Origin of the sequence: Citrobacter sp. CK198 (assembly GCF_030333295.1) — a bacterium.
Lineage (GTDB): Bacteria > Pseudomonadota > Gammaproteobacteria > Enterobacterales > Enterobacteriaceae > Citrobacter_B > Citrobacter_B koseri.
Window position 1 is genome coordinate 230686 of the sequence record NZ_JAOWGE010000035.1, and the last position, 57671, is coordinate 288356.

At 54.3% G+C, this 57671-nt stretch carries 54 protein-coding genes, 3 tRNA genes and 1 pseudogene (2 of these 58 only partly in view); 31 read left to right on the forward strand and 27 right to left on the reverse strand.

What is annotated here, in order from left to right; genetic code table 11:
• Window positions 1–274: the 3' portion of an inosine/xanthosine triphosphatase gene (gene yjjX, locus OGY62_RS18985; RefSeq protein WP_012134176.1), read on the forward strand. The gene continues 242 nt to the left of window position 1, outside the view; only the last 274 of its 516 coding nucleotides appear in the window; its start codon lies beyond the left edge, outside the window; the stop codon is at window positions 272–274.
• Window positions 275–367: 93 nt separating this feature from the next.
• Here yjjX and trpR read toward each other — a convergent pair whose 3' ends face one another.
• Together trpR and sltY are read right to left on the reverse strand one after the other, a co-directional pair.
• Complete coding sequence (gene trpR, locus OGY62_RS18990; protein WP_024130726.1) at window positions 368–697, reverse strand: trp operon repressor; 330 nt, start codon at window positions 695–697, stop codon at window positions 368–370.
• Window positions 698–787: 90 nt separating this feature from the next.
• Window positions 788–2725, reverse strand: coding sequence for a murein transglycosylase (gene sltY / locus OGY62_RS18995; protein ID WP_286460402.1), 1938 nt, complete (start codon window positions 2723–2725; stop codon window positions 788–790).
• 214 nt (window positions 2726–2939) lie between these two features.
• On the opposite strand from sltY, the gene ettA reads away from it, so the two are divergent.
• Window positions 2940–4607, forward strand: coding sequence for an energy-dependent translational throttle protein EttA (gene ettA / locus OGY62_RS19000; protein ID WP_071257493.1), 1668 nt, complete (start codon window positions 2940–2942; stop codon window positions 4605–4607).
• A gap of 88 nt (window positions 4608–4695) precedes the next feature.
• On the opposite strand, the gene nadR is transcribed toward ettA, so the two are convergent.
• The 3 genes from nadR to serB all read right to left on the reverse strand — a co-directional run bounded on the left by nadR (window position 4696) and on the right by serB (window position 8502).
• A complete protein-coding gene (gene nadR / locus OGY62_RS19005) occupies window positions 4696–5928 on the reverse strand; it encodes a multifunctional transcriptional regulator/nicotinamide-nucleotide adenylyltransferase/ribosylnicotinamide kinase NadR (protein ID WP_012134180.1) in 1233 nt (410 codons plus the stop codon).
• Between the two features lie 125 nt (window positions 5929–6053).
• Window positions 6054–7436, reverse strand: a complete 1383-nt coding sequence (gene radA, locus OGY62_RS19010; RefSeq protein WP_024130728.1) for a DNA repair protein RadA — start codon at window positions 7434–7436, stop codon at window positions 6054–6056.
• 97 nt (window positions 7437–7533) lie between these two features.
• The gene (gene serB, locus OGY62_RS19015; protein WP_047459052.1) at window positions 7534–8502 is read right to left on the reverse strand and encodes a phosphoserine phosphatase; all 969 of its coding nucleotides are present in this window, start codon (window positions 8500–8502) and stop codon (window positions 7534–7536) included.
• Between the two features lie 117 nt (window positions 8503–8619).
• Between serB and OGY62_RS19020 the strand changes: the two genes are divergently transcribed.
• The 6 genes from OGY62_RS19020 to OGY62_RS19045 all read left to right on the forward strand — a co-directional run bounded on the left by OGY62_RS19020 (window position 8620) and on the right by OGY62_RS19045 (window position 15243).
• Entirely contained in the window at window positions 8620–9267 is a 648-nt protein-coding gene (locus OGY62_RS19020; RefSeq protein WP_012134185.1) for a YtjB family periplasmic protein, read from the forward strand.
• Between the two features lie 54 nt (window positions 9268–9321).
• Window positions 9322–10338 (forward strand): lipoate--protein ligase, encoded by a 1017-nt coding sequence (gene lplA, locus OGY62_RS19025; protein ID WP_012134186.1) that lies wholly within the window; start codon window positions 9322–9324, stop codon window positions 10336–10338.
• Window positions 10339–10736: 398 nt separating this feature from the next.
• A complete protein-coding gene (locus OGY62_RS19030) occupies window positions 10737–11435 on the forward strand; it encodes a DUF1120 domain-containing protein (protein ID WP_286460403.1) in 699 nt (232 codons plus the stop codon).
• An 82-nt stretch (window positions 11436–11517) separates the two neighbouring features.
• Window positions 11518–12228 carry a fimbria/pilus chaperone family protein gene (locus OGY62_RS19035; protein WP_047459060.1) on the forward strand — a complete coding sequence of 237 codons (711 nt, stop codon included), beginning with the start codon at window positions 11518–11520 and terminating at the stop codon, window positions 12226–12228.
• A 31-nt stretch (window positions 12229–12259) separates the two neighbouring features.
• Window positions 12260–14680 carry a fimbrial biogenesis outer membrane usher protein gene (locus OGY62_RS19040; protein ID WP_286460404.1) on the forward strand — a complete coding sequence of 807 codons (2421 nt, stop codon included), beginning with the start codon at window positions 12260–12262 and terminating at the stop codon, window positions 14678–14680.
• Window positions 14677–15243: a DUF1120 domain-containing protein gene (locus tag OGY62_RS19045; protein WP_071257487.1), complete on the forward strand. Its 567-nt coding sequence runs from the start codon at window positions 14677–14679 to the stop codon at window positions 15241–15243. Before OGY62_RS19040 ends, OGY62_RS19045 begins: the two co-directional genes overlap by 4 nt.
• A gap of 193 nt (window positions 15244–15436) precedes the next feature.
• Here the strand turns inward: OGY62_RS19045 and deoD are convergent, their stop codons facing one another.
• From deoD to deoC, 4 genes are all read right to left on the reverse strand, one after another.
• Complete coding sequence (deoD, locus tag OGY62_RS19050; RefSeq protein WP_012134191.1) at window positions 15437–16156, reverse strand: purine-nucleoside phosphorylase; 720 nt, start codon at window positions 16154–16156, stop codon at window positions 15437–15439.
• Between the two features lie 99 nt (window positions 16157–16255).
• Entirely contained in the window at window positions 16256–17479 is a 1224-nt protein-coding gene (gene deoB / locus OGY62_RS19055) for a phosphopentomutase (RefSeq protein ID WP_024130731.1), read from the reverse strand.
• Between the two features lie 52 nt (window positions 17480–17531).
• Window positions 17532–18854, reverse strand: a complete 1323-nt coding sequence (gene deoA / locus OGY62_RS19060) for a thymidine phosphorylase (protein ID WP_024130732.1) — start codon at window positions 18852–18854, stop codon at window positions 17532–17534.
• Window positions 18855–18989: 135 nt separating this feature from the next.
• Complete coding sequence (gene deoC / locus OGY62_RS19065) at window positions 18990–19769, reverse strand: deoxyribose-phosphate aldolase (protein WP_024130733.1); 780 nt, start codon at window positions 19767–19769, stop codon at window positions 18990–18992.
• Window positions 19770–20031: 262 nt separating this feature from the next.
• On the opposite strand from deoC, the gene OGY62_RS19070 reads away from it, so the two are divergent.
• A complete protein-coding gene (locus OGY62_RS19070; RefSeq protein ID WP_286460405.1) occupies window positions 20032–21618 on the forward strand; it encodes a YjjI family glycine radical enzyme in 1587 nt (528 codons plus the stop codon).
• 71 nt (window positions 21619–21689) lie between these two features.
• Entirely contained in the window at window positions 21690–22544 is an 855-nt protein-coding gene (locus OGY62_RS19075) for a YjjW family glycine radical enzyme activase (RefSeq protein ID WP_286460406.1), read from the forward strand.
• A 126-nt stretch (window positions 22545–22670) separates the two neighbouring features.
• On the opposite strand, the gene OGY62_RS19080 is transcribed toward OGY62_RS19075, so the two are convergent.
• The 8 genes from OGY62_RS19080 to OGY62_RS19115 form a co-directional block, all read right to left on the reverse strand.
• The gene (locus OGY62_RS19080) at window positions 22671–23447 is read right to left on the reverse strand and encodes a metal-dependent hydrolase (protein WP_130028307.1); all 777 of its coding nucleotides are present in this window, start codon (window positions 23445–23447) and stop codon (window positions 22671–22673) included.
• Window positions 23444–24517 (reverse strand): patatin-like phospholipase family protein, encoded by a 1074-nt coding sequence (locus tag OGY62_RS19085; protein WP_286460407.1) that lies wholly within the window; start codon window positions 24515–24517, stop codon window positions 23444–23446. The genes OGY62_RS19080 and OGY62_RS19085 overlap by 4 nt, the downstream gene beginning before the upstream one ends.
• Before the next feature lie 123 nt (window positions 24518–24640).
• A complete protein-coding gene (locus OGY62_RS19090) occupies window positions 24641–24802 on the reverse strand; it encodes a DUF1328 domain-containing protein (RefSeq protein WP_047459078.1) in 162 nt (53 codons plus the stop codon).
• A 128-nt stretch (window positions 24803–24930) separates the two neighbouring features.
• Window positions 24931–25548 (reverse strand): molecular chaperone OsmY, encoded by a 618-nt coding sequence (osmY, locus tag OGY62_RS19095; RefSeq protein ID WP_012134200.1) that lies wholly within the window; start codon window positions 25546–25548, stop codon window positions 24931–24933.
• A 329-nt stretch (window positions 25549–25877) separates the two neighbouring features.
• Window positions 25878–27467 (reverse strand): peptide chain release factor 3, encoded by a 1590-nt coding sequence (gene prfC / locus OGY62_RS19100; RefSeq protein ID WP_200097111.1) that lies wholly within the window; start codon window positions 27465–27467, stop codon window positions 25878–25880.
• 92 nt (window positions 27468–27559) lie between these two features.
• The gene (gene yjjG, locus OGY62_RS19105; protein WP_024130736.1) at window positions 27560–28237 is read right to left on the reverse strand and encodes a pyrimidine 5'-nucleotidase; all 678 of its coding nucleotides are present in this window, start codon (window positions 28235–28237) and stop codon (window positions 27560–27562) included.
• Between the two features lie 14 nt (window positions 28238–28251).
• Window positions 28252–28698: a ribosomal protein S18-alanine N-acetyltransferase gene (gene rimI / locus OGY62_RS19110; protein ID WP_012134203.1), complete on the reverse strand. Its 447-nt coding sequence runs from the start codon at window positions 28696–28698 to the stop codon at window positions 28252–28254.
• The gene (locus OGY62_RS19115) at window positions 28667–29080 is read right to left on the reverse strand and encodes a DNA polymerase III subunit psi (RefSeq protein WP_024130737.1); all 414 of its coding nucleotides are present in this window, start codon (window positions 29078–29080) and stop codon (window positions 28667–28669) included. The genes rimI and OGY62_RS19115 overlap by 32 nt, the downstream gene beginning before the upstream one ends.
• A gap of 103 nt (window positions 29081–29183) precedes the next feature.
• Here OGY62_RS19115 and rsmC point away from each other — a divergent pair, with 103 nt between their 5' ends.
• From rsmC to OGY62_RS19135, 4 genes are all read left to right on the forward strand, one after another.
• The gene (gene rsmC, locus OGY62_RS19120) at window positions 29184–30212 is read left to right on the forward strand and encodes a 16S rRNA (guanine(1207)-N(2))-methyltransferase RsmC (protein WP_047459087.1); all 1029 of its coding nucleotides are present in this window, start codon (window positions 29184–29186) and stop codon (window positions 30210–30212) included.
• 206 nt (window positions 30213–30418) lie between these two features.
• A tRNA-Leu gene (locus OGY62_RS19125) sits at window positions 30419–30505 on the forward strand.
• Between the two features lie 27 nt (window positions 30506–30532).
• Window positions 30533–30619, forward strand: a tRNA-Leu gene (locus OGY62_RS19130).
• A 32-nt stretch (window positions 30620–30651) separates the two neighbouring features.
• Window positions 30652–30738: transfer RNA gene (locus OGY62_RS19135), tRNA-Leu, on the forward strand.
• A gap of 39 nt (window positions 30739–30777) precedes the next feature.
• On the opposite strand, the gene OGY62_RS19140 is transcribed toward OGY62_RS19135, so the two are convergent.
• Entirely contained in the window at window positions 30778–31014 is a 237-nt protein-coding gene (locus tag OGY62_RS19140; RefSeq protein ID WP_080516675.1) for a DUF1435 domain-containing protein, read from the reverse strand.
• A gap of 252 nt (window positions 31015–31266) precedes the next feature.
• Here OGY62_RS19140 and OGY62_RS19145 point away from each other — a divergent pair, with 252 nt between their 5' ends.
• Both OGY62_RS19145 and fhuF read left to right on the forward strand, forming a co-directional pair.
• The gene (locus OGY62_RS19145) at window positions 31267–32334 is read left to right on the forward strand and encodes a GGDEF domain-containing protein (protein ID WP_104867805.1); all 1068 of its coding nucleotides are present in this window, start codon (window positions 31267–31269) and stop codon (window positions 32332–32334) included.
• 122 nt (window positions 32335–32456) lie between these two features.
• Complete coding sequence (gene fhuF, locus OGY62_RS19150; protein WP_012134210.1) at window positions 32457–33245, forward strand: siderophore-iron reductase FhuF; 789 nt, start codon at window positions 32457–32459, stop codon at window positions 33243–33245.
• Window positions 33246–33275: 30 nt separating this feature from the next.
• On the opposite strand, the gene OGY62_RS19155 is transcribed toward fhuF, so the two are convergent.
• Window positions 33276–34619 carry a PTS sugar transporter subunit IIC gene (locus OGY62_RS19155; protein ID WP_024130738.1) on the reverse strand — a complete coding sequence of 448 codons (1344 nt, stop codon included), beginning with the start codon at window positions 34617–34619 and terminating at the stop codon, window positions 33276–33278.
• A 363-nt stretch (window positions 34620–34982) separates the two neighbouring features.
• Here OGY62_RS19155 and OGY62_RS19160 point away from each other — a divergent pair, with 363 nt between their 5' ends.
• The gene (locus OGY62_RS19160) at window positions 34983–35441 is read left to right on the forward strand and encodes a YbaK/EbsC family protein (RefSeq protein ID WP_012134213.1); all 459 of its coding nucleotides are present in this window, start codon (window positions 34983–34985) and stop codon (window positions 35439–35441) included.
• A gap of 64 nt (window positions 35442–35505) precedes the next feature.
• On the opposite strand, the gene bglJ is transcribed toward OGY62_RS19160, so the two are convergent.
• Both bglJ and OGY62_RS19170 read right to left on the reverse strand, forming a co-directional pair.
• Complete coding sequence (gene bglJ / locus OGY62_RS19165; protein ID WP_049008312.1) at window positions 35506–36174, reverse strand: DNA-binding transcriptional activator BglJ; 669 nt, start codon at window positions 36172–36174, stop codon at window positions 35506–35508.
• Entirely contained in the window at window positions 36135–36857 is a 723-nt protein-coding gene (locus OGY62_RS19170; RefSeq protein WP_114847989.1) for a LuxR C-terminal-related transcriptional regulator, read from the reverse strand. Before OGY62_RS19170 ends, bglJ begins: the two co-directional genes overlap by 40 nt.
• A 569-nt stretch (window positions 36858–37426) precedes the next feature.
• On the opposite strand from OGY62_RS19170, the gene OGY62_RS19175 reads away from it, so the two are divergent.
• From OGY62_RS19175 to OGY62_RS19205, 7 genes are all read left to right on the forward strand, one after another.
• A complete protein-coding gene (locus tag OGY62_RS19175) occupies window positions 37427–38203 on the forward strand; it encodes a threonine/serine exporter family protein (RefSeq protein WP_024130740.1) in 777 nt (258 codons plus the stop codon).
• On the forward strand, window positions 38194–38667 hold the full coding sequence (locus tag OGY62_RS19180) for a threonine/serine exporter (RefSeq protein ID WP_012134217.1): 474 nt from the start codon (window positions 38194–38196) through the stop codon (window positions 38665–38667). The genes OGY62_RS19175 and OGY62_RS19180 overlap by 10 nt, the downstream gene beginning before the upstream one ends.
• A gap of 124 nt (window positions 38668–38791) precedes the next feature.
• Entirely contained in the window at window positions 38792–39331 is a 540-nt protein-coding gene (dnaT, locus tag OGY62_RS19185) for a primosomal protein DnaT (RefSeq protein ID WP_199971770.1), read from the forward strand.
• 2 nt (window positions 39332–39333) lie between these two features.
• On the forward strand, window positions 39334–40071 hold the full coding sequence (dnaC, locus tag OGY62_RS19190) for a replicative helicase loader DnaC (protein WP_049008305.1): 738 nt from the start codon (window positions 39334–39336) through the stop codon (window positions 40069–40071).
• 63 nt (window positions 40072–40134) lie between these two features.
• A complete protein-coding gene (locus OGY62_RS19195; RefSeq protein WP_058668533.1) occupies window positions 40135–40626 on the forward strand; it encodes a YjjA family protein in 492 nt (163 codons plus the stop codon).
• Window positions 40627–40880: 254 nt separating this feature from the next.
• On the forward strand, window positions 40881–43172 hold the full coding sequence (gene opgB / locus OGY62_RS19200) for a phosphatidylglycerol--membrane-oligosaccharide glycerophosphotransferase (protein ID WP_286460408.1): 2292 nt from the start codon (window positions 40881–40883) through the stop codon (window positions 43170–43172).
• Between the two features lie 66 nt (window positions 43173–43238).
• Window positions 43239–43754: a GNAT family N-acetyltransferase gene (locus OGY62_RS19205; protein ID WP_275155225.1), complete on the forward strand. Its 516-nt coding sequence runs from the start codon at window positions 43239–43241 to the stop codon at window positions 43752–43754.
• Window positions 43755–44041: 287 nt separating this feature from the next.
• Here the strand turns inward: OGY62_RS19205 and tsr are convergent, their stop codons facing one another.
• Window positions 44042–45706 carry a methyl-accepting chemotaxis protein gene (tsr, locus tag OGY62_RS19210; protein ID WP_012134223.1) on the reverse strand — a complete coding sequence of 555 codons (1665 nt, stop codon included), beginning with the start codon at window positions 45704–45706 and terminating at the stop codon, window positions 44042–44044.
• A gap of 366 nt (window positions 45707–46072) precedes the next feature.
• Here tsr and btsT point away from each other — a divergent pair, with 366 nt between their 5' ends.
• The 3 genes from btsT (at window position 46073) to yjiA (ending at window position 49526) form a co-directional block, all read left to right on the forward strand.
• The gene (gene btsT / locus OGY62_RS19215) at window positions 46073–48223 is read left to right on the forward strand and encodes a pyruvate/proton symporter BtsT (RefSeq protein WP_047459136.1); all 2151 of its coding nucleotides are present in this window, start codon (window positions 46073–46075) and stop codon (window positions 48221–48223) included.
• 131 nt (window positions 48224–48354) lie between these two features.
• Window positions 48355–48558, forward strand: coding sequence for a YbdD/YjiX family protein (locus OGY62_RS19220; protein WP_024130742.1), 204 nt, complete (start codon window positions 48355–48357; stop codon window positions 48556–48558).
• A gap of 11 nt (window positions 48559–48569) precedes the next feature.
• The gene (gene yjiA / locus OGY62_RS19225; RefSeq protein ID WP_286460409.1) at window positions 48570–49526 is read left to right on the forward strand and encodes a GTPase; all 957 of its coding nucleotides are present in this window, start codon (window positions 48570–48572) and stop codon (window positions 49524–49526) included.
• A gap of 104 nt (window positions 49527–49630) precedes the next feature.
• Here yjiA and OGY62_RS19230 read toward each other — a convergent pair whose 3' ends face one another.
• The 4 genes from OGY62_RS19230 to OGY62_RS19245 all read right to left on the reverse strand — a co-directional run bounded on the left by OGY62_RS19230 (window position 49631) and on the right by OGY62_RS19245 (window position 52537).
• Window positions 49631–50695 (reverse strand): DUF2955 domain-containing protein, encoded by a 1065-nt coding sequence (locus OGY62_RS19230; protein ID WP_012134227.1) that lies wholly within the window; start codon window positions 50693–50695, stop codon window positions 49631–49633.
• Window positions 50685–51752, reverse strand: coding sequence for an HlyD family secretion protein (locus OGY62_RS19235; protein WP_286460410.1), 1068 nt, complete (start codon window positions 51750–51752; stop codon window positions 50685–50687). The genes OGY62_RS19230 and OGY62_RS19235 overlap by 11 nt, the downstream gene beginning before the upstream one ends.
• Window positions 51753–51764: 12 nt before the next feature.
• Window positions 51765–52223, reverse strand: a complete 459-nt coding sequence (locus tag OGY62_RS19240) for a MarR family winged helix-turn-helix transcriptional regulator (RefSeq protein WP_012134229.1) — start codon at window positions 52221–52223, stop codon at window positions 51765–51767.
• A 149-nt stretch (window positions 52224–52372) separates the two neighbouring features.
• Complete coding sequence (locus OGY62_RS19245) at window positions 52373–52537, reverse strand: DUF1127 domain-containing protein (RefSeq protein WP_112001232.1); 165 nt, start codon at window positions 52535–52537, stop codon at window positions 52373–52375.
• A 177-nt stretch (window positions 52538–52714) separates the two neighbouring features.
• On the opposite strand from OGY62_RS19245, the gene OGY62_RS19250 reads away from it, so the two are divergent.
• On the forward strand, window positions 52715–54127 hold the full coding sequence (locus OGY62_RS19250) for an aminotransferase-like domain-containing protein (RefSeq protein ID WP_047459146.1): 1413 nt from the start codon (window positions 52715–52717) through the stop codon (window positions 54125–54127).
• 55 nt (window positions 54128–54182) lie between these two features.
• On the opposite strand, the pseudogene OGY62_RS19255 reads toward OGY62_RS19250, so the two are convergent.
• Window positions 54183–54617 (reverse strand): annotated as a pseudogene (locus OGY62_RS19255) (Rpn family recombination-promoting nuclease/putative transposase); the annotation flags it as partial.
• Window positions 54618–54783: 166 nt separating this feature from the next.
• Between OGY62_RS19255 and mdtM the strand changes: the two are divergent.
• From mdtM to OGY62_RS19270, 3 genes are all read left to right on the forward strand, one after another.
• Window positions 54784–56025 carry a multidrug efflux MFS transporter MdtM gene (gene mdtM / locus OGY62_RS19260; RefSeq protein WP_049009412.1) on the forward strand — a complete coding sequence of 414 codons (1242 nt, stop codon included), beginning with the start codon at window positions 54784–54786 and terminating at the stop codon, window positions 56023–56025.
• A gap of 97 nt (window positions 56026–56122) precedes the next feature.
• Complete coding sequence (locus tag OGY62_RS19265) at window positions 56123–57403, forward strand: DUF445 domain-containing protein (RefSeq protein ID WP_058669144.1); 1281 nt, start codon at window positions 56123–56125, stop codon at window positions 57401–57403.
• Window positions 57404–57485: 82 nt separating this feature from the next.
• A protein-coding gene (locus OGY62_RS19270) for a double-cubane-cluster-containing anaerobic reductase (RefSeq protein WP_114847997.1) crosses the window boundary here: on the forward strand, window positions 57486–57671 show its beginning. Its footprint extends 966 nt past the window's final position; only the first 186 of its 1152 coding nucleotides appear in the window; its start codon is at window positions 57486–57488; its stop codon lies off the right edge, out of view.

The following is a 57671-nucleotide window of genomic DNA, read 5'->3' on the forward strand; positions in this document are numbered from 1 at the left end:
TGACAGTACGTTCAGTTGGGTGGTGATAGAGAATGCCGCCCAGCGAGGCGAGGCGCGCTCGGCAACGCTGCCGCTTCCTGCTGTTATCCTTGAAAAAGTTCGTCAGGGCGAAGCGCTCGGCCCGGTGATGTCGCAGTATACCGGTATTGATGAGATTGGCCGTAAAGAGGGGGCTATCGGGGTGTTTACCGCCGGAAAACTGACCCGCTCCAGCGTTTATCACCAGGCGGTGATTCTGGCGCTCAGTCCGTTTCATAATGCGGTGTATCGGTAGGGCTCGCGATCCACGCCGGATGGCGGCTTCGCCTTATCCGGCCTACGTTCACCATTCCTGTAGGCCTGATAAGCGTAGCGCCATCAGGCGAAATTACCTTTCGCTCTTGAGCAACACCTGCTCCAGCCACTGGCGTAACTCTACCGGTGCGGACTTCAGGCTGTTGGAACCGCGCGTAATGGTGGCGATGCCCGCCCCCAGCTCATTTTTAAGCTCGCGCTGGCTCATTTCACCGCGTAACAACTCTTCAATGATACGCACGCGCGTTCCCAGCGCCTCACGCTCATCCGGCGTCAGCATCAAATTGAGTAAGGGAAGATGCAGGTCTTCCGCACAAGCGTGCTTGAGCAGCTCAACAAAGCGTAACCACTCCTGGTGACGCTGTTCTGCCATCGCTGCTGAATAGGGTGATTGCTGAGTCATAGAATGTCGCCATCGTTGCAGGGGGAAACGTATCTGCCTCCCCCGATTGTACTCTTTAACGAGTACGATAGCATAACATAACCGATGCGATCAGTAACGGCGCTGCCATTCTGCGTCATTCATCAACGTTGGTTTATCGCCCATGAAGTAGCGATAGTAGGCATCATAAGCCAGCACGTTCTTCACGTAGCCCCGCGTTTCTGAGAACGGAATACTTTCAACAAACGCGACGGCGTCGATGCGCCCTGCGCTGTTGCCAAGCCAGGTACGAACGCGCCCCGGCCCGGCATTGTAAGCCGCTGAAGAGAAAATACGGTTATTACCAAACTGTTGATAAACGTATTGCAGGTAACTGGTGCCAATGTTGATGTTCGTCTCCGGGTCAAGCAGCTGGCTAGGGTTGCTGTAGCCCGGTATCGAGAACATTTTCACCGTATGCGTCGCCGTGCCCGGCATAACTTGCATCAGACCGCTGGCTCCTACCGGGGATTTCACTTTCGGATTCCAGGCGCTCTCCTGACGCGCAATCGCCATAGCGTAACTTTGCGAGATCGCTTTGCCGCCGGTGTAACGGGCGAAAAGATCCTTATACGCCAGCGGGAAACGCTCTTCCAGATGATCCCACAGTTTCCCTGCGATCGTCGCCTGTACGCTCAGATCCCACCAGTGGTTATTGAAAGCATAACGCGCCAGCTGCGCCTGCTCCGACTTCGTCCTGCTGGAGACCAGATTCGCCCACTCGCTGCGCGCCGTATTATCCAGGTTCCAGTACATCAGTTCGCGTACTCGCGCCATTTCCGCGCCCTGCGTAAGCGAAGCGTCCACTGTCGTCGGCGCTTTGTCGATCTTCAGCACATACGCTTCACCCAGCTTTTGTGCGGCGACCATCGGGTAGAAACCACGCTGTTGCATCAGCGCATGGAGGATCTCTTTTGCCTCTGCCTCACGCCCGCGTTCAAGCAACAAATCCGCCTGCCAGTAGCGCCATTCATCCTTCTCCTTCGCTTCCATCGGCAGTCGGGCAAGCCAGGTATTCAGCCCACGACGATCGCCGGTGCCCAGCGCCATCCGCACGCGGCGTTCCACCAGCGTGGTGGATTGCGAGCGCATAATCGCATCATCGCGCCACTTCGCCTGCGCATCGGTCACATCGTTCCCCATCAGCCGCCAGGCGACGATATCGCGCAGTTCCTGAGTTTGCTCCTCATTAAGCTGCTGGGCCTGCACCAGTGACGGGATCATCAAACGCGCATTCTCTGCGTCCTGCCGCGCGACGCTGGCAAAGGCCACTGCCGCCATCTGACGGGTAAAATCGGTCGCGCCGGTCGTACGCGCAAAAGTCATCACGCTATTGGGATCGTTCGCCAGCGCGATGATCGCCGAAGCAATGGTCTGGTACTGCGCAGGCATCTGCCCGGCCAGCACCGTTACCAGCCCCGTATTGCCTGCTTTCATCGCCAGGCGGATGCGCTCCAGCCAGGCCAGCGGGTCCTGGGTGCCGGAAGCGCGCCAGACGCTGAACAGTTTGTCACAGGCGTTCGGCTGGCTTTTCCCGGTCAGCCAAAGCGCTTTCGCCCCCTGCCAGGCCTCTTCCGTCTGCCCGGTATTCCATTTCGCGTAGTAGTAATTACATTGCGCTTCGGTGGTGCCCGGCTTCTCGGGGCTGAACGCTAGCAGTCCACGCCAGTCTTCGCGACGCGCCAGCTCATTAACGAAACGCGATTGCAGCGTACGCGCAGGAGGAAGCGTAGGGTTGGCGCGCACAAACTGGGTGACGGTGACCGCAGGCTGGTTCATCAGATCGTCGGTGATCTGGCGATACTCAAGATAGGGATACAGCGGGTAATTCTTCAGGCCAGGCATCATCTGCTCAACGACATCCATCTGTCGGTTATCCCAGGCCTGTTTGATTTGCGCATAGCGATTGCGCTGCTCATCCAGAGAATCCGCTCGCGCCGCCTGACTTACCGTCAGCAGACATACGCTGGCGGCGATAAGACGCCAGGTAAATGGTTTGGCTTTGTCCACAAGCTCTTCCTCTTGTCGTGATACATCAATGCAGCATCATGCCGCGTAATGAATTTATGCTAACCAGACATTGCTAAATGCGCCACGTTACGGACACTTTTTTACTTTTATTGCGAGTGAGAGTTGCTGGCTGGGATTAGCCCGGGAAAAAGGCTACACTTCGCCTTTGAAAATTATTCTTCATCACGATAAACCTATAGAGGCGAAGTCCAACGTGGCTCAATTCGTTTATACCATGCATCGTGTCGGCAAAGTGGTTCCGCCGAAACGTCATATTTTGAAAAACATCTCGCTGAGCTTCTTCCCTGGGGCGAAAATCGGCGTACTGGGTCTGAACGGCGCCGGTAAGTCTACCCTGCTGCGCATTATGGCTGGCATCGATACAGATATTGAGGGCGAAGCTCGCCCACAGCCAGGCATCAAAATTGGCTACCTGCCGCAGGAACCTCAGCTCACCCCTGAACACACCGTTCGCGAATCGATCGAAGAGGCGGTGGCCGAAGTGGTCGGCGCCCTGAAACGTCTGGATGAAGTGTACGCGCTGTACGCCGATCCAGATGCGGACTTTGACAAGCTGGCCGCCGAACAGGGCAAGCTGGAAGAGATCATCCAGGCGCATGACGGCCACAACCTGAACGTACAGCTGGAGCGCGCCGCTGACGCCCTGCGTCTGCCGGACTGGGATGCCAAAATCGCGAATCTTTCCGGTGGTGAGCGCCGCCGCGTCGCGCTGTGCCGTCTGCTGCTGGAAAAACCGGACATGCTGCTGCTCGACGAACCGACCAACCACCTGGATGCGGAATCCGTCGCGTGGCTGGAACGCTTCCTGCACGACTTCGAAGGCACCGTTGTGGCGATTACCCACGACCGTTACTTCCTCGACAACGTGGCGGGCTGGATCCTCGAACTTGACCGTGGCGAAGGGATTCCGTGGGAAGGCAACTACTCCTCCTGGCTGGAACAGAAAGATCAGCGTCTGGCGCAGGAAGCCTCTCAGGAAGCGGCCCGCCGTAAATCCATTGAGAAAGAGCTGGAGTGGGTGCGTCAGGGTGCTAAAGGCCGCCAGTCTAAAGGCAAAGCCCGTCTGGCGCGCTTTGAAGAGCTGAACAGCACCGAATACCAGAAACGTAACGAAACCAACGAACTGTTTATTCCACCTGGACCACGTCTGGGCGACAAGGTCGTTGAAGTCAGCAACCTGCGTAAATCCTACGGCGATCGCCTGCTGATCGACGATCTCAGCTTCTCAGTACCAAAAGGCGCGATTGTCGGCATCATTGGTCCGAACGGCGCGGGTAAATCCACCCTGTTCCGCATGATGTCCGGTCAGGAACAGCCGGATAGCGGCACCATCACGCTGGGGGAAACCGTAAAACTGGCTTCCGTTGACCAGTTCCGTGACGCGATGGATAACAGCAAAACCGTGTGGGAAGAAGTTTCCGGCGGGCTGGATATCATGAAGATCGGCAACACCGAAATGCCAAGCCGCGCCTATGTGGGCCGCTTTAACTTCAAAGGCGTCGATCAAGGTAAACGCGTGGGCGAACTGTCCGGCGGTGAGCGCGGTCGTCTGCATCTGGCGAAGCTGTTGCAGGTTGGCGGCAATATGCTACTGCTCGATGAACCGACCAACGACCTGGATATCGAAACCCTGCGCGCGCTGGAAAACGCCCTGCTGGAGTTCCCGGGCTGTGCAATGGTTATCTCGCACGACCGTTGGTTCCTCGACCGTATCGCCACGCACATTCTGGATTACCAGGATGAAGGCAAAGTGGAGTTCTTCGAAGGTAACTTCACCGAGTACGAAGAGTACAAGAAACGCACGCTGGGCGCCGACGCGCTGGAGCCGAAGCGTATCAAGTACAAACGTATCGCCAAGTAATGTATCAGATGCCGGATGGCGCTACGCTTATCCGGCCTACAGACTTATCCGGCCTACACCTTGTAGGCCGCCATCCGGCGCTTCAGGCTTAACCCTGCTCGCCCATCATCTCTTTCACTAACTCCACGCAGCGCAAAAATCGACCATCGTAATCGGCCTCTTCTACGTGGACGAAATTGATGTTGTTCTCCCGCAGCATATCCACCAGCAGATTCTGGAACTCTTTACGATCCACCGAACTGCCCAGACTCCGTAACCCATCCGCGACCCAGGGCGTATTGTTCTCCAGCAGGATCACCAGATCAAAGCGGTATTCATCGATCAACGCCTGTACAAACGGATGCTCGCGCCCTTCGTATTTTTTACAAAAGGCCTGCGTGGTAACGAAATCGGTATCGATAAAGGCCACTTTATTGGCGTATTTCACCGCAAAATCAATATATTGTGCATGGCCCAGCGCGATCTTATCGTAATCAGAATACTGTAACGCCATCTCGTCACCGCCCAGATGCGAGAAGACATAGTCGCGCCCGTACTCCCACGCGCTGGTGGTATTAAAAATATTGGCGAGCTTGTTCACCAGCGTGGATTTCCCGCTCGACTCCCCGCCTAATATCGCCACGGTGCGCACGAAAAAGGGCTTCACTTCCGTCGGAATGTATTCCCAGTAGCGGAACGGGTTTTCACGGATCTGCGCCCCGCTGATACTCATAAAGGTTCGTTTCGGATCGACCAGCACCGTTTCAATAGCCAGGTGTTCGAGATACTGCGGCGCATCGGCTTCCTCGGACGTGTAGATCCAGTTGGGCTGAATCCCCTTCTCTTCCATAAAGGCTTTGATGCCGTTGCTCCACACATCCCAGCCATGCGGGTACGGCTCCATCCCTTCCTCATTGAAGGCATGAATACGAATATTCTTCTGATATTTAAAGGTCTGTAGTAGCCAACGCAGACGATCCGACACGGTAGGCTGTTGCGACATGGCGCTGTCTTCAAACAGTTCGCGGTCACGGGTATCGTCATAACCCATAATGATATGCAGTTCATCCACCTGGCTACAGGCGCGCTGAATCAAATAGATATGCCCGGTATGCAGGGGGTAGAACTTGCCAAACACCACGCCGATGTTTTTCCGCTGCCGGGGAAACTCCAGCCCCAAAAAACGATGCAGCGCCTCCAGCTTTTGCGCGCTGGGGCTTTTAATCTTCGCGTTCAGAAGTTGGCTCAAATACCCTTTGGTCATGCCGCTGGCATCCGCCACCTGTTGCAGGGTACACCCCTTTTGCTTGATCGCGGTTTTGAGATAGTCGAACGATGACACAAGAGCCTCCTGCTAAAAAACGCGTAACAATGCCTGATGGCGCTTCGCTTATCAGGCCTACAACATCAATCCGTAGGCCGGCGTCGCTATCCGGCAAATTATACAACATCAGTGCATACAGATGATTATAAGTCGTCAAACACACTTAACGCATCCGCAAGCTTTTTAACGCCAAAAACCTGCATCCCTTCCGGCGGCTTTTTCGGCACGTTGGCAGCCGGTACGATAGCGCGGCGGAAACCGTGTTTAGCCGCTTCAGAAATACGTTCCTGACCGCTGGGCACCGGGCGAATTTCCCCTGCCAACCCCACTTCGCCAAACACCACCAGATCCTGCGGCAGCGGCCTGTCGCGCAGGCTGGAGACCATCGCCAGCAATAGCGCGAGATCCGCGCTGGTCTCCGTGACCTTCACGCCGCCCACGACATTGACGAATACATCCTGATCGGCCATCTGCAATCCGCCATGACGGTGCAGCACCGCCAGCAGGATCGCCAGACGGTTTTGTTCCAGACCGACCGCCACGCGACGCGGATTCGCCATCATCGAGTGATCGACCAGCGCCTGAATCTCTACCAGCAGCGGGCGCGTCCCTTCCCACACCACCATGACCGAACTGCCGGAAGTCACCTCATCGCCACGGCTTAAGAAAATTGCGGACGGGTTGCTGACTTCACGCAGCCCCTGCTCCGTCATCGCAAAAACGCCCAGCTCGTTTACCGCGCCAAAACGGTTTTTATGGCTACGCAGCGTGCGAAAACGGGAGTCAGCGTCGCCATCCAATAGCACCGAGCAGTCAATGCAGTGCTCCAGCACCTTCGGGCCTGCCAGCGAGCCGTCTTTGGTCACATGACCAACCATCACGATAGCCACGCCGCGCGTTTTGGCAAAGCGCGTCAGATAAGCGGCCGTCTCACGCACCTGGGCCACGCTGCCCGGCGAGGACTGGATATCCGCCATATGCATCACCTGGATGGAGTCGATCACCATCAGCTTCGGTTGTTCTTCTTCCGCAATCAGGCAGATCTGTTCAATACTGGTTTCTGACAGCATATTCATGTTAGCCGTCGGCAATCCCAGCCGATGCGCGCGCATCGCTACCTGTTGCAGGGATTCTTCGCCCGTGACGTACAGGGTTTTCATCTGCTCGGCCAGTTTGCAAAGCGTTTGCAGCAGCAGCGTGGATTTCCCCGCACCGGGGTTGCCGCCAATCAGGATGGCGCTGCCGGGCACGACACCGCCGCCCAGCACACGGTCGAACTCTTTAAACCCGGTGGAAAAACGCGGCAGCTCCTCAAGGCTGATGTCAGACAATTTCTGCACCTTTGCCACACCTGCGTTACCGGCATAGCCGCTGAGTCGCTCATTACGCGCCACCGTTGGCGACGCGGCAAGACGCACCTCGGTGATGGTGTTCCAGGCATGACAGGCGCTACATTGCCCCTGCCAGCGCGGATAATCGGCCCCGCATTCATTACAAACAAAGGCGCGTTTTGGAGCTTTTGCCACGGTTTACCTCTTTATTTCATGCAGTTGCCGGATGGCGCTGGCGCTTATCCGGCCTACAGTCACTTTCCCGTAGGCCCTGCGCCATCGGGCAATTCAATCATTTTTGATTCATACTGCCGGAGAGAATGCAGAACACCCCCATCAGATCAGCGTGACGAATCGTGATTTCCGTCTTTTCATTCACTTTCGGTTTGGCGTGGTACGCAATCCCCAGCCCGGCCGCTTTGATCATCGGCAGATCGTTAGCGCCATCGCCAATCGCCACCGTCTGCGCCACGGGAATTTCATACTCCTGCGCCAGTCGGGTCAGCGTGTTAGCTTTGTACTGGGCATCGACGATATCGCCAATGACATTGCCGGTAAATTTCCCGTCGATGATCTCCAGCTCGTTCGCCACCACCGTGGTTAAACGCAGCTTTTCACGCAGGTATTCCGCAAAAAAGGTAAACCCGCCGGAGGCGATCGCCACTTTCCAGCCGAGCGTTTCCAGCTTCAGCACCAGTTGCGTCAGACCCGGCATCAACGGCAAATTCTCGCGCACCTGGCGCAGAATATCGGCATCCGCGCCTTTCAGCGTCGCCACACGGCTGCGTAAGCTGGCGGTAAAATCCAGTTCGCCGCGCATCGCGCGTTCCGTGACTTCCGCAACCATTTCGCCCGTCCCGGCCAGCTTCGCGATTTCATCGATGCATTCGATCTGAATCGCCGTCGAATCCATATCCATAACCAGCAGGCCTGGCGTACGCAGATGCGGAATTTTGCCCAGCGGCGCGACGTCCAGCCCGGCACCGTGCGCCAGCTTCGTCGCGCGCGGCGTTAAGGAACCCGCCAGACGAATCACCTGATAATCTTCGACGCACCAGGCCGCCACGATCACCATCGCCGCGCCCAGCTTGCTCTGGTACTGCGTTAAGCGCTGCTTATCCAACCCGCGACCGTACAGCAGCCAGCCGCTACGGCCTGCGTGGTAATCCAGTGGCATCACCTCGTCACCACTTAATGAAAGGGGTAAACCAGGCCACAAAGAAACATCTTCAGGCAGATCGCACCAGGTAATGTTAGGCATTAAAGCTCCTGTAAAATCGTTCGGGTCGGGAATCATCCTGGGGAAAATAACGCATGAGGCTACCCTGTAACCATCGCTTCTGGCAACATTAAGCCTCAAATTTTCAGCAGGTGGAATATGGCTCGCGCAAAACTGAAATTCCGGCTTCATCGTGCAGTGATTGTATTGTTCTGTCTCGCACTGCTCGTCGGGCTGATGCAGGGGGCGTCCTGGTTCAGTCAAAACCATCAACGGCAGCGCAATCCGCAGCTCGAAGAACTGGCCCGCACGCTGGCGCGCCAGGTGACCTTAAATATCGCGCCGCTGATGCGCACCGAAACGCCGGATGAGAAGCGGATCGCCGTCGTACTCCGCCAGCTAACGGAAGAGAGCCGCATTCTGGATGCCGGTGTCTACGACGAGCAAGGCGATCTCATTACGCGCGCAGGCGAAAGCGTCAATGTGCGCGACAGGCTGGCGCTGGACGGTAAAAAAGCGGGCGGCTATTTTAATCAGCAGATTGTCGAACCTATTCAGGGTAAAAATGGCCCGCTGGGCTATCTGCGCCTGACGCTGGATACGCATACGCTGGCGACCGAAGCGAAACAGGTCGATAACACCACCAACATTTTACGCCTGATGCTGCTCCTGTCACTGGCAATTGGCGTGGTGCTCACGCGCACCTTGCTACAGGGCAAACGCACGCGCTGGCAGCAATCGCCTTTCCTGCTCACCGCCAGTAAATCCGTACCGGAAGAGGAAGAGAGCGAGAAGAAAGAACCATAGGATAGCCGCCGCTTTGTCGTTAATATAGTTGAGACCACGAAAAGGAATACTGCCATGACGACATTACGTCTGCTTATCTCTGACTCTTACGATCCCTGGTTCAACCTGGCGGTTGAAGAGTGTATTTTTCGCCAGATGCCCGCGACACAGCGCGTTTTGTTCCTGTGGCGCAACGCTGATACGGTCGTCATCGGGCGGGCGCAAAACCCGTGGAAAGAGTGCAACACCCGGCGCATGGAAGAAGACAATGTCCGGCTGGCGCGTCGCAGCAGCGGCGGCGGCGCGGTGTTCCACGATCTCGGCAATACCTGTTTTACATTTATGGCCGGGAAGCCGGAGTACGACAAAACGATCTCCACCGCGATAGTGCTCAATGCGCTGAACGCGCTGGGCGTTACCGCAGAGGCTTCCGGTCGTAACGATCTGGTGGTGAAAACGCCGGAAGGCGACCGCAAGGTTTCCGGCTCCGCCTATCGGGAAACCAAAGATCGCGGCTTCCACCACGGCACATTGCTGTTGAATGCCGATCTCAGCCGTCTGGCGAACTACCTCAATCCTGATAAGAAAAAATTACAGGCCAAAGGGATCGCTTCCGTACGCGGGCGCGTCGCCAATCTGGTCGAACTGCTGCCTGGTATTACCCATGAACACATCTGCGACGCCATTACCGAGGCGTTCTTCAGCCACTACGGCGAACGCGTGGAAGCCGAAATAATCTCTCCAGATAAAACGCCGGATCTGCCCAATTTTGCCGAAACGTTTGCTCGCCAGAGCAGTTGGGAATGGAACTTCGGCCAGGCGCCAGCTTTTACGCATCTTCTGGACGAACGCTTTATCTGGGGCGGCGTTGAACTGCACTTCGACGTTGAAAAAGGGCACATCACGCGCACTCAGGTTTTTACCGACAGCCTTAATCCTGCGCCGCTGGAAGCGCTGGCGGGCCGTTTACAGGGGTGTCTGTACCGTGCGGATATGCTGCAACAGGAGTGTGATGCGCTGTTAGTCGATTTTCCAGAGCAGGAAAAAGAGCTACGGGAATTGTCGGCGTGGATTGCGCGGGCGGTGCGTTAACCCTCTCCAGGACGTGCCCGTTTACCCTTAACAAGGGCGGCACGTTACTTTCTCAATAACCATCAGCAATGCATTAAAAGCCTGCCGATTAACACTCAGGCTGGCATATTATTTATCAATAATATTCACCGCGTGAATATATAAACATACACTCTCGCCATATTCCAACCGCATACAAAATAGCAGCAACTCTAAAACAAAAAATAACAAAAATCACCAGAAATCAGTTTTAAATAAAACTAAAACCACTGTCTGCTGTGTCCAGATAATATATTACTTCTGAAATATAACTCTATCCCAACCATATTCCATAGCTATCTGGTTGATATAAAACGTATTCAGAAGGCAAGTAACATGCCTTTTCGTACCATCACACAATTCAAGTTAAGGATCAACAAATGAAAAAAGCACTTCTTGCCACCGCAATCGCGGCACTGACCATGTCTAACGCATGGGCGGCCGATGGCTCCACTACTGAACTGCGCGTAACGGGGAAACTGCTGGTCGGTGGCTGTACCGCGACTGTCAACGGCGGCAACGCACTTGATTTCGGCTCGCATCTGATCAGCGACCTTAGCTCAACGGCCGTCAACGATATCGCCACGAAAGACACCGATCTGGTCATCGAGTGCCCCAGCGCCACAAAAGTAGGCTGGACGCTGACCGATAACAAAGCGGATAGCAACGCAGAGATCTGGATAACCGGCATCATTAAAGGTAAAGGAGTCTCATTCGGCGTAGGTAAAACAGCAGGCAATGTCAACATTGGCGCCTATGCCGTATCCATCGATTCTGCCAAGGCAGCAAACGCGCAAGCCGTCAATGGCGAAGACACCTTTGACGTTGACTATATTATAGGCGCCGCCGCAAGTATGGGTTCGTGGGCTAAGGCGACAACGGCAACTTCTTTTCGGAACCAAGAAGGGACGCAGGATATCATCACCGTCGGCGCCAAAGGCACGCTGGAACCAGCAGCCTATAGCAATGCAACTTATCCGCTTAAGGTTTCTCTGGCTGTAGATAATACCACCAAACTGGCCATTAGCGATGATACCGATATTTCAGGTTCCGCCACCATTACCCTGAGATATATCTAATCACATCGTTATTAATCATATCTGTACAACAACTCCCTACATGGATGGGTGGGGAGTTTTTCCAATAGAAGGAATTACAATAATGTCTGACAAATCTTGTACCGTTAAAGCGTATATATTTGCCGCCACGCTTCTCTGTTTACCTTTATCTCAGGCTTATGCGGCAGGAATGGTTCCCGCCTCCACGCTACTGGTTATTGAAGAAAGCCATAATGGCGGAACGATAAATGTCAAAAACAGCGATACGGTTCCGATGTTGCTGTACACCACAATAGAAGATGTAAAAGATGACAGTGGTATCACCGTCAACGTCACCCAGCCCGTCGTACGCGTGGAACCCGGTCAGGAACAGCAGGTCCGCTTTATTATGGAAAGCAGCGCCCCGCTAACCAAAGAGCACTATAAACGCGTCACCTTTGAAGGCATCCCGCCATCAGGCGTGTCTAAAGGCGCAATGAAAGTTAACTTCAATTTGCGTCAGGATCTGCCGGTATTAATTCGCCCCAAAAATTTACCGGTCGTCACCGATGCGTGGAAGCTGCTGAAATGGTCCGGCTCCGGGCAGCATATTAAAGTCAGCAACCCTTCCGCCTATGTGGTGCGTCTGGCGCAACAGGTGATTTTTTTACCTTCGCAAACGGCCGGGGAAATCGCAAAAACCTATATTTTACCCGGAGAAGTTCTGGATGTAACCGTCAAGAAATCCATCATTTCCGATCAATCTGTACGCTTCTTCCCAGCCAGCCGCTACGGCATCGACATACCCAATTTCACTGCGCCGTTAACACCATAATCAATAAAAAACGGGGACAAAGTAAGTGTATATGAAAGGAATCAACCTGCTGTCTCGCCATATTCAGATCGCGTTATATTCATGTACGTTATTAACCTCAACGGCGTTAGCCCGTGAGGTAACGTTCAGTACCGATATACTCAATACGCGCGGCATCAGTAAAAATATCGCAAATTACTTCGCAGAAGAGCCGCGTTTTTTGCCCGGTGTACATAGCGTTCTAATCAACGTAAACGGGTCAGAAAAAGGTTCGCTGGGCGCCAAATTTGACGAACAAGGGCAACTCTGCGTAGATGACGATTTTCTGACAGCGATCGGGCTACGTCCTCTGGGGATCTCCCTGCAAGAACACTGTCATGACCTGCAAAAAGATTATCCCTCCGCCGTCATAAAGTCCCTTCCCGGTAAGGAGATGCTGGAGTTAACTGTCCCGCCCGACGCACTGGAAAATAGCGCGTCCCGGGAGAAAAACTATAGCCACGGCGGCAGCGCCGGGCTGCTCAACTACAGCCTGTTTTCCACGCGAAATGAATACAACGGCGGCGACAGCCATAACTACACGCAGGGCGATCTCGAAGCGGGTGCCAATCTGGCCAACTGGGCATTGCGCAGCCGCTATTTTCTGCTGGACTCTGACGGCGATCGCAGCGCTAAAAATTTATTCACTTATGGCGAACACGTTTTTGAAGCGCAACAGATGCGTGTCCAGGTTGGGCAGATCAGCTCCAGATCGGCGCTGTTTTCTGGAACATCCCTCAGCGGCATTCAGTTACTCCCCGAGTCCAGCATGACCTCTGATAATTCAGGCGTCACCGTGACGGGGATTGCCCGCACGAACCAGGCGCGAGTAGAAGTCCGCCAGGCGGGGCAGCTTGTTTATTCCACGCTGGTAAACGCGGGGGCATTCAGGCTGGACAATGTCCCTATCCTGTTAAATAACGCCGATCTTCAGGTCAGCATCGTCGAAACCGACAACGTCACAACCAGTTTCATCGTACCTGCCTCCTCAATCAACCTGAACGGCCTTCCGCGACCACAAGGGCTTATGATGTCAGTAGGCCAGGTGCGCAACGTCGACAGCGATTACAGCGACCCCTGGGTATATAACATTTCAGACGGCTGGCGCCTTACCCCACAAACAAGTTTGCTGGCGGCAGGGGTTCTTGCCGAGGATTATCAGGCAAGCGGCGCAATGCTGGAGTGGAGCTCAAACGAGAAATGGCAAGTATTTGCCAGTCTGCTGGGCAGCCGTGAATCCTTCGGTGATACGCGCAGCGGCATAAAGGCGGAAATTCAAAACCAGCTGACACTTCCCGGCCATGTCTCTGTTGGGGTCAGCACCGCGCGTTATTCTGACGACTATCGTGAGTTGTCCGAGGCGATGGACGACGACAGCGCAAGCTATCAAAGCAGCTATAGCGCCAATGTAAACTGGAGCGGCAGAACAGCAGGAACCTTCTCGTTAGCCTATAGCTATAATCAGGCCACGGATGATTATGAAGACTCCAGTTACGTGAGTTTTTCATGGGGAAAAACATTTAAATACGCGTCAATAAACGTGAACTGGCAGCACTCTGTTAGCAACGATAACGATAATGACGACATCAACGATGACAGCTATGACGATGATGTGTTTTACATCAACCTCAACATTCCTTTCCAGTCGCAGTCGATTAACGCATATATGCGTAATCAGGGCGACCGAACGACATATGGCTTACGCAGCAGTGGCCCTCTCAGCGACAATACCAGCTATTCCGTTTCGGCGGATCGCGATATCGGAAACGATCTCAACACCCTCAACGGCAACATCAACAGCAACCTGCACTACACGCAGATGAGCGTTGGTGCAACAACCAACAATGACGATCAGCGTACCTACAGCGCAATGCTGTCGGGCGGCATTGCCCTGCATCGCCAGGGGGTAACCTTCTCTCCCTATACCATTAAAGATACCTTTGGCATTGCCCACCTGAGCGAACCGGAAAGCGGCATCGAAATCGCAACGCCGCAAGGCCCGGTCTGGACAGATTTCTGGGGGCAGGCCGTGGTGCCAGGGCTGACGGAGTGGCGTAAGTCACGTATTGAGGTGAACGCAAATACGCTGCCCAAAAATATGGATCTGGCTAACGGAACAAAGCTACTGGTGCCCGCTCATGCCACCGTCAGCGACCTGGATTTTAACGTGCTAAACACCCGTCGCGTCATGCTGAAGATAAAACAGCAGGATGGATCCTGGCTTCCTAAAGGCACGTCTGTTGTTGATGAAAAAGGAAACTACCTGGTCAGCGCAGTGGACAGCGGCCGCGTCTTTATTAGCAATATTGACGAAACGCCAACGCTCTATAGCGTTGATGACAATATGAACCGTATCTGCAAAATCACTTACACATTAAGCAATGTGCAGAATAAAGAGGCGTTTTACGAAACGGCGGAGGGTATTTGCCAATGAAGTCATACGGAAAGTGGATCATTGCATTATGTACGTTAGCAGCGCTGGGGTCACGCATAGCATGGGCAGACGAGAACTGCCAGGTATCGCTCTCTCGCGCTACCGTAGCCTTTCCCCCGATGCAGCGAAATGACAACGTCGGCTCACAGCAAAACTGGTTTAAAATGCCCTCACGCGATATCAATGTCAGCATCTATTGCCCGCAACCACAGGTGATGGCGCTATTTGTACATGGCGCCGCAGGCCCACAAGGGCGATTTCTTTTCGGTAACGGCGGGGGGCTGGCATTGAAAGCCAGCCAAATGATACTGGATGGCCGCAGCTATATGATCGGGAAAACAACCGATCGCAATGAGTTCATTCCCGCAGACGGCCATGCCGATACACAGCTGCTGCACAATAACGAAGCCATTATCGCTATCGAGAACAATGAAGCCGCGCGCGGGCAGCAGTTGAACTTTACGTTAACGCTAACGCCAGTGCTGAACGAAAAGCAGTTCCGTAACGTCAGCGACAATACTGAGATGGAGAGTAATTTAAGCTGGGAGTTGCTAACGCATTAATCGCCAAAGGGCGGTAAATAAACAGGCAGGAAAAAGGGGCAAGCTGCCCCTTCAGAGTGCTGACAAAGGATTGTGCAGCATTTATGTCGGGTGACGGCCAGGCCTTACCCGACCTACAAATCACGTAAAATATTTTGTAGGCCTGATAAGCGAAGCGCCATCAGGCGTAAGGGGCAAAGTGCCCCCTTCTTTTTTACGCTTTATCGCCCAGCAGAACAGATTCCAGCGCGATTTTGATCATGTCGTTGAAGGTCGTCTGACGTTCAGCGGCAGTGGTCTGCTCGTGAGTACGGATATGGTCAGACACGGTGCAGATGGTCAGCGCTTTCGCACCAAACTCAGCCGCTACGCCGTAGATACCTGCCGCTTCCATTTCCACGCCCAGGATGCCGTATTTTTCCATCACGTCGAACATTTCGCCGTCAGGAGAATAGAACAGATCGGCGGAGAACAGGTTGCCCACGCGTGCGTCAACTCCCAGCGCTTTCGCCGCGTCTACCGCGTTGCGCACCATGTCAAAGTCAGCGATCGCCGCAAAATCATGATCCTTGAAGCGGATACGGTTAACTTTGGAATCGGTGCAGGCACCCATACCAATCACCACATCGCGCAGTTTCACATCGTTGCGTACCGCACCGCAGGAACCGACACGAATGATTTTCTTCACGCCGAAATCGGTGATCAGCTCTTTGGTATAGATGGAGCAGGACGGGATACCCATACCGTGACCCATGACTGAGATCTTACGGCCTTTGTACGTCCCGGTGAAACCTAACATGCCGCGAACGTTGTTCACTTCACGCACGTCTTCAAGGAAAGTTTCAGCAATGTGCTTCGCACGCAGCGGGTCGCCCGGCATCAAAACGACGTCAGCGAAATCACCCATTTCTGCGTTAATATGTGGAGTTGCCATCTTTTATCCTTATCTCGTTGTTATTGCCTGATGGCGGCTACGCCTTATCAGGCCTACAAAACCGTAGGCCCGGTAAGCTTGCGCCACCGGGCAATTGCATCACAGCATGTTTTTGCCGTAGTCCATCGGCGACGTACCGAAGTACGTTGCCAGCGTCTGACCGATATCCGCGAAGGTTTCACGGTGACCGAGCGAGCCCGCTTTCACTTTCGGGCCATAAATCAGCACCGGAATGTGCTCGCGAGTATGGTCCGTACCGGTCCAGGTCGGGTCGCAACCGTGGTCGGCGGTCAGGATCAGAATGTCATCTTCACCGACCAGTTCCATCAGTTCCGGCAGACGACGGTCAAACAGCTCCAGACCCGCAGCATAGCCCGCTACGTCGCGGCGATGCCCCCAGGATGAGTCGAAATCAACAAAGTTGGTAAAGACGATCGTCTCGTCGCCCGCTTCTTTCATCTCTTTAAGGGTGGCGTCGAACAGCGCGTCCAGGCCGGTGGCTTTCACTTTTTTGGTGATGCCGCAGTTGGCGTAGATATCCGCAATCTTACCGACGGAAACCACATGCCCTTTTTTCTCGTCGACCAGTTTCTGCAAGATGGTCGGCGCCGGCGGTTCAACGGCCAGATCGTGACGGTTGCCGGTACGCTGGAAGTTACCGGCCTTATCGCCGATAAACGGACGCGCGATAACGCGGCCAATGTTGTAGCCGCCTTCGGTCAGCTCTTCACGGGCGATTTCGCACAGTTCGTACAGTTTATCCAGCCCAAAGGTCTCTTCATGGCAGGCGATCTGGAATACGGAGTCAGCGGAGGTATAGAAAATCGGTTTACCGGTTTTCATATGCTCTTCGCCCAACTGATCCAGAATGACCGTACCGGAAGAGTGACAGTTACCGAGATAACCCGGCAGGTTGGCGCGTTTTACCAGCTTATCCAGCAGTTCCTGCGGGAAGCTGTTTTCGTGGTCGCTGAAGTAGCCCCAGTCAAACAGAACCGGAACACCCGCAATTTCCCAGTGACCAGACGGGGTATCTTTACCGGAAGAGAGCTCGTGCGCCCACGCGTACGCGCCAATCACTTCCGCATTGCCGTCCATACCCGCAGCAATTTTACCGGTAGAACCTTCATGCGCTTTCACCAGGCCCAGGCGGGTCAGGTTAGGCAAATTCAGTGGGCCTTTACGGCCATTGTCGGCCTCGCCCCTGGCGCAGGCTTCTGCAATATGGCCCAGGGTATCTGAACCTACGTCGCCAAAGCGATCCGCATCTTCAGTTGCACCAATACCAAAGGAGTCCAGCACCATAATAAATGCACGTTTCATCTTGTTCTCCATACATCTTGCGCTGCAAAAAAGCGATCAGATCAGTATACAGCTATTCGGTAATACGACGATAGACTGTCGGTGTAATTTCAGGCGCTTTGTCGTCAAGGCTGATTGCCGCTTTGACGGCTTTCGCCGCTTCCTGCCAGCTGGCTTCGTCTTTGGCGTGGATAACAGCCAACGGACGCTGTCCGTCAACGCTGTCGCCCAGACGCGCCATGTCGGTAAAGCCGACGCTGTAATCAATGGTGTCCGACGCCTGGCGACGACCGCCGCCCATTGAGACCACCGCCATACCCAACGCGCGAGTGTCCATCGCGGATACAAAACCTTCAGTATCGGCATAGACGGCTTTGCTGAGCATCGCCGTCGGCAGGTATTTCGCGTAGTTTTCAACGAAATCGCTCGGCCCTTTCTGTGCCGCAACCATGCGACCAAAGATTTCCGCCGCTTTGCCGTTATCCAGCACCGCCTGTAGTTTCACTCGCGCATCAGCATCATCTTTCGCCAGCTTGCCGGAGATCAGCATCTCCACGCACAGCGCCATCGTGACGTCGAACAGACGCGGGTTGCGGTATTCACCTGTCAGGAACTGCACCGCTTCGCGCACTTCGACGGCGTTACCGGCGCTGGAAGCCAGCACCTGATTCATGTCGGTGAGCAGCGCAGTTGTGCGCACGCCTGCACCGTTGGAAACGCCAACGATGGCTTCAGCCAGAGCCGCAGAGAGTTCGTAGGTCGGCATAAAGGCGCCGCTGCCCACTTTCACGTCCATCACCAGTGCATCCAGCCCTTCCGCCAGTTTTTTCGCGAGGATTGAAGCGGTGATCAGCGGGATGGAGTCCACCGTCGCGGTAATGTCGCGGGTGGCGTAAAAACGTTTATCCGCCGGTGCGAGCGAACTGGTCTGCCCAATAATCGCCACACCCACGTCTTTAATGATTTCGCGGAAACGGTTGTCGTCCGGGAAAATATCAAATCCCGGGATCGCTTCCAGTTTGTCGAGCGTACCGCCGGTATGACCGAGGCCGCGCCCGGAGATCATCGGAATGTAGCCGCCGCATGCCGCCACCATAGGGCCAAGCATCAGCGAAGTCACATCACCCACGCCGCCGGTGGAGTGTTTGTCAACAATGGGGCCGTTAAGGTTGAGACTCTTCCAGTCCAGAACGGTTCCTGAATCTCGCATCGCCATGGTCAGCGACACACGTTCAGGCATCGACATATCGTGGAAGAAAATGGTCATCGCCAGAGCGGCAATCTGCCCTTCAGAGATGGTGTTATCACGAATACCATTGATAAAGAAGCGGATCTCTTCGTCGCTTAACGGATGACCATCACGTTTTTTACGAATAATTTCTTGTGCGAGAAACACGGTAACCCCCAGGGGAAAAGAGTAGAAGGCCATTGTAGGCCGGGTAAGCAACGCGCCACCCGGCAGTCGTATTGATGCCGGATGGCGGCTGCGCCTTATCCGGCCTACGTCACTACAACTCCGGCAATATAAGGCTTAATAGCTGCTTGCGCTCTTGCCGTCCCCGTGACCCAGCGCTTTCAGCAGGCTTGCCAGCAGGCTGGATGCGCCGAAACGGTAGTGACGGGAATCCGCCCAGTCAGCACCAAACAGTTCGTCAGCAATGGCCAGGAACTGCTGTGCATCTTCAGCGGTACGCACGCCGCCAGCCGGTTTGAAACCAACGGTTTTGGAAACACCCATATCGCGGATCACTTCCATCATGATGCGTGCGCTTTCCGGCGTTGCGTTAACCGGGACTTTACCGGTAGAGGTTTTGATGAAATCCGCACCGGCTTTGATGGAAATTTCAGATGCTTTACGGATTAACGCTTCTTCTTTCAGCTCACCGGTTTCAATGATCACTTTCAGCAGCACGTTTGCCGCCGCACAGGCGTCTTTACAGGCTTTCACCAGATCGAAGCCCACCTGCTCGTTACCGGCAATCAGCGCGCGGTACGGGAATACCACGTCAACTTCGTCCGCGCCGTACGCGATGGCTGCGCGGGTTTCTGCCAGCGCGATGTCGATGTCGTCATTACCGTGCGGGAAGTTGGTGACGGTCGCAATGCGGATATCCGGCGTGCCCTGCTCTTTCAGAGTCTTACGCGCAATCGGAATAAAACGCGGGTAGATGCAGATAGCGGCAGTATTCCCAACAGGGGTTTTCGCCTGATGACACAGCGCGATCACTTTTTCATTGGTGTCGTCGTCATTCAGGGTGGTCAGGTCCATCAGTTTCAGCGCACGCAGGCTGCTTGCGGTTAAATCAGTCATTACATTCTCCTGGCTCATCGCCGGTATAAAATTTCACCTTGCGAGTTTGTTAGTATTCTAACATCCGCTCGCCATTACACTTCGATATACATCACAGTTAATGAAAACTACGTACAAATTTGCATTACTGTAACGAGATCTACTTCAAATAAATGACCTTTCCCGGCCTCGCGAGTGGGCAACAGGCGCATCCTGATCAAAAGCCATCATCACGCAACTTCCTACAATGGCGCTTAACCTTCGGCACAAAAAGGAAACGAAGATGCCCACTTCATGCGAAACCGCGCTGCAACATCGTTGCCAGCAAATTGTGACCAGTCCGGTGCTCAGCCCCGAACAAAAACGCCATTTTCTGGCGCTGGAAGCTGAGAACGCGTTGCCTTATCCGGCCTTGCCACCAGAGGCTCGCCAGGCGCTGGACGACGGGGTTATCTGCGATATGTTCGAAGGTCATGCCCCGTTCAAACCTCGTTATGTTTTGCCCGATTACGCCCGTTTTCTGGCTAATGGCTCACAGTGGCTGGAACTGGAAGGCGCAAAAGATCTGGATGACGCGCTATCTTTGCTGACCATCCTCTACCATCACGTTCCTTCCGTAACATCGATGCCGGTCTATCTGGGGCAACTGGATGCGCTGTTGCAGCCGTATGTTAAAATTCTAACACAAGACGAGATCGATATTCGAATAAAACGTTTCTGGCGCTATCTCGACAGAACGCTGCCGGACGCCTTTATGCATGCCAATATTGGCCCGGCCGACACGCCTGTCACCCGCGCTATTTTACGTGCCGATGCTGAGTTAAAGCAGGTTTCACCTAACCTGACGTTTATCTATGATCCCGATATCACACCGGATGATTTACTGCTTGATGTCGCTAAAAACATTTGTGAATGCAGCAAACCTCATATTTCTAATGGCCCGGTAAATGATAAAATTTTCACAAAAGGTCAATATGGCGTCGTCAGTTGTTACAACTCTCTGCCGCTTGCGGGCGGCGGCAGCACGCTGGTCAGGATCAATCTGAAAGCCGTTGCAGAGCGCAGCACCTCTGTCGATGACTTCTTTACGCGCACGCTACCGCACTACTGCCAGCAGCAGATCGCCATCATTGATGCCCGATGTGACTTCCTCTATGAACAGTCACATTTCTTTGAGAATAGCTTCCTGGTGCAGGAAGGGTTGCTTGATCCCGGACGTTTTGTACCGATGTTTGGGATGTATGGCCTGGCCGAAGCGGTAAACCTGCTGTGTGAAAACGCGGGGATGAACGCACGCTACGGGAAAGACGACGCGGCCAATGCGCTGGGCTATCGCATCAGCGCGCAGTTGGCCGATTTCGTCGCAAACACGCCCGTTAAGCATGGCTGGAAACAGCGGGCGATGCTGCATGCCCAGTCAGGCATCAGCTCTGATATCGGTACGACGCCGGGCGCGCGTTTACCGTACGGCGATGAACCCGACCCCATTACCCACCTGCAAACCGTCGCCCCCCATCATGCGCACTACCATGCCGGGATCAGCGACATCCTGACGCTGGACGAAACCATCAAGCGGAATCCTCAGGCGCTGGTGCAGCTTTGTCTGGGCGCGTTCAAGGCCGGCATGCGTGAATTTACCGCCAACGTCAGCGGCAACGATCTGGTGCGCGTTACCGGGTATATGGTGCGCCTGTCGGATCTGGAAAAATATCGCGCCGAGGGATCGCGGACAAACACCACCAGGCTGGGGGAAGAAGCCGCGCGCAATACGCGCATTCTGGAACGACAAGCACGCGTAATAAGTCATGAACAGCAGATGCGCTTCCTAACGCAAAATCATTCGAGAGGCATCGAGGCGGCAAGCGAATGAACCCCCAGTCACGTACACGTAGTACGTAACTGGGGTGAATAAGTGCAGCCAACAAAGAGGCAGTTCGAAGGATGAAGTGTTTAGTCAGTAAAATCATACCGTTCTCCTGCGTGGACGGCCCCGGCAGTCGTCTGGCTCTGTTCTTACAAGGGTGCAATCTGCGCTGTAAGAATTGCCATAATCCGTGGACGATCGGGCGCTGCAACGACTGCGGTGAGTGCGTTCCCCAGTGCCCTCATCAGGCGCTGGGCTTCAGCGCGGGGAAAGTGGTGTGGCAGGCTGACGTCTGCGAGCAGTGCGATACCTGTTTGCGGATGTGCCCGCAGCAGGCCACGCCGATGGCGCAGACGATGAGCATCGATGAAGTGCTGGACCATATCCGTAAGGCGTCGCCATTTATTGAAGGCATCACCGTCAGCGGGGGCGAAGCCACCACCCAGTTACCGTTTATTTGCGCGCTGTTTTCCGCGATCAAGGCCGATCCGCAGCTGTGTACGCTGACGTGTCTGGTCGACAGCAACGGCCTGTTGAGCGAAACCGGCTGGCAGAAACTGCTGCCCGTTTGTGATGGCGCGATGCTCGATCTAAAAGCCTGGGATAGCGCCTGCCATCAGCGTCTTACCGGGCGGGATAACACGCAGATCAAGCACAGCATCAGGATATTGGCGGAGCATGGCAAGCTGGCCGAGCTACGGCTGCTGGTGATTCCTGGTCAGGTGGATTACCTGCAACAGATAGCGCCGCTGGCCGCATTTATCTCCCGTCTGGGCGATATTCCCGTTCGGTTAAACGCTTTCCATGCGCATGGGGTGTATGGCGAAGCAAAAGCGTGGCCGGGCGCAACGCCTGACGACGTGCAACAGCTGGCAAACGCATTATGGGCGCACGGGGTGCATAACCTGATTTTCCCAGCTTTATATTTATGAATCGCCGGATGGCGGCTGCGCCTTATCCGGCCTACAAATGATGTCGACCCGTTGGCCGCCTTATCCGGCCCACAAATGATGTCGGCCCGTAGGCCAGATAAGACGCTTTTGCGTCGCATCCGGCAATCAGAGACGAAATAGCGCCGCCGTATTGCGATACAGCGTTTCGGCTATCACCTCAGAGGGTTCATTGCGTAGCGCACACAGCTCGCTGAATACCCGTGCCGCCTGTTCCGGGCGGTTTGGCTGCCCCTGAAAACCATTTAGCGGCATATCCGGCGCGTCGGTCTCCAGCAGCAATGCATCCAGCGGCAGTTGCGCCATCACATCACGCGTTTTACTGGCGCGCGGATAAGTAATCGTGCCGCCAACGCCAATTTTGTAGCCTAACTGAACAAAGCGTTCCGCCTGTTGCAGACTGCCGGAAAAACCGTGTACCACCCCGGTTCGCGCCAGGGCGTGGCGTTTGAGATGCATCGCCAGCTTGTCATGGGTGCGACGCGAGTGAAGGATCACCGGCAGATCGTAGCGTTTCGCCAGTTTAAGCTGCGCCTCCAGGAGCCGTTCTTGCTCATCGAACTGAGGATTATCGCGGTAAAGATCCAGCCCGATCTCCCCTACCGCCACGACTTTCTGCGGGCGTTGATCCAGCGCCTGTTGCAGGCGATCCAGACTGTCATCTGCGTGCTGCTCAATAAACACAGGGTGCAGCCCCAGCGCCGCGAACAACGGCGGGAAGCGTTCCGCCAGCGCCAGCACGCGTGAAAAACAGGCCGCAGCCGTCGCCGGAACAATGATTTTGCCAACTCCCGCGTCAGCGGCACGCTGAATGCTGGCCGCTTCATCACCGGTGAAAGGCGGAAAATCAAAATGACAATGCGTGTCGATAAATCGGCAACTCACGCCAGATCCTCATTATTGAAGGTAGTGTCGTTGGCCTGCGCTGCGCCGCTGACCGTTGCTACGTGCATATCGTTGGCCACCGCCGCCGGAGGCACCACCACCGGGCCAGGAATGAAAATCTTCGGCGTGTGGCGGGAGAGCGGCGGTTTCTCCGTCAGCTGTTTCCCCACCGTCGCCAGAAAATAGCGCCCGCACAGGCGTCCGATTTTGTAATCTTCGCGCAGCGCAGGAAGACGGCTGCCCAACGCCATGCTTTGCAGCGGTTTCGGCGGGTAGATTTCAATGATACGCAGCTTACCCGGCGGCTTCTCAATAAAACGCTGAATGGCGCTATAGCTGGTTTCGTGGTGCTGTACCAGATTCACCAGCGGCTGCAAACTGCTCTCCCCCAGCCAGCGCTCCATGCGCTTAAACCACTGCGGCGTATAGTACATTTGCGAAGGCACCGTGCGGATCACCACGATCGTTTTCGCGCCACGCTTTGCCGCCTCCTGTACCGGGATCGCATCGCTGATCCCGCCGTCCAGATAATTGATGCCATCCAGCGCTACGCCTGTACGGTAGAACCCCGGAATCGCGCTGGTCGCACGAATAATATCGAGCCAGTTTTGCTTCGTTGGCGAGAAATAGTTCGCCGTGTAGTCATCCCCACGACAGGCGCACATATAGAAGGATTTTCCGCTATCGAACAGACGCGCGGCGGTGTCCATCGCCAGCGGCATCTGCCCGGATGTCGCGTCCACCAGCCAGTCGAGATCGATCAGGTTCCCCCCGCGAACAAAACGCACCGGATCGAAGAACTCCCGCTTCGTGGTGTAACGCATAATAACTTTGCGCCCATAGCCGGGCTGGTTACAGAGATAGGCAGAAAGGTTTTGCGCCCCGGCAGAGGTGCCGAGGTAGAGGTCGAATGGATTGAACTTCGCGCGCATAAACTCATCCAGCACGCCAGCGGTAAAGATTCCCCGCTGCCCTCCGCCCTCGCACACCAGAGCCATTCGGCCTGGTCGGAACGCGTTTAATGATAATGGCGCAATATTGCCGAGCGTCACGGGTATTCGCTGCCCCACCTCTGCCTTCCTGTGTTTTATTTTATAGAATGACAAAGTAACGCAAATTCGCGATAGCTAAAACCGTAAAAGCCAGTCCGATGGACTGGCTTAGCATGAATCATGGGTATTACGGGTGACGTGCTAGGGTCGTTTACGGCCCATAAACAGGCTGATCAGGAACAGGACAATCCCGACGACGAAGACAATTTTCGCTGCGCTTGCCGCGGTGCCTGCCAGTCCACCAAAACCCAGAGCGGCGGCAATTAACGCGATAACCAGAAATATAATGCCCCAACGAAACATAAGCTTCTCCTTTACCATAGTTAATGTCGACCGCTTGATATGAGCGTTCAGGTTGCTCATTCGCGATATTTTTAGTGTGGTGTACATTGCGCCTCCCGACAAACGTCGGGAGGGCGAATTAAGACGAATTACTGAGTTTTCAGGTCATTTTTGACGCTTTTCACACCATCAACCGCTTTTGCGATACTTTCAGCACGGTCTATTTGCGCCTGAGAATCTACGGTTCCTGAGAGCTGCACCACGCCGTCGGTGGTTTCGACTTTCACTTTGCGGGAAGGCACGATGTCATCCGCCAACAGTTTCGCTTTGATCTCGCTGGTGGTGGCCGTATCCCCGGCATAGCCTTTCATCGTGCCGGACTTGCTGTCGCGAACATGCAGTTTGTCGCTGACGGAGGTCACACCCTCAACGCCTTCCGCCACTTTCACGGCTTCTTCAGCCTGAGCCTGGCTTTCAACAAAGCCGCTTAATATCACCACTTTGTTATCGGTTTTGACCGAGATATCGGTGCTCTTAATACTTTCATGATCCACCAACGCCGCTTTCACTTTTGCGGTGATGGCGCTGTCATCCATGAAGTTACCGACTTTATTCATAGAGCTATCGACTTTCTGTCCCGCGCTTTCTGCGCTGGACTGTGCCTTATCCAGCGTAGAGGTTTCCGCAAATGCAGAACCGGTCGCGACAGCGGAGGTCAACATTACGGCCAGGAGAGTTTTAGAAATCTTCAGTCTTGTCGTCGTCATCGATTCATTCCTGTATGGATGGCAGCCGTCACAATCAACATACTTATGCAGAATCGCGGCGCTAATCCCATCTTTATTCAGTTATTAATATCGCAGACAAGATAAATGACGGCCTTAACAACCAGTATTCACGCATTGAACAGTGTTAAAAGTCGTCATTTATGTCATCACTTTGTTAAATATAGATCACAATCGCAAAATCGCTTGCTGATACGCTTAAAAAACAAGCAACCATAAGAAAAACTGAGGGATTTAAGAACATTCCGCAAGCGGTTAAAAAGGCAGGGAAAGTAACAGGGCGCGCCGGATGGCGCGCCCTGGAGGGACAATTAGTGCTCGCGCGTTTTACGGAACTGAACGTCAGGATAGCGTTCCTGCGTCAAATTCAGGTTAACCATTGTCGGTGCGATATAGGTGAGGTTATCACCGCCATCCAGCGCCAGTTGTACTTCGTTCTTACGCTTGAACTCTTCGAATTTCTTCGCGTCAGTACATTCAACCCAGCGTGCGGTGGCGACGTTGACGGACTCATAGATAGCCTCAACGTTGTATTCGCTCTTCAGACGGGCAACCACCACGTCGAACTGCAACACACCGACGGCGCCCACGATCAGATCGTTGTTGGCGATCGGACGGAACACCTGTACCGCGCCTTCTTCAGACAGCTGAACCAGCCCTTTCAGCAGCTGTTTTTGCTTCAGCGGATCTTTCAGGCGGATACGACGGAACAGCTCCGGCGCGAAGTTCGGTATACCGGTGAACTTCATCATTTCGCCCTGAGTGAAGGTGTCGCCGATCTGAATGGTACCGTGGTTGTGCAGGCCCAGAATATCGCCCGGATACGCCTCTTCAACGTGAGAACGGTCGCCCGCCATAAAGGTCAGCGCATCAGAAATCACCACGTCTTTGCCGATACGTACCTGACGCATTTTCATGCCTTTCTCGTACTTACCGGAGACCACACGCATAAACGCCACGCGGTCGCGGTGTTTTGGGTCCATATTGGCCTGAATCTTAAACACGAAGCCGGTGAACTTCTCTTCTTTCGCTTCTACCTTACGGGTATCGGTCTGGCGCGGCATCGGCGCAGGCGCCCACTCCACTAAGCCGTCCAGCATATGGTCAACGCCGAAGTTACCCAGCGCTGTACCAAAGAAGACCGGGGTGATTTCACCTGCCAGGAACAGTTCATGGTCGAACTCGTTGGACGCGCCCTGCACCAGTTCCAGCTCGTCGCGCAGCTGCTGCGCCAGGTCTTCCCCTACGGCAGCGTCAAGTTCCGGGTTATCCAGACCTTTTACAATGCGCACTTCCTGGATAGTGTGGCCTTTACCGGTCTGGTACAGGTAAGTTTCGTCTTTATAAAGGTGATAGACGCCTTTGAACAGCTTACCGCAGCCAATCGGCCAGGTGATCGGCGCACAGCCGATTTTCAGCTCGTTCTCAACTTCATCCAGCAGCTCCATCGGGTCGCGGATGTCACGGTCGAGTTTGTTCATAAAGGTGAGGATCGGCGTATCGCGCAGGCGGGTTACTTCCATCAGCTTACGGGTACGATCTTCGACACCTTTTGCCGCGTCAATCACCATCAGACAGCAGTCCACCGCCGTCAGCGTACGGTAGGTATCTTCCGAGAAGTCTTCGTGCCCGGGGGTGTCCAGCAGGTTGACCAGGCAATCATGATACGGGAACTGCATTACCGACGTGGTAATAGAAATACCACGTTGCTTTTCCATTTCCATCCAGTCAGATTTTGCATGCTGGCTGGAGCCACGGCCTTTTACCGTCCCGGCAGTCTGGATAGCCTGTCCGAACAGCAATACCTTCTCAGTGATAGTGGTTTTACCGGCATCCGGGTGAGAAATAATGGCAAAAGTGCGGCGCTTAGCCACCTCTTGCAAATAAGGAGACAACGTCATAGTTCAATCTTCTTGAGTAAGCGCGGCGTCTGACCACGCATGTTGAATACGAAAAATTGCGGCTATTTTACCCATCAACGGGGGGGAGGCAATCAGTGTTTACACAGGAGTTGCTCCAGTTCGCTTAATGACGCCACGGTCCAGGTCGGTTCAATGCCCGCAGGCTGCTCGCGATGGTGCGCATTCAGCCAGCAGGTGGAAAGCCCGGCGTTAATGCCGCCGAGAATATCAGACTCTGCGGTATCGCCGACCATTAACACGCGAGAGCGGTCAGGGCTGCCCGCCTGCTCCAGCGCGTAATCAAAGATGCGCGGATCGGGCTTCGCCACGCCCACTTCTTCAGAAATAACCAGCAGATCAAAACGATCGCGAAGCCCTGTTCGTTCAAGGCGAATTTGCTGCAATGAGGTGAATCCGTTGGTGATGATGCCCATCTTCACCTTACCGTGCAGGGCGTTAACCAGCGAAACTGCGCCCGGCAGCGGTGCGCAAATCTCCGCCATAGCATTCATAAACGCATCATTTAACTCTTCAGGCGGGACGTTCAGCTGCTCGCCCCAGCCGACAAAGCGCTGGCGCTGAAGCTGAAGCGAAGTGATAGCGCCGTTCTGATAATCCACCCACAACGGTTTATTGACGGCCTGGTAGTCCTGAAAATCTTCAGCGGTAAAGGTGACGCTATAGTCGAGAAACATCCGCTGTAAGCCGGTAAACGAGTCAAACGTAAACAGCGTTTCGTCGGCATCAAAGAAAATCCAGTCCCACTTCATCATTCCACCTTGTCTTACATACTGATTGGCAATGCCATGATTATCGCGTCCTCACGCCCGTCAGCCGTCGGGTAGTAATTACGGCGCACCGTTGCCTCATTAAAACCTAAACTTTCATAGAGTGCGATGGCGGCGGCATTTGAGGCGCGCACCTCCAGCCATAACGTCAGGACGCCGCGTTTTTCCAGTTCATCAATCAGATGTTCCAGCAGTTCTCGCCCCAGCCCCCGACGCTGAAAATCTGGATCGACCGCAATATTGAACAGCGTCGCTTCATCCAGCACCACCTGCGTAATCGCGAACGCCGCCATCTTTCCGCCGACCGTCAGTTGATAGTTGAGGTAACGTTCGCCCTGATTGCTGGCAAAGGTTTTTTCACTCCACGGAAACGCATGGGCGCGTTTTTCAATCAGAAACGCAGCAGGTAAATCAGTCGGATTGAGGGAAGAAATCGTGTTCATATGCGCAAATTTGTTGCCATAGTGCGGCGCGTGCCGTTGGGTTTGCCCGTAATTCATTAAACGCAGGACTTGTCACCTGAGCGCCTTCCAGCAGCAAAGGCTCTTCAGTACCCAGCCGCCAGCTGTTGCACCGGCTGCCTTCCGGCAGCATGGCGACGCGGTCAGGCGTCAACGGTAATACCTGGTCGGGACTGACGGTCAATGCGCGCAAAATATCGCTCATCAAGGGTTCGGTCAGCGCCGGTAATTCTTCCGCCACGACCACCAGACGAACGTGCGCCGGAAGGGAAATCGCGATTTCCCCCTGTAGCGCGCCAGGGCGACGCAGCGACCACTGGGTAATGCCCAGTTGCTGTAATTGCCAGTCTCGTCGGGATGTCATAGCGAAACGCTCCTGTCTGTCAGGGGCGCAAATATAGCAAATTCGTCGAAACTGCGCCAACAAACAACTATAATCGCCGCCAGGAACAATAGAGGAACCTTTCATGTCTGCTTTTACCCCGGCAAGTGAAGTCTTGCTGCGCCACAGTGATGATTTCGAACAAAGCCGTATTCTGTTTGCCGGAGATTTGCAGGATGACCTGCCAGCCCGCTTCGAAAGCGCCGCCAGCCGCGTGCATACGCAACAATTCCACCACTGGCAGTTGTTAAGCCAGCTGATGGGCGAGAAGGCGCGCTTTAGCCTGGTCGCCCACGCTGACGACGTCGCGGACTGCGACACGCTGATCTACTACTGGCCGAAAAATAAACCTGAAGCCCAGTTCCAGTTGATGAATATCCTGTCGCTGCTGCCGCTCGGCACCGACATCTTCGTGGTGGGCGAAAACCGTAGCGGTGTTCGCAGCGCAGAGCAAATGCTGGCCGACTACGCGCCGCTGAACAAAATCGACAGCGCGCGCCGCTGCGGGCTGTATCATGGCCGTCTGGAAAAACAGCCTGTCTTTGATGCGGAAAAATACTGGGGCGAGTACCGCATTAACGATCTGACCATCAAAACGCTGCCCGGCGTTTTCAGCCGCGACGGTCTGGATGTCGGCAGCCAGTTGCTGCTTTCCACGCTGACGCCACATACCAAAGGCAAAGTGCTGGATGTCGGTTGCGGCGCAGGCGTACTCTCTGCGGCCTTAGCCAGCCACTCGCCAAAAGTGCGTTTAACCCTGTGTGATGTTTCCGCGCCTGCCGTTGAGGCCAGTCGCGCAACGCTTGCGGCAAACGGCGTTGAGGGTGAGGTGTTCGCCAGTAACGTCTTTTCTGACGTAAAAGGGCGTTTTGATATGATCATCTCTAACCCGCCGTTCCACGATGGAATACAAACCAGCCTGGATGCCGCGCAAACGCTGATTCGCGGCGCGGTTCGCCACCTCAACAGCGGCGGTGAGTTACGTATCGTGGCTAACGCCTTCCTGCCCTACCCGAAAGTGCTGGATGAAACGTTTGGCTTCCACGAAGTGATTGCGCAAACCGGGCGCTTTAAAGTTTACCGCACGGTGATGACGCGCCAGGCGAAGAAGTAGAGTGGTCATCGTAGGCCGGATAAGGTGCCTGCACCGCCATCCGGCATGGTTTGCGGATGCCGGATGGCACTTCGCTTATCCGGCCTACGGTTAGCGCCCATTTTTGCAGCAATCAATCCATCCTGCGTAATTAACTATTGACGAAAAGCTGAAAACCACTAGAATGCGCCTCCGTGGTAGCGATTCTTTTTAAGAATCGATGGTATGCGAAGGTGGCGGAATTGGTAGACGCGCTAGCTTCAGGTGTTAGTGTCCTTACGGACGTGGGGGTTCAAGTCCCCCCCCTCGCACCAAAACCACGTTGATATTGCTCGCACTGGGCGAAGGTGGCGGAATTGGTAGACGCGCTAGCTTCAGGTGTTAGTGTTCTTACGGACGTGGGGGTTCAAGTCCCCCCCCTCGCACCAACGAGGCGATATCAAAAAAGTAAGATGACTGTGCGAAGGTGGCGGAATTGGTAGACGCGCTAGCTTCAGGTGTTAGTGTCCTTACGGACGTGGGGGTTCAAGTCCCCCCCCTCGCACCAATTATCTTATTTCCCTTCTCTGCTTTACGTCTTGTTTGTTCATCCCTGATTCAAATTCATCATAACCAGCACCATGCCGCTGATCAGCGCGACACATGACGGCAGCAGGACGAAATGCCGTAAGCGTTTGTGATACAGCATCAACGAAGTCAGCAGTAACCCTAATACAATCAGTACCTTCCATGCGTCAATGGAGAGGCCGGCAAACGCCAGTCCGGTAATAAAAATACCCGGCAACAATATCCCCCATCCACTGCCCAGTGTACGCTGCAACATGGCTTTACCTCTGATACCGATAATGATAACCAATAGCATATGATAAAATTTCTCATTTGTCAGCAGTTCGTCACACTTCCTTGTATGAGATTGTCTTAACAATTGATGACATGAATTCAGCAAGGTGATAGATTGGGCAGTGGTTAACTTACAAACAATAAAAACGTTTATTTATGCGGGCTTTTTCCCGCACGTTATTTTTCATTTTGGCCCCAACCAGCGTAATTCATAGATAAATAACGACATTCAGATATGACAGCTCAATCCTGGCGCGCGCTACGCACCAAAAAATATCAATTCTCTTTACGCCTTTTTCTGTTTCTCAATGCGGTGTCCGGGCTGTTTACGCTTGTCTTTCCCCTTTATGAGGTCAGGGCTGTCTCAGTCCCGGCAATACTGCTCTTTGTTGCAAGTACGTTACTTCTGATATGGCACGGAAAATATACGCATAAAAAGATTAATATCCCCTTTATTTCTGTTATATCAGGCATATTGTGGGCCTGGCATATCACACTGAAATATAATGCTATGAACCATAGCGATTATACTTTTCTACTCATCGCCCTTCTCTGCGTGTTATTTATTGGCTCCATCGCCTTTGCTAATAATATCATTGCGTTTACGTTCCATTCATTGCCTTCCGTTCTGGCCTGCCTGTGGCTTAATGGCAGCGAACACGGCATACGGATTATTTATCTCATGGCGCTCCCGATGGCGGGCATTGCCATCCAGCATGTTATTCAAAAACGCTATGACGATTTTGCTCAACAGCTGATGTACAAACTGCTGGAAGAGAGAGAAACGCTGAACGGGCTGAGTATGCTCGACCCTTTGACTGGCCTGTATAATCGCCGCGGCCTGCAAAATAAGCTGAATACGCTCCTTGCTCTGGAAACGCACGAAGAACACTACGTATTGCTGCTGGATATCGATCACTTCAAAGCTTATAACGATCACTATGGGCACATGATGGGCGACCAGGCTCTCATTCGCGTTTCAGCCGCGATTCGTGATGCTGTCCGTTCCCGGGATATTGTCACCCGTTTTGGCGGCGAAGAGTTTATGGTCCTGCTGACCGCGACCGATCCACAGGAGGCGCGCACGACCGCCGAACATATTCGCCAGAAGGTCTACGATCTCAAAATCCCACATATGTTTAATGTCAGCGTGGCGACCAATGTCACCATCAGCGTTGGCATCGCGCCGCTACTGGGTCAGGACATGGAGGCTGCAATCGTCAAGGCGGATAAAGCGCTGTATGAAGCCAAAAACCTGGGGCGCAACAACATTCTTGCGAGTGACGAACTGCGTACGGTCTGACACAGGGCGATATCATCGTGCTACCGCGCACAGCGTCACGACAAAGCGCTTGCCATCAGCTATCGCCATCATTAGGATTAGCAATCATTATCATTTAGATTACTATCCTTATATACAGCGCTATGCCTTACCGTTCCGCACCGATCATTGAAGATGTCACCTGGCGAGCCCATCTCCAGCCTGAGATGCCCTCGCTGGCTGAAGCCGTGCGTGAAACGATAACCCGGACGCGCGAACATCTGCTTGATTTTATTCGGCTGGACGAACCGCACCCAACGGGCGCCATGACACTGGCGCAGTGGGCTCGACCGGGTACGATGCGCTCTCTGCTGGCTATCTATTCCGACCATATTTATCGTCATCAACCGACGCAACCACGCGAAAATAAGCCGCTCATTTCGCTTTGGGCGCAATGGTATATCGGTCTGATGGTACCGCCTCTGATGCTTGCCCTGCTCACCCAGGAAAGGGCCATTGACGTTTCGCCCGAGCACATGCACGTTGAGTTTCACGAAACCGGACGCGCAGCCTGTTTTTGGGTTGATGTGCATCAGGACGAGCGGGCAACCGCGCATTCTCCTCAACAGAGAATGGAAACGCTGATCGTCTCTGCGCTGATGCCGGTCGTTCAGGCACTGGAATCAACCGGCGATATTAACGGTAAGCTTATCTGGAGTAACACCGGGTATCTGATCAACTGGTATCTGACCGAAATGAAACCGCTACTTGGCGAAGCATTGCTGGCAACGCTGCGCCAGAGTTGCTTCTTCGAAAAGCAACTTTCCAGCGGTCAGGATAACCCGCTGTGGCGTACCGTCGTCCCTCGCGAAGGTCTGCTGGTGCGCCGAACCTGCTGTCAACGCTACCGGTTGCCAGACGTTCAGCAATGCGGTGACTGTACGCTGAAATAAACAAGGCGCCGCAGCGCCTTGTTCAACACGTCAGGCCATCTGCTGACTCTCCTCTTCTGCACGCCCGGCCTCTTCTGCCTCTTGCGCCAGAAGCTGCTTCTCATAAACCTTAAAGAACGGGAAGTATATGATGGCGGACACCAGCGCCAGTATGACCACCAGGATCGCCGCACGGTAGTCCCAGCCCAATGCCCACGCAGCGCCAACCGGTGCGGGCGCAGTCCACGGCACCACGGAAATCACCCGCCCAATCAGATCCAGTTTCATCGCCGCCCACGCCAGCACGGCGTTCACCATTGGCGCCAGCAGGAACGGGATAAAGAACACCGGGTTCATCACAATCGGCGTCCCGAAAATAACCGGTTCGTTGATATTAAAGATACTCGGCACGACGCTTAAGCGGCCAATAGAGCGCAAATGTACGGAACGGCTGCGTAAATAACAAATCACCAGCCCCATCGTAGCGCCAGAACCGCCAATGACGATGAAGAAAGTCCAGAAGGCTTCCATGAAAATGTGCGGCAACGGCGCCCCCTGCGCCAACGCGGTCTGGTTCATACCGAGATTGGTCAGCCAGAACATTTGCAGCATCCCGGAGACAATCGCTGCTCCGTGAATCCCCGCAAACCACAGCAGATGCCCAATCAGCACCGCCAGCAAAATAGCGGGCAACGAATCCGCAGCGGAAACCAGCGGTTTAAAGATCGCCATGATCGCCTGTGGGATCAGCATATCGAACTGCGACTGGATCGCCAGGCTCAGCGGATACAAGGTCAGAACCACCACCAGCACCGGAATCAGCAGATCAAAGGAGTTCTTGATCATCGGCGGCACCTGGTCGGGCAGGCGAATGCCAATGTTATGCGCCTTCAGGAAGCGCATCATTTCAACACAGTAAATCGCCACCAGAATCGCGGTAAAAATCCCCGTTCCTCCCAGGCTGTCAACCGGCATAGTGCCGTTTGTTTTCGGCGCGGCAACCAGCAAGAAGGCCATGATCGAGAGCATGGCGCACATAAACGGATCTAACTGATGCGATTTAACATAGTGTTTGCCCAGGTTATAGGCAATGGCCGCACAGATATAGATGGACATGATCCCCATCGTCATATCAAACGGCGTCAAAATCTGGCTTTCAAACTGTTTCGCCAGCGCCAGCCAGCCACGGGCAAATCCCCAGGTGGTGTCCGGTGAGAAAGGAGGATAGGCGAAAACCAGCAGGAAGGAGCCGACAATCATAAACGGCATTGCCGAAATGAAACCATCACGAATAGCCATAACATGACGTTGTGAGGAAATACGTCCGGCAACGGGACTCACATAGTTTTCGACAAACCGAAAAATCACATTAAACACAGCATGGTTGGTAGACATAGCGTTCTCCTGTCAGTCAAAACAACATAGACGTGCTGGCAGCAGCACCGCCGTGTAAGGGTCCATTACTACTTTTCGCGACCGCGCCGGGGAGAACACCAGCGATACAGCAGAGAGAATGAAGTTTCATAAATGGCTCTTATTATGTGATACAGAGGAAGTGACAGGTTCAGTATTAATCCCCGCCCGCCGGACTGCAACCGGTTACTGTAACCGGTTTCCGTGAATGTGAAGACGATCGAAAAATCGCTCATGCTGCTGGTTTATTACATAAATTATTTACAGTGCCGCTTTCCTTATGACAAATTACGCCACGCGGTTTTCTGAAAAACAGGACTGCTAATACAGCGTCAGGAGAAAAGAATGAGTCTGCAATCGGTACGGCAGTTTCTGGCCGAACGTGCCCCGGATATTGAAATCATCGAATTAAATCAGAGTACGGCGACGGTGGAACTGGCAGCGAAAGCACATAATGTTGCGCCAGGACAGATAGCGAAAACGCTTTCGCTTAAGGTGAAAGACGACATTATTCTGGTTGTCGCCAAAGGCGATGCCCGCCTGGACAATAAGAAACTCAAGAGCACGTTTGGCGCGAAAGCGCGAATGCTCAGCAGCGATGAAGTCGTGATCGCCACAGGGCACCCGGTCGGCGGTGTCTGCCCTTTCGGGCTGGAAACGCCTCTGCCCGTCTATTGCGACGTCTCATTAAAACATTATGCTGAAGTCTTACCAGCCGCAGGGGCAACGCACAGCGCAGTCCGAATCTCCCCCGACAGAATGGCAGAACTCACTTCAGCAACCTGGATTGATGTGTGCCAGTGATGCTATTTGTGCCCGGGCGATAAACCCGGCACAAGCAACCTGTAAATACAGAGCGACTACAGAATTACGCGGATAAGCGACCCGGCTTTTCGGCGCGCAGAGACAGCAGGATATCCGCCGCATCAAGCAATCCGGCATCTGAGCTGACGCCCAGTTTAGACATCACATTAAATTTATGGGCGCGAATCGTCTTGATATTGCGTTCCAGCTGGACGGCTATCTGTGGCATCGAATAACCATTCGACATAAAACGCAGAATTTCACGCTCAGTGGGGCTTATCATTCGACTCTGATTGAGATACCAGAGGTTCAGAGTGTGTTCCGTCACCTCTCGCTTACTGTTCAATAATAAAAAGAGCTTTTCCTGCAAACTGGCCAGTGACGACGCTTTACTTAAGACCCCATCTAACGGCGAAGGCGACAGCGAATCAATTAACCGGGCTTCCGCATCATCATCCGCGATGACCAGTCGGCGCACACGAGGAAAATTCACAGCCAGTTCCGCCAGATAAGCCAGCCCCATCCGGCGATCTTCCCGCATCGCAGAAAGTGAAAAAATAACGACGGAAAAGGGAGTACTTAACATCGCTTTCTGGAAAGCAGATTGAGTTGGAAAAATATGAAGTTTATATTGGCAATCAGGAAACGCGTCAAATAAACTTTTCATTCCAATACTGCTCATTACGCACTTCTCTATGAGTGCGACATTTCCCTTGGCAATTCTGTTTTCCATTCAGTAGCATCTCCATAAACTGAAGGTAAATTCAATTCTCTTGCTCCCTGAGAACTGTTTATCCAGGCATACATCTCAGCATTGCTGTGTATTGACAGACGCCGCATCGCACTGTTTTTCTGCGCGCTAATCGTTTTATTACTCTTCTTAAGCAACATCGCTATCTGATTAATCCCCCAACCCTTACCCAGAAGCCGTAACACTTTCCGTTCCGACAGCGTAAGAACAACCGGACGATGGCCAAAACTCGAGACGTCTGGCAGAGCGGGAGATAGCAGCGTCTTACTGATCCTGTCCGTATGGGCATTGCCTGCTTCAATCACGTTTACCAGATTCTCAACCGGTTCAACGTCAGACAGCAACGTACTGAAGGGGCTCATCAGAAGCTCAATCGCCTGTGAGTAAAACGCACGGGAAACAAGAAATACCCAGTGAATATCATGGTATTGAGATAATAAAGCGTAAAATTGCTCGCAGACAGCGCGGGGATGTTTACATTCTCCCGTTAAATCCGTAATCACTACATCGGAGCGGCGCAACTGCATTAATGTCAGTTCTTCTACGGAACGGCAGTACATCAGTTCATAAGCAGGGAAATGGCCCAGCACCACCTCTTTTAACCCCGTCTGTATAACAGGTATTTTACTGATAATAATTATGTTTTTGCGGCATCCTGGCAACATATCTCCTCCATATCCACAGGTCTCCCCTCCTGTTCACTCATTAATAAATAATATAATTAATGAGAAAAACAGACGTGGTAATAGACGAAGTGAATTATTTATCCTTGGCTTTTATTTGAAATGTTATAGCAATAACGACTCTATACATTGATCCGCATAGTATAAAATCACCAAACTATTATTGCATAATTACCGCTAAAAATAATTGCGGTACAATTAAATTAACTAAATTAGATCATTAGCATTTCTAACATATGCAAGGGGAATTTAATAAACTCACGCTATGTTTCGCATCAGATAGTTATGCTTTCAGGAAGCACAAGGAAAGAATATCGTCTCATTAATTTCAGAGGTTACAGACGATACTTCATTCCCTGTCATTCACGTCCGACGTAAGGCATTCAATATACTGCAATTATAACATTCAGCGACTGATTGTCTGGCATCCTGCCTCTTTTTTCATCACAAAATTGATCTTAGCCAGAGCCAAAAGGGTCGGGCTTCATGATACAAAGAAGACTTTCGTCATTCAGATGGTACGCAACGCGTCTTTTCAGTCAGGGCGAGTCATGCAAACAGAGCAGTCGTTACAGCGAACGGTTACACGGTTATGTATTCAATGCGGGCTTTTTTTACTGCAACACGGCGCGGAGAGCGCGCTGGTTGATGAACTCTCCACCCGCCTGGGGCTGGCGTTAGGGATGGACAGCGTGGAAAGCGCCATCTCCTCCAACGCTATCGTTCTCACCACCATTAAAGATGGGCAGTGTCTGACATCGACACGTAAGAACCAGGATCGCGGTATTAATATGCACGTTGTCACGGAGGTGCAGCATATTGTCATCCTGGCCGAACATAATTTGCTGGATATAAAAGGCGTAGAGAAGCGCTTTAGCCAGCTCAGACCGTTGCGCTACCCGCGGTGGCTGGTGTCGCTGATGGTCGGGCTTTCCTGCGCCTGTTTCTGCAAACTGAATAACGGCGGATGGGATGGCGCGGTGATCACCTTTTTCGCCAGCATGGTGGCGATGTATATTCGCCAGATGCTGGCGCACCGGCATTTACACCCACAAATCAACTTTTGCATCACCGCTTTTGTCGCCACCACCATTTCCGGCCTTTTGCTTCGCTTGCCCACTTTCAGCCATACCCCGACCATCGCCATGGCCGCCAGCGTCTTACTGCTGGTGCCGGGGTTTCCGCTGATTAATTCCGTCGCGGATATGTTTAAGGGCCACATTAATACCGGTCTGGCGCGCTGGGCGATTGCCAGTCTGTTAACGCTGGCGACGTGCGTCGGCGTGGTGATGTCGATGACGCTGTGGGGGCTACGCGGATGGGTGTAATCGATTTTCTTCTGGCGCTGATGCAGGACATGATTCTCTCCGCAATCCCGGCAGTGGGCTTTGCGATGGTGTTCAACGTGCCGCACCGGGCGCTCCCCTGGTGTGCGTTGCTCGGCGCGCTGGGCCACGGCTCACGCATGGTGATGATGACCGCCGGGTTTAATATCGAATGGTCGACATTTATGGCCTCGCTGCTGGTAGGGAGCATCGGCATTCAGTGGTCGCGCTGGTATCTGGCGCACCCCAAAGTCTTTACCGTCGCGGCAGTCATCCCGATGTTTCCGGGGATATCCGCCTATACGGCAATGATATCCGCCGTTAAAATCAGCCACTTTGGCTACAGCGAACCGTTGATGATCACATTGCTGACCAATTTCCTGAAAGCCTCCTCTATTGTCGGCGCGCTTTCCATCGGGCTTTCCGTTCCCGGTCTGTGGCTGTATCGCAAACGCCCACGGGTGTAATGCTTTTCTCCCTGCGCTCAGGCAGGGTGAGGCCGCTTTCCCTCACCCTGCCGATATCTCCCGTCTGTGTGTTACTATAAAAACAGTATTCCTTCTCGGTTGTGGTTCCCTGTTGAGAAACATTATGTCTTCCAGAATTTTGACCCCGGACGTCATCGGTATTGACGCCTTATTACACGATCACAACGCGGTGCTGGCAAAATCGGCAAGCGGCGCGGTGGCGGTCTTCGCCAATAACGCGCCCGCGTTTTATGCCGTGACGCCGGCACGTCTGGCGGAACTGCTGGCACTGGAGGAAAAGTTATCGCGTCCGGGAAGCGATGTCACACTGGATGCTCAACTCTACGAAGACTCCCAGGCCGCGCCTGTGGCCATTCCGCTGGGGAAATTCGCCATGTACGCAGACTGGCAGCCGGATGCTGACTTCCAGCGGCAGGCCGCGCTGTGGGGCGTCGCGCTAAGGGAACCCGTCACCGCCGAAGAGCTGGCCTCATTTGTGGCTTACTGGCAAGCGGAAGGTAAGATTTTTCACCACATCCAGTGGCAGCAAAAGCTGGCGCGCAGCGTGCAAATCAGCCGGGCCAGTAACGGCGGTATGCCGAAACGTGATGTGAACAACGTCAGCGAACCTGACGACCATATTCCACCTGGTTTTCGAGGGTAACGATGAAAAACGTTGGCGACCTGATGAAACGTCTGCAAAAAATGATGCCAGCAAATGTTGAGCCTGCATTCAAAACGGGCGAAGAACTGCTGGCATGGCAGAAAGAGCAAGGCGAAATGCGTGCGGCAGCGCTGGCGCGTGAAAACCGGGCGATGAAAATGCAGCGCACGTTCAACCGTTCCGGCATCCGTCCGCTGCATCAAAACTGCTCGTTTGATAACTATCGTGTTGAGAACGACGGGCAGATGAACGCGCTGAGCAAAGCGCGGCAGTACGTCGAAGAGTTCGACGGCAACATCGCCAGCTTTATCTTTTCGGGCAAACCCGGCACCGGGAAAAACCATCTCGCGGCGGCAATCTGCAATGAACTGCTGCTGCGCGGAAAATCGGTTTTGATCATTACCGTCGCCGATATTATGTCCGCGATGAAAGGCACCTTTAGCAATCGCGAAACCAGCGAAGAGCAGTTGCTCAACGATCTCAGCAATGTGGATCTGCTGGTGATCGACGAGATCGGCATGCAGACCGAATCCCGCTATGAAAAAGTGATCATCAACCAGATCGTCGATCGCCGCTCATCATCCAAACGCCCTACCGGGATGTTAACCAACAGCAATATGGATGAGATGACCAAACTCCTTGGCGAGCGCGTAATGGATCGTATGCGTCTGGGCAACAGTCTGTGGGTGATCTTCAACTGGGAAAGCTACCGTAGCCGCGTCACCGGCAAAGAGTATTAAGACCATTCCGACCCAGGCAAGCGCTATACTGCGACGAAAGGTACACACACACGAGTCATAACGATGAAAACCACAAAACGTCTTCTGTGCTGCGCGGTTGCCGCCAGCGCGTTTATCGCCACCAGCGCTTTCGCCGCGTCCTGGCAGGATTCTCTCTCCAGCGCCGCCAGCGAACTGAGCAAACAAAGCAGCTCTTCACAGCAGGGCGGCATGTCGCTGTCTTCTCTGACCAGCCTGCTGAATGGCGGCAATCAGGCATTAAGCGCTGATAACATGAACAACGCGGCGGGTATTTTGCAGTATTGCGCGAAACAGAAACTGACTTCCGTTACCGATGCGGAAAACGTTAAAAACCAGGTGCTGGATAAACTGGGACTTGGCGCCGCCGAACAGAAGCAGGACACCAATTATCTGGATGGCATTCAGGGTCTGCTGAATACCCAAAACGGCGAACAGCTTAGCCTGGATAACATTGGCAGCACGCCGCTGGCGGAAAAAGTGAAAACCAAAGCCTGCGACCTGGTGTTAAAACAGGGGATGAACTTCATTTCCTGATGCGCCAACATGCCGCGTTTCAACCGTTTAGCGTTGAGCGCGGCCTGACCTCTCTCTTTCTACTTCTCTCTGTCTCGCCTTCCCCGCATCACGGGAAGTGACGACGATCAAAAAAGCCAGGTTCTAAACCAATTCTTAATCACTGCACATTTTAATGTCACCATAATTGCAGCAATATGACATCGCCATTACATTGTATGTCCTGAAAAGAGATTACGCCGCCTGCCGAATGCGGGTTTATTGAGGATCATCAGTTGTCTGAGTTACTTTCCATCGCCCTGTTTCTCGCGTCCGTGCTGATTTATGCGTGGAAAGCGGGTCGCAACACCTGGTGGTTTGCCGCCATTTTAGCGGTACTTGGGCTTTTTGTTGTCTTAAATATTACGCTCTATGCCAGTGATTACTTTACCGGTGACGGCATTAACGATGCGGTTCTCTACACGCTGACCAACAGCCTGACGGGTGCCGGCGTCAGCAAATATATTCTGCCCGGCGCCGGCATCGTACTTGCGCTGGCCGCCGTATTTGGCACGTTAGGCTGGGTTCTGCGCAGGCGTCGCCACCATCCTCACCATTTCGGCTACAGCCTGTTGGCGCTCTTACTGGCGCTGGGATCGGTGGATGCCAGCCCGGCATTTCGCCAGATCTCCGAACTGGTCAAATCCCAGTCGCGCGATGGCGACCCGGACTTCCCGGCTTATTACAAAGAGCCGTCGAAAACGATCCCGAATCCGCAGCTCAACCTGGTCTATATCTACGGTGAAAGCCTGGAGCGCACCTATTTTGATAACGATGCCTTCCCGGATCTCACGCCGGAACTCGGCGCGCTGAAAAACGAAGGGCTGGATTTCAGCCACACCATGCAATTGCCGGGCACAGATTACACCATCGCCGGAATGGTCGCCTCGCAGTGCGGCATCCCGCTGTTTGCGCCGTTTGAAGGCAACGCGTCGGCTTCCGTATCCAGCTTCTTCCCGCAGAATATCTGTCTGGGCGATATCCTGAAAAACTCCGGCTATCAGAACTATTTTGTGCAGGGCGCAAATCTGCGTTTCGCCGGAAAAGACGTGTTCCTCAAATCCCACGGTTTCGACCACCTGTATGGTGCGGAAGAGTTAAAAACCGTGGTGGCAGACCCGAGCTATCGTAACGACTGGGGCTTTTACGACGATACGGTGCTCGACGAGGCATGGAAAAAGTTTGAAGAACTCTCTCGCTCCGGCCAGCGTTTCTCGCTGTTTACGCTGACGGTGGATACTCACCACCCGGACGGGTTTATCTCACGCACCTGTAACCGCAAGCGTTACGACTTCGACGGTAAGCCGAACCAGTCCTTTAGTGCCGTCAGTTGCAGCCAGGAGAACATCGCCGAATTTATCAATAAAATCAAAGCATCGCCGTGGTTTAAAAATACCGTCATCGTGGTTTCCTCCGACCATCTGGCGATGAACAACACCGCGTGGAAGTACCTGAACAAACAGGATCGCAACAACCTGTTCTTCGTGCTGCGCGGCGACCAGCCTCAGCAGGATACGCTGGCGGTGAAACGCAACACGATGGATAACGGCGCGACCGTGCTGGATATTCTGGGCGGGGATAACTTTATCGGCCTGGGGCGCAGCAGCCTCTCCGGTCAGTCGCTGTCGGAAGTCTTCCTGAACAGCAAAGAGAAGATCCTGGCGATGAAGCCGGACATTATTCGCCTGTGGAACTTCCCGAAAGAGATGAAGGATTTTACCGTCGATCGGGATAAAGACATGATCGCTTTCTCAGGGAGCCACTTCCGCCTGCCGCTGCTGTTGCGGGTGTCGGATAAGCGCGTCGAACCGCTGCCGGAAAGTGAATACTCCGCCCCGCTGCGTTTCCAGTTGGCTAATTTTGCCCCGCGCGATAACTTCGTCTGGGTCGATCGCTGCTACAAAATGGCGCAGCTGTGGGCGCCGGAGCTGGCGCTCTCCACCGACTGGTGCGTTTCACAAGGGCAACTGGGCGGGCAACAAAGCGTCCAGCACATCGATAAAGCACAGTGGAAAGGCAAAACGGCGTTTAAAGATACGGTTATCGATATGGAGCGTTACAAAGGCAACGTTGATACGTTGAAGATCGTCGATAACGACATTCGTTACAAAGCCGACAGTTTTATCTTTAACGTGGCTGGCGCGCCGGAAGAGGTGAAGCAGTTCAGCGGGATTTCACGACCGGAATCGTGGGGGCGCTGGTCTAATGCGCAACTGGGTGATGAGGTGAAGATTGAATACAACACGCCGTTACCGAAGAAATTCGATCTGGTGATCACCGCCAAAGCCTTTGGCGCGAATGCTAATCGCCCTATTCCTGTTCGCGTAGGCAAGGAAGAACAGACGCTGGTGTTAGAAAACGAAGTCACCACAACAACGCTGCATTTTGATAACCCGTCAAATGCCAGTACGCTGGTGATTGTGCCGCCCGACCCGGTATCGACCAATGAAGGCAATATTCTCGGCCACTCCCCGCGTAAGCTGGGTATCGGAATGGTTGAGATTAAAGTGGTGAATGCCGAAGGCTAATCCTTAGTACAGGCCCGATAACACAACGTTTATCGGGTCTGCGCAATCCACGCTATACTCCCGCGCATGAAGATGACTTTTCGCCCTACCACGCTGGCTGATATCACCGCCATGCCCGCCATTGAACGCTCTGCGGGTCAACGCTTTCGGGACGTGCCTGCGCTGGCATGGATAGCCGACGGCCCTGTTATTTCAGTTGAACAACACCGGGAACACGCCGCAAAAGGATTGAGCTGGCTGGCGCTCGCCGATGAGCGTCCTGTCGGTTTTTTACTGGCCGAAGCGCTGGATTCATCGCTGTTTATCGCCGAGGTGTCTCTGCTGCGTGAATGGCAGGGAAAAGGCATTGGCCGTCAACTGATTGCGTACGTCGCGGAGCAGGCGCGCAGCAGCGGTTTTGATGCGCTGACGCTTACCACCTTTCGGGACGTGGCGTGGAATGCGCCGCTCTATGCGCGAATGGGATTTGTGGTGCTGGATGATGAGCACCTGTCGCCAGGATTACGTCAAAAGCGAGAGGAAGAAGCGGCGCACGGTCTGGCGTATGAATCACGCTGCGCCATGCGCCTGAGGCTGGTTTGAAGCGCCCGATGGCGGCTGTCGCCTTATCGGGCCTACATAGCACCGCATCCATACCATATGCCGGATTCATCCGGCATCATAACAGTTACCTACCCGTAGGCCGGATAAGCGTTAGCGCCATCCGGCAACACAGCAACTCCCTACCCGTAGGCCGGATAAGCGCCAGCGCCATCCGGCATCACAGCAGCTCCCTACCCGTAGGCCGGATAAGCGCCAGCGCCATCCGGCAACACAGCGACTCCCTGCCCGTAGGCCGGATAAGCGCCAGCGCCATCCGGCATGACGGCTTAGAAGGTTTCCCAGTTATCACCGCTATCCGCGACGGCTGCTTTACGCGGCAGTACAGACGCAGAAGCCGGTTTCACCGCTGCGGCATCACGCGCACGCTGCTGTTCCTGCTGAATGCGGAATACGGCAACAGCCTGCGTCAAGCGGCTGGCCTGCTCTTCCAGCGCGGCAGCGGCTGCGGCAGACTCTTCCACCAGCGAGGCGTTCTGCTGGGTAACGCGATCCATCTCCGCTACCGCCAGGCCAACCTGGTCGATACCACGGCTTTGCTCATCAGATGCCGAGGCGATTTCCCCCATGATATCGGTCACACGCGTCACCGCGTTCACGATTTCATCCATCGTTTCACCGGCGCTTTCGACCAGCGTTGAGCCCACATCCACACGGCTGACGGAGTCTTCAATCAGGCTCTTGATCTCACGCGCCGCCTGCGCACTGCGTTGCGCCAGGTTGCGAACTTCACCCGCTACCACGGCAAAACCACGACCCTGTTCGCCCGCACGCGCCGCTTCTACCGCCGCGTTCAGCGCCAGGATGTTGGTCTGGAAAGCAATACCGTCGATCACACTGATGATGTCGGCAATTTTCTGCGAACTGGAAGCAATATCACGCATCGTTTGCACGACGTTATCCACCACTTTACCGCCTTTCTGCGCGGTTTCAGACGCGCTCAATGCCAGATGGCTGGCCTGGCGCGCGTTCTCGGCGTTCTGTTTCACCGTGGCGGTCAGCTCTTCCATGCTGGCGGCGGTCTCTTCCAGAGAGGCTGCCTGCTGTTCAGTACGGGAAGAGAGATCGTTGTTGCCCATCGCGATTTCGCTGGCGCCGCTGTAAATCGCATTCGCGCCGTTACGCACATCACCGACGGTACGAACCAGCTCGCCCTGCATATGCCGCAGGCTCTGCGCCAGTTGTCCCATTTCGTTAGAGCCTTCCACATCAATGCGTTTCACCAGATCGCCGTTCGCAATATGACGAATACTTTCGATCAGACGGTTCATCGGCGCGATCAGGGAGAGCTTAATACCGAACCAGACGGCGACGATCACCAGCAGCACAACGATTAACACGCTCGCCAGTACCCACATCGCCTGGCTGTATGAACGGTTATTATCTTCTACCGCAATGTCATACAGACGATCGTTCTGCTGCATGTAGTTAACATACTGCTTCTCAAAACCGTCCTGATAACCCTGAGTGGGCTGATCGAAGAAGTCGTTGATCTTACCTGCGCCCAACAGCTGGATCAGCTCCGCCAGCGCATTATGGTAGATATCGTAGTTACGCTTGATCTCCACTGCCGCCGTTTCACTCTGGCGCGGATCGCGAGGCAACGCCTCGTACTCAGCCCAGTGTTTTTCCGCCAGTTTCAGAGAGGTCGTCGCAATTTGCATCAGATCGGTAACGGTCGCGCCGCTGCCAATATTGTTCTGATCCATCATGTAACGGATACCCGCCCGGTTCAGGGTGTTTCGCGTTTGCAGTAGCGCAACCCAGCTGGCGTTCAGCGTGGACTGTTGCTGACGAATGGTTTGCAGCACGGTGAAGTTCTCTTTGTCATTCTTCAATGAGTTAAAGAACAAACCGCCTGAGGTGAGTTGTAAAAGGCCAAATATTGCCAGGACCAGCAGCAAGCTGGTCACAATCTTGATTCGTTTTAACATGTTTTCTCTTTCCGCTAGACAGATACCAGAATTTTCGGCCTGGAAAGGGAAAACTTTACCGAATTCGTACTGGTTGGAACGATATCAGCACGAATGATTCTCCGTTCACGATCGACGAAAAAGAAATGCTGGATTTTAATTAGTGATCTCAATCACATAAATGACCGCATCCCGCCGTCGGGAAAACCACTCACTGACACTCCTGACCGCTTAAGCCCACATATAACCACTCACTTATTTACCTTACTTTACGCGCGCGTATCTCTGGCAGGATCACCTCAGCATAGCAGTCAATTTACCTCCTCAAACACAGACTCAAACCCAACGGCTTCGGCCAATTATTAATCTTAAAAACCAGGTTTTACTATGGATACGAAAAAGATATTCAAGCACATACCCTGGGTGATTCTTGGAATCATCGGTGCATTCTGCCTCTCGGTCGTCGCCTTACGCAGAGGTGAGCACGTCAGCGCCCTGTGGATCGTGGTCGCTTCCGTCTCTGTTTATCTGGTGGCTTATCGCTACTACAGCCTGTACATCGCCCAGAAGGTGATGAAACTCGACCCAACGCGTGCTACGCCTGCGGTCATTAATAACGACGGCCTGAACTACGTACCGACGAACCGCTACGTACTGTTTGGTCACCACTTTGCCGCTATCGCTGGCGCCGGCCCGCTGGTCGGCCCGGTTCTGGCCGCGCAAATGGGCTACCTGCCGGGTACGCTGTGGCTGCTGGCGGGCGTAGTGCTGGCCGGTGCGGTACAGGACTTCATGGTGCTGTTTATCTCTTCCCGCCGTAACGGCGCATCTCTCGGTGAGATGATCAAAGAAGAGATGGGCCCGGTGCCGGGCACCATCGCCCTGTTTGGCTGCTTCTTAATCATGATCATCATCCTCGCGGTATTGGCGCTGATCGTGGTAAAAGCGCTGGCCGAAAGTCCGTGGGGCGTCTTCACCGTTTGCTCAACCGTACCTATCGCGCTGTTTATGGGGATCTACATGCGCTTCCTGCGTCCGGGACGTGTGGGTGAAGTCTCCGTTATTGGCATCGTGCTGCTGGTTGCCTCTATTTACTTCGGCGGCGTGATTGCGCACGACCCGTATTGGGGCCCGGCGCTGACCTTTAAAGACACCACCATTACCTTCGCGCTGATCGGTTACGCGTTTATTTCCGCACTGCTGCCGGTATGGCTGATCCTCGCCCCGCGCGACTATCTGGCAACCTTCCTGAAAATCGGCGTTATCGTCGGTCTGGCGCTGGGGATTCTGATCCTCAACCCAGAGCTGAAAATGCCGGCAATGACCCAGTACATCGACGGTACCGGCCCGCTGTGGAAAGGCGCGCTGTTCCCGTTCCTGTTCATCACCATCGCCTGTGGCGCGGTATCTGGCTTCCACGCGCTGATCTCTTCCGGTACGACGCCGAAACTGCTGGCTTGTGAAACCGACGCGCGTTTCATCGGCTATGGCGCAATGCTGATGGAGTCTTTCGTGGCGATCATGGCGCTGGTTGCGGCGTCTATCATCGAACCGGGTCTCTACTTCGCGATGAACACCCCGCCAGCGGGCCTCGGTATCACCATGCCGAACCTGCACGAAATGGGTGGCGAGAACGCGCCGCTGATTATGGCGCAGCTGAAAGACGTCACCGCACACGCGGCGGCAACCGTCAGCTCCTGGGGCTTTGTGATTTCGCCTGAGCAGATCCTGCAAACCGCAAAAGACATCGGCGAACCGTCGGTACTGAACCGCGCAGGTGGCGCACCGACGCTGGCGGTCGGTATCGCTCACGTATTCCACAAAGTGTTGCCGATGGCTGACATGGGCTTCTGGTATCACTTCGGTATTCTGTTCGAAGCGCTGTTCATCCTGACCGCGCTGGATGCGGGCACCCGCTCCGGCCGCTTTATGTTGCAGGATCTGCTGGGTAACTTCGTCCCGTTCCTGAAGAAAACCGACTCTCTGGTTGCTGGCGTCATCGGTACTGCGGGTTGCGTCGGTCTGTGGGGCTACCTGCTGTATCAGGGCGTGGTTGATCCGCTGGGCGGCGTTAAGAGCCTGTGGCCGCTGTTCGGTATCTCCAACCAGATGCTGGCCGCCGTGGCGCTGGTTCTGGGCACCGTGGTACTGGTTAAAATGCAGCGCACCAAATACATCTGGGTTACCGTTATCCCGGCAGTATGGCTGCTGATCTGCACCACCTGGGCGCTGGGTCTGAAACTGTTCAGCACCAACCCGCAGATGGAAGGCTTCTTCTACATGGCTAACCAGTACAAAGAGAAGATTGCCAACGGCAGCGAACTGACCGCGCAGCAAATTGCCAATATGAACCACATCGTCGTGAACAACTACACCAACGCAGGCCTGAGTATTCTGTTCCTGGTAGTGGTGTACAGCATCATCTTCTATGGGTTCCGTACCTGGCAGAAAGCCCGCACCATCAACGGTCGTACCGATAAAGAGACGCCGTATGTACCGGTGCCGGAAGGCGGCGTGAAGACCTCTTCACACCATTAATCGGATGCCGGGTGGCGCTACGCTTACCCGGCCTACAAAATGCAGTTAACGTAGGCCGGATAAGGCGCAAGCCGCCATCCGGCAAAACCAACGCCCGGTTCGCTGGGCTTTATTCATATCTGGATGAGAAAATGTTTGGTAACTTAGGTCAGGCAAAAAAATATCTCGGCCAGGCGGCGAAGATGTTGATTGGCATTCCAGACTACGACAACTATGTCGAGCATATGCAAACCAATCATCCAGACAAGCCGTACATGAGCTATGAAGAATTCTTCCGCGAGCGCCAGCAGGCACGTTACGGCGGCGACGGAAAAGGCGGCATGCGCTGCTGTTAATGGAGGCACTGATGACCCCGATTGCAGTTACCCTACTCACCGGTTTTCTCGGCGCGGGTAAAACCACCCTGCTGCGCCACATTCTTAACGAAAAACACGGCTACAAGATTGCCGTTATCGAAAACGAATTCGGCGAAGTTTCCGTTGACGATCAGTTGATTGGCGATCGCGCCACCCAGATCAAAACCCTGACTAACGGCTGCATTTGCTGTACCCGCTCCAGTGAACTGGAAGACGCGCTGTTAGACCTGCTCGACAACCTCGACCAGGGCAACATCCATTTCGACCGTCTGGTGATTGAGTGCACTGGCATGGCCGACCCCGGCCCGATTATTCAGACCTTTTTCTCCCATGACGTGATTTGCCAGCGCTACCTGCTGGACGGCGTGATTTCGCTGGTCGATGCGGTACACGCCGACGAGCAGATGAACCAGTTCACCATCGCCCAGTCGCAGGTCGGTTATGCCGACCGCATCCTGCTGACCAAAACCGACGTGGCGGGAGTTAGCGAAAAACTGCGTGAACGCTTAGCGCGCATCAACGCCCGCGCCCCGGTTTACACCGTCACGCACGGCGATATCGACCTCTCCCTGTTGTTCGACACCAACGGCTTTATGCTGGAGGAGAACGTAGTCAGCGCCACACCGTGCTTCCACTTTATCGCCGACAAACAAAACGATATCTCATCAATTGTGGTGGAGCTGGATTATCCGGTAGACATCAGCGACGTTTCCCGCGTCATGGAAAACCTGCTGCTGGAGTCCGCCGAGAAACTGTTGCGTTACAAAGGAATGCTATGGATTGAAGGCGAACCGAACCGCCTGCTGTTCCAGGGCGTCCAGCGCCTGTACAGCGCCGACTGGGACCGCCCGTGGGGCGACGAACAGCCGCACAGCACGCTGGTGTTTATCGGCATTCAACTGCCGGAAGACGAGATCAGGGCCGCGTTTGCGGGGTTGAAGAAATAACCCTCATTCTGGATTGCCCGGTGGCGCTACGCTTACCGGGCCTGGAAATCCCACTCCTTGTAGGCCGGATAAGGCGCAGCCGCCATCCGGCACTCACTCCCCACTCACTCAGTAATCACAAACCGCGTCGCTGCAAAGCAGTTGAGGATGCGGTGGACCAGAAACACCATCGTCAGCGTCGCTACCAGCGCGACGGTGACTGAAGTGATGCGGTACAGATCGCTGAACACCAGATCGCTGTCCGGGTGCAGGTTCTGGCCGAACATAATGCCGATGGTGGTGATACTGGCAAAGCCGACGCCCGCGCCGACCTTTTCCATCACATGCAGACGAGCGCTGAAGCCTAGCCCGAGACCGATTAGCGGCATCATCAGCAGCATATGGTTGCTGAAGTCATAAATAAGCAGTTGCACCAGCAGAATATAGAGACAGGCCAGCACCACGCCGACGACGCGCCAGATAGAGCTGATCACCGCGCCACGATAGTGCATCGGAAACAAAATCAAAATTCCCGCCATCAGCGCCGACAACGAATCGCTCAAATCGCAGATCTGGAAAATCACAAAGATCATCGTCGCCACGGTGCCGGAAAGCAGCGACTCATGGCGAATACGGGCATCATCTTTCTCAATACGCGGCGGCGGCTGACGCGGTTCGACATCCGGGATCAGATAGTGCAGCAGCGCGCTCAGGGCTACCGCCATCACGCAGGCCTCCATATTGGAGAACATCAGCGTATGCCAGTTGGTGCCAGGGTAACTCATAAAGTTGAGCATCGTGCTCTGGCACACCACGCCCATCGAACCGAGCAGAAACAGCGGCCCCTTGCTCATAAAACGAAAGCGCATCACGTACAGGCCAAACACCACCAGCGTCATAATTACCGGCCACTGCGAGAGATAGCCGACAATCAACACCATTTCAACGCAGTTCACCGCCGCGCTGAATACAAACTGACGAGCCACATGGCGGTTAAACACCGGCACCAGCGACAACAGCATCAGCGGATAAACCACAAAAAACACGCCGTACTGCACGTTGTAGAAGGTCGAGATACTCAGTGCTATCGTCCCGGCAACGGAAATACGCACGGTCTGGCGAAAATCATTGGCGGTGTAGACAATATTCCCGTGCGGCGTAAAGACGTGGGCCAGGGTGTTAATAGACATAGTGAAGCCAGCTTACCAGGTGGATCTGCGCCCCTGCAAAGGTGCGGGCAAACATCCCTTCGCTGTTATACAACTGCACCGTAGCGCGAGCGCCGGTCGGCAGGGGGTTCTCCAGCGGGGTATCCAACGCAACGTGAATGCGCATACGCTGGGCATCGCGCACCCAGCGCGTCGACTGTTCCGGCTGCGACAGCTGTCCGTTAACCGCTTCCTGCCCGGCCAGAATCCCGGCGTCGCTGCTGGTCACATGCGCAGGAAACACTTTGCCCGGCATGGCGTCAAACACCACTGCGGCATCGGTATTTACGCGGGTGTGACGCAGGCTTTTCTCACGAAAATCGGCCACAATATCGGTCTGGTTACTGACCAGCGCCATCAAAGGCGTAGCGGCGGTGGCGTAAAGCCCAGGGTTGAGCTGGAGATTGCTCACCGTCCCGTCGGTTTCCGCCCGCACCTTCGTCCAGCCCAGGTTCAGCTGTGCCTCTTCCAGCGCATTGCGGTATTTTTGCAGCGTCACATTGCGACTGTCGTCGCGTTCACCGCGCTGGATCAGCAGGTTCTGGATACTGGCATTCAGCGCAGCCACCGACTGCTCGCTGGTCTGCCAGGTGGTGCGCACTTTCTCCAGATCCGACTGCGAAACATTCTGCATCGCGCTCAGCCGCTGATAGCGGTCAAACGTGAGCTTATCGTTGCGGGCAGTGTATTGCGCGGTGCGCAGGTTGGCGCGCGCAGAGGCGATCTGCGCATCCAGCTGTTGGTTGCTCAGCTTCGCCTGCTCAAAGGCAATCTGTGCGGCCTCAACTTTATTGATAAACGGCGTTGGGTCCAGTTCATACAACAGGTCGCCCTTTTTCACCTGGCTATTGTTGCGTACGTAGACGTGAGAGACATAGCCGGAGACGCGCGAGGAGACCGGCGTCACCACACGCATCACGGTGGAATCCGGCGTCAGCGGGATCCAGATATCGGCAACAATAAACCAGGCGAATATTGCAAGGAAAGCGGCAATACTCACCCTTACCCAACGGGCAAATTTTTGTTCTGGGGTCATCATAGTTTTTTAGAGTTAATTATCTTCTTCGCGGATTAACCGCAGATTGCAGGCGATTTGATTTAATGTGGCGCTGAAGGCAGCAAGTTCCGCTTCCGGGATAGTACGGGTGACGCGTTGCTGATAGGTCTCAATCACCCGGTTCAGTTCTTCCAGCCTTGAACGGCCTTGCGCTGTCAGCGTCAGCAGGCGGATGCGTTTGTCATATGGCGATGTTGAACGCACCAGATAGCCCTGTTTTTCCAGTTGCGTGAGGGTACGCATCAGCGGTGGCAGCTCAATGCCCTGCACCTCCGCCAGTTCGCTGACCGAGACGTTATCGCCCAACTGATGCAGTTGCATCAGTACCGTCCAGCTTGACTGCGTCAGGCCGGTATCGGTGATGGCAGCATCAATAATTGCACGCCACTGGCGTACCACCATTGCCATGCGCATCCCCATCGGACGACGGGCAAACAGCTCATCTTCAGTCATCTCTCTTTCCCCTCTTAGCAGATGGGAAAATAATACTTATCAGGATAAGTATCAAGAAACAGCTGATAAGGAAGCATCAATTGATAAATTACATGAATGTAAAAAAGGCCGGACTGAATACAGCCCAGCCTCTGTGGTGTTACGGGGGATCACTCAATCTGATCCCGTCGCAGCCCCACATCCTTTAACTGTTCATCGTTCATGCGTTGCAATACGCGCTGCGTCTGCGCCCGCAGTCGCCACCTTTTTATTGCCCGCCAGATCTGAACAAAACCAATAAACGGCTGTTTTGCGCGATTCTCGTGAAATTCCATACTCCACCTCCCCACCAGGTCAGAGGCTTTATCTTCCCGGATTTTCACCACGACAATACAGATTCAAAAAATACTTTTCTTTGCCATACAGATTGGCTAAAACGGTATCTGAACGCGATTTCGACCACCGTTCTGTACTGGTTTTTCCATCTGTATGGCAAGAGTGAGGAATACAGCATGACGCGTTACCAACATCTGGCTAATCTGCTGGCCGAGCGTATTGAGCAAGGGCTGTATCGCCACGGGGAAAAATTGCCCTCGGTGCGTAGCCTGAGTCAGGAGCATGGGGTGAGCATCAGTACCGTACAGCAGGCATATCAGACGCTGGAGACGTTGCAGCTCATCACTCCACAGCCGCGCTCCGGCTACTTTGTCGCCCCGCGCAAGGCGCAACCGCCGGTGCCGCTGATGTCACGCCCGGTACAGCGACCGGTAGAGATCACCCAGTGGGATCAGGTGCTGGACATGCTGGAAGGGCACAACGACAAATCAATTATTCCTTTCAGCAGCGGCGTCCCCGATATCCACCAACCCAGCCTGAAACCGCTCTGGCGCGAGCTAAGCCGCGTGGCGCAACATAACCTGGGGGCGGTGCTGGGCTACGATGAACTGGCCGGATACCGCGAACTGCGGGAACAGATCGCCCGCCTGATGCTTGACAGCGGTTCGGTCGTCAGCGCTGATGATATCGTTATCACCAACGGTAGCCAGAGCGGTTTGTCGCTGGCGCTGCTGACCGTCTGCCAGGCGGGTGATATTGTCGCCGTCGAATCCCCCGCCTATTACGGCACCATGCAGCTCCTGCGCGGCTTAGGAATAAAAGTCATTGAAATCCCGACCGACCCGGATACCGGTATCAGTATTGAAGCACTGGAACTGGCGCTGGATCAGTGGCCGATTAAAGGGGTTATCCTCGTACCAAACTGCAATAATCCCCTCGGGTTTATTATGCCGGACGCACGCAAACGGGCAGTGCTCAGCCTCGCGCAGCGCCACGATATTGTGATTTTTGAAGATGACGTGTATGGCGAGCTGGCGACGGATTACCCGCGCCCCCGCACCATCCACTCCTGGGATATCGATGGTCGGGTGCTATTGTGCAGTTCGTTTACCAAATCCGTCGCGCCGGGCCTGCGCGTAGGCTGGGTCGCTCCGGGTCGTTACCACGATCGCCTGCTGCATATGAAATACGCCGTCATCGGCACCAACGTTCCCGCCACGCAGCTGGCGGCGGCCACCTTCGTCCGCGAGGGCCACTATCACCGTCATGTCCGGCGAATGCGCCAAATCTACCAGCGCAACATGGAGATCTATACCTGCTGGGTACGCGAATATTTTCCCTGCGGGATCTGCGTCACCCGACCAAAAGGCGGCTTTATGCTATGGGTCGAGCTGCCGGAGCATATCGATATGGTCTGCGTCGCCAGACAGCTATGCCGCCTGAAAATCCAGGTCGCGCCGGGATCACTGTTTTCCGCCTCCGGGAAGTATCGCAACTGCGTGCGCATCAACTGTGCGTTACCGCCGAACGAGAAACATCGTGAGGTAATGCAAAAACTTGGAGAGGCGGTGAAGGTGGCGATGGAATAAGCCCGCCCGGCAGAACGGCGTTTACCGGGCCAGTGATGCGCTGGTGGATATGTGTTTAGTGGTTCAGCGCGATAACCTCTTCAACAGCAAGTCCGGTGATACGTAAAACCGTATCGCGATCGATGCCGTCTTCCAGCATTGTACGCGCGATACGCTGCGCCTCAGCCCGTTGGCCTTGCTGTAAGCCTTGCTGCATACCCTCCTGGCGACCCGCTTCATGTAATCGTTCAGCTATCGTCATCAGACTTTCCTTGTGTTGGGGGGAACGTTCGGCCACCTCGTGAATAAACTGGCTAAAACGAGATGCATCGCCGCACTGCATCATATAATTAAACAGCACTTTAAGCTGGCTGTCGGTAGTGTATCCCATCACCAAAAGTGAGGCCAGTTGCTCCACCAGCCCCATCAGGTCACGCTGGCGGATATGTTTTTGTATCAACTCCAGCAAGGCAATACGCCGATGTTGCATGATCTCACTATCCGGCGTCACCTTACCTTGTCAGGATGCCAACGACATTCGGTATTATGCGTTGCTGCGAGGCGCTATCAACGATAAATTCACCTTTCTGCAAGGCGTACATTTTTTCTGAATACGCCATGCAGAAATGTTTCACTGTACCCGTTCAGGGTTTTCTCCGACATGGAGTGCGATTTATATGCAACGGATACGTCAATTTTTCTCCCGGCGCGCGACTACGCTATTTTTCCCGATGGCGCTGATTCTGTACGACTTTGCCGCCTACCTGTCGACGGATTTGATTCAGCCGGGCATCATCCATGTCGTGCATGATTTCAATGCCGATGTCAGCCTGGCTCCGGCATCCGTCAGTCTCTATCTGGCCGGAGGGATGGCATTGCAGTGGTTGCTCGGCCCGCTTTCCGACCGGATTGGCCGCCGACCGGTGCTGATTACGGGCGCGCTTATTTTCACCGTTGCCTGCGCCGCTACGCTCCTTACAACGTCAATGACGCAGTTTCTGGTCGCGCGTTTCATTCAGGGCACCAGCATCTGTTTTATCGCCACGGTCGGTTACGTTACCGTGCAGGAAGCCTTCGGCCAGACCAAAGCCATAAAACTGATGGCGATCATCACCTCAATAGTTCTGGTTGCGCCGGTTATCGGCCCGCTCTCAGGCGCTGCGCTAATGCACTTTGTTCACTGGAAAGCCCTGTTCGGCATTATTGCGCTGATGGGGCTGATCGCCCTGTGCGGCCTGGCGCTGGCGATGCCAGAGACGGTACAACGCGGCGCGGCGCCGTTTAGCATTCCCGCCGTCCTCCGCGATTTTCGCCATGTCTTTCACAACCGGATTTTCCTCTTCGGCGCCGCAACGCTTTCGCTGAGCTACATCCCGCTAATGAGTTGGGTGGCGGTCTCGCCAGTAATCTTAATCGACGCGGGCGGCATGACTACCGCGCAGTTCGCCTGGGCGCAGGTGCCGGTGTTTGGCGCGGTAATCATCGCCAATATGATGGTCGCTCGGGTTGTGAAAGATCCTGGCGATCCGCGTTTTATCTGGCGCGCACCGCCGATACAGCTTGTCGGTCTGGCCATCCTGATCGCAGGAAATCTGTTGTGGCCTCATGTCTGGCTGTGGTCAGTGCTGGGCACCAGTCTGTACGCTTTTGGCATCGGGATGATTTTCTCGACGTTGTTCCGCTTTACGCTGTTTTCCAACACTCTGCCTAAAGGCACCGTCTCAGCGTCGCTGAATATCGTCATCCTGACAGTCATGGCCGTCGCTATCGAAGTCGGACGCGGGTTGTGGTTTAACGGCGGCAAGATTCCGTTTCATCTGTTGGCGGTGGTGGCAGGAATTGCGGCGGTGTTCACATTGAAAGGGCTGTTACAGCGCGTGCGTCAGTATGAGGTAACAGAATTGGCAACTGAGAAATAAACTCATGCCTGATAGCGCTACGCCAGAAGGCCTTCACCGCAGGTAGCCCGGGATGATCTTTTGCACGATCCCCCCGTCTGGCTCTATCCTTAACGCTATGAATAAAATTGCTGAACTCAAACGCGCCAAACGACTGGCGCTCTCGCTGCTGCTGATTGCCGCCGCCACGTTCATCACGACGCTTTTCCTGCCGCCAAATTTTTGGGTACTCGGCATTAAAGCCATTGCGGAAGCGGCAATGGTGGGCGCACTGGCAGACTGGTTCGCCGTCGTGGCGCTGTTTCGTCGGGTGCCGATTCCGTTTATCGCGCAGCATACCGCCATTATCCCGCGTAATAAGGATCGAATCGGCGAAAATCTTGGCCAGTTCGTGCAGGAGAAATTTCTTGATACCCAGTCGCTGGTCGCGCTCATTCGCCGTCATGAACCAGCCTTGCTGATCGGCAACTGGTTCAGTCAGCCGGATAACGCCCGGCGGGTTGGGATGCATTTGCTGCAAATCATGAGCGGTTTTCTCGAACTGACGGACGACGCCCGTATTCAGCGCCTGCTCAAGCGGGCGGTACACAAAGCGATCGATAAAGTGGACTTCTCTGGCACCAGCGCGTTAATGCTGGAGAGCATGACCAAAAACGATCGTCATCAGGTACTGCTGGACACCCTGATCGCGCAGTTGATCGCCCTGCTTCAGCGCGACAGCTCACGCGCGTTTATCGCACAGCAAATCGTGCGCTGGCTGGAGACGGAACATCCGCTAAAAGCAAAAATTTTACCGACCGAATGGCTGGGGGAACACAGCGCAGAACTGGTTTCCGATGCGGTGAATTCGCTGCTGGATGATATCAGCCACGACCAGGCGCACCAGATCCGCCACGCCTTCGATCGCGCCACCTTTAAGCTGATCGACAAACTCAAAAACGATCCAGAGATGGCCTCCCGGGCGGAAAGCATCAAAGCGTACCTGAAAGAAGATGAGGCGTTTAACCATTATCTTGGTGAACTCTGGGCTGATTTACGCCAGTGGCTGAAGGCAGATATTAACGCAGAGGGTTCCCGCGTGAAGCAGCGGATCGCCCATGCCGGGCAATGGTTCGGCGAAACGCTGGTGGCGGATGATGCCCTTCGCGCTTCGCTCAACGGCCATCTGGAACAGGCTGCGCACCGGGTCGCGCCGGAATTCGCCGCGTTTCTGACGCGCCACATCAGCGACACGGTAAAAAGCTGGGATGCCCGCGATATGTCACGCCAGATAGAGCTGAACATCGGCAAAGATTTGCAGTTTATCCGCGTCAACGGCACGCTGGTCGGCGGCTCCATCGGGCTGGTGTTGTATCTGCTGTCGCAAATACCGTCCCTGCTGACGTTACCCAACTTTTAAGCAGATCAATAAACACCTGGTTTTTACAGGGTTATAATGCGTGGTCTTTTCATTGTCTCCCGTGTTACGGGGAAGGAAAACCATGTCGCTTATCACCGATCTACCCGCCATTTTTAACCAGTTCTCCGACGCCCGTCAGAAAGGCTTTCTCACCGTCATGGATCTTAAAGAACAGGGGGTTCCACTGGTCGGCACCTACTGCACGTTTATGCCGCAGGAGATCCCGATGGCGGCGGGCGCGGTTGTCGTTTCCCTGTGTTCAACGTCG

Excerpts from the sequence above, each read along its gene's own strand:
- trpR (WP_024130726.1), bottom strand. The coding sequence starts at position 697 with ATGACTCAGCAATCACCCTATTCAGCAGCGATGGCAGAACAGCGTCAC.
- serB (WP_047459052.1), bottom strand. The coding sequence starts at position 8,502 with ATGCCTAACATTACCTGGTGCGATCTGCCTGAAGATGTTTCTTTGTGG.
- OGY62_RS19020 (WP_012134185.1), top strand. The coding sequence starts at position 8,620 with ATGGCTCGCGCAAAACTGAAATTCCGGCTTCATCGTGCAGTGATTGTA.
- lplA (WP_012134186.1), top strand. The coding sequence starts at position 9,322 with ATGACGACATTACGTCTGCTTATCTCTGACTCTTACGATCCCTGGTTC.
- OGY62_RS19030 (WP_286460403.1), top strand. The coding sequence starts at position 10,737 with ATGAAAAAAGCACTTCTTGCCACCGCAATCGCGGCACTGACCATGTCT.
- OGY62_RS19035 (WP_047459060.1), top strand. The coding sequence starts at position 11,518 with ATGTCTGACAAATCTTGTACCGTTAAAGCGTATATATTTGCCGCCACG.
- OGY62_RS19040 (WP_286460404.1), top strand. The coding sequence starts at position 12,260 with ATGAAAGGAATCAACCTGCTGTCTCGCCATATTCAGATCGCGTTATAT.
- OGY62_RS19045 (WP_071257487.1), top strand. The coding sequence starts at position 14,677 with ATGAAGTCATACGGAAAGTGGATCATTGCATTATGTACGTTAGCAGCG.
- deoD (WP_012134191.1), bottom strand. The coding sequence starts at position 16,156 with ATGGCAACTCCACATATTAACGCAGAAATGGGTGATTTCGCTGACGTC.
- deoB (WP_024130731.1), bottom strand. The coding sequence starts at position 17,479 with ATGAAACGTGCATTTATTATGGTGCTGGACTCCTTTGGTATTGGTGCA.
- deoC (WP_024130733.1), bottom strand. The coding sequence starts at position 19,769 with ATGACTGATTTAACCGCAAGCAGCCTGCGTGCGCTGAAACTGATGGAC.
- OGY62_RS19070 (WP_286460405.1), top strand. The coding sequence starts at position 20,032 with ATGCCCACTTCATGCGAAACCGCGCTGCAACATCGTTGCCAGCAAATT.
- OGY62_RS19075 (WP_286460406.1), top strand. The coding sequence starts at position 21,690 with ATGAAGTGTTTAGTCAGTAAAATCATACCGTTCTCCTGCGTGGACGGC.
- OGY62_RS19090 (WP_047459078.1), bottom strand. The coding sequence starts at position 24,802 with ATGTTTCGTTGGGGCATTATATTTCTGGTTATCGCGTTAATTGCCGCC.
- osmY (WP_012134200.1), bottom strand. The coding sequence starts at position 25,548 with ATGACGACGACAAGACTGAAGATTTCTAAAACTCTCCTGGCCGTAATG.
- prfC (WP_200097111.1), bottom strand. The coding sequence starts at position 27,467 with ATGACGTTGTCTCCTTATTTGCAAGAGGTGGCTAAGCGCCGCACTTTT.
- yjjG (WP_024130736.1), bottom strand. The coding sequence starts at position 28,237 with ATGAAGTGGGACTGGATTTTCTTTGATGCCGACGAAACGCTGTTTACG.
- rimI (WP_012134203.1), bottom strand. The coding sequence starts at position 28,698 with ATGAACACGATTTCTTCCCTCAATCCGACTGATTTACCTGCTGCGTTT.
- OGY62_RS19115 (WP_024130737.1), bottom strand. The coding sequence starts at position 29,080 with ATGACATCCCGACGAGACTGGCAATTACAGCAACTGGGCATTACCCAG.
- rsmC (WP_047459087.1), top strand. The coding sequence starts at position 29,184 with ATGTCTGCTTTTACCCCGGCAAGTGAAGTCTTGCTGCGCCACAGTGAT.
- OGY62_RS19140 (WP_080516675.1), bottom strand. The coding sequence starts at position 31,014 with ATGTTGCAGCGTACACTGGGCAGTGGATGGGGGATATTGTTGCCGGGT.
- OGY62_RS19145 (WP_104867805.1), top strand. The coding sequence starts at position 31,267 with ATGACAGCTCAATCCTGGCGCGCGCTACGCACCAAAAAATATCAATTC.
- fhuF (WP_012134210.1), top strand. The coding sequence starts at position 32,457 with ATGCCTTACCGTTCCGCACCGATCATTGAAGATGTCACCTGGCGAGCC.
- OGY62_RS19155 (WP_024130738.1), bottom strand. The coding sequence starts at position 34,619 with ATGTCTACCAACCATGCTGTGTTTAATGTGATTTTTCGGTTTGTCGAA.
- OGY62_RS19160 (WP_012134213.1), top strand. The coding sequence starts at position 34,983 with ATGAGTCTGCAATCGGTACGGCAGTTTCTGGCCGAACGTGCCCCGGAT.
- bglJ (WP_049008312.1), bottom strand. The coding sequence starts at position 36,174 with ATGGAAAACAGAATTGCCAAGGGAAATGTCGCACTCATAGAGAAGTGC.
- OGY62_RS19170 (WP_114847989.1), bottom strand. The coding sequence starts at position 36,857 with ATGTTGCCAGGATGCCGCAAAAACATAATTATTATCAGTAAAATACCT.
- OGY62_RS19175 (WP_024130740.1), top strand. The coding sequence starts at position 37,427 with ATGCAAACAGAGCAGTCGTTACAGCGAACGGTTACACGGTTATGTATT.
- OGY62_RS19180 (WP_012134217.1), top strand. The coding sequence starts at position 38,194 with ATGGGTGTAATCGATTTTCTTCTGGCGCTGATGCAGGACATGATTCTC.
- dnaT (WP_199971770.1), top strand. The coding sequence starts at position 38,792 with ATGTCTTCCAGAATTTTGACCCCGGACGTCATCGGTATTGACGCCTTA.
- dnaC (WP_049008305.1), top strand. The coding sequence starts at position 39,334 with ATGAAAAACGTTGGCGACCTGATGAAACGTCTGCAAAAAATGATGCCA.
- OGY62_RS19195 (WP_058668533.1), top strand. The coding sequence starts at position 40,135 with ATGAAAACCACAAAACGTCTTCTGTGCTGCGCGGTTGCCGCCAGCGCG.
- OGY62_RS19205 (WP_275155225.1), top strand. The coding sequence starts at position 43,239 with ATGAAGATGACTTTTCGCCCTACCACGCTGGCTGATATCACCGCCATG.
- tsr (WP_012134223.1), bottom strand. The coding sequence starts at position 45,706 with ATGTTAAAACGAATCAAGATTGTGACCAGCTTGCTGCTGGTCCTGGCA.
- btsT (WP_047459136.1), top strand. The coding sequence starts at position 46,073 with ATGGATACGAAAAAGATATTCAAGCACATACCCTGGGTGATTCTTGGA.
- OGY62_RS19220 (WP_024130742.1), top strand. The coding sequence starts at position 48,355 with ATGTTTGGTAACTTAGGTCAGGCAAAAAAATATCTCGGCCAGGCGGCG.
- yjiA (WP_286460409.1), top strand. The coding sequence starts at position 48,570 with ATGACCCCGATTGCAGTTACCCTACTCACCGGTTTTCTCGGCGCGGGT.
- OGY62_RS19230 (WP_012134227.1), bottom strand. The coding sequence starts at position 50,695 with ATGTCTATTAACACCCTGGCCCACGTCTTTACGCCGCACGGGAATATT.
- OGY62_RS19235 (WP_286460410.1), bottom strand. The coding sequence starts at position 51,752 with ATGATGACCCCAGAACAAAAATTTGCCCGTTGGGTAAGGGTGAGTATT.
- OGY62_RS19240 (WP_012134229.1), bottom strand. The coding sequence starts at position 52,223 with ATGACTGAAGATGAGCTGTTTGCCCGTCGTCCGATGGGGATGCGCATG.
- OGY62_RS19245 (WP_112001232.1), bottom strand. The coding sequence starts at position 52,537 with ATGGAATTTCACGAGAATCGCGCAAAACAGCCGTTTATTGGTTTTGTT.
- OGY62_RS19250 (WP_047459146.1), top strand. The coding sequence starts at position 52,715 with ATGACGCGTTACCAACATCTGGCTAATCTGCTGGCCGAGCGTATTGAG.
- mdtM (WP_049009412.1), top strand. The coding sequence starts at position 54,784 with ATGCAACGGATACGTCAATTTTTCTCCCGGCGCGCGACTACGCTATTT.
- OGY62_RS19265 (WP_058669144.1), top strand. The coding sequence starts at position 56,123 with ATGAATAAAATTGCTGAACTCAAACGCGCCAAACGACTGGCGCTCTCG.